Annotated in this window: 46 protein-coding genes and 1 riboswitch; of the genes, 26 read left to right on the forward strand and 20 right to left on the reverse strand. The window is 63.3% G+C overall.

Features of this window, described 5'->3' with window-relative positions; genetic code table 11:
* Positions 1-475 precede the first annotated feature (475 nt).
* Entirely contained in the window at positions 476-1,135 is a 660-nt protein-coding gene (locus AC0L2Y_RS30035; RefSeq protein WP_473561499.1) for a hypothetical protein, read from the reverse strand.
* 874 nt (positions 1,136-2,009) lie between these two features.
* Here AC0L2Y_RS30035 and glmM point away from each other — a divergent pair.
* From glmM to serA, 5 genes are all read left to right on the forward strand, one after another.
* Positions 2,010-3,362, forward strand: coding sequence for a phosphoglucosamine mutase (gene glmM, locus AC0L2Y_RS30040; protein ID WP_352471193.1), 1,353 nt, complete (start codon positions 2,010-2,012; stop codon positions 3,360-3,362).
* Between the two features lie 225 nt (positions 3,363-3,587).
* Positions 3,588-4,415 carry an outer membrane protein gene (locus AC0L2Y_RS30045; RefSeq protein ID WP_292664753.1) on the forward strand — a complete coding sequence of 276 codons (828 nt, stop codon included), beginning with the start codon at positions 3,588-3,590 and terminating at the stop codon, positions 4,413-4,415.
* A 233-nt stretch (positions 4,416-4,648) separates the two neighbouring features.
* Positions 4,649-5,398: an outer membrane protein gene (locus AC0L2Y_RS30050; protein WP_473561450.1), complete on the forward strand. Its 750-nt coding sequence runs from the start codon at positions 4,649-4,651 to the stop codon at positions 5,396-5,398.
* 180 nt (positions 5,399-5,578) lie between these two features.
* Entirely contained in the window at positions 5,579-6,754 is a 1,176-nt protein-coding gene (locus tag AC0L2Y_RS30055) for a phosphoserine transaminase (RefSeq protein ID WP_352489267.1), read from the forward strand.
* A gap of 68 nt (positions 6,755-6,822) precedes the next feature.
* Positions 6,823-8,424, forward strand: a complete 1,602-nt coding sequence (gene serA, locus AC0L2Y_RS30060; RefSeq protein ID WP_352489268.1) for a phosphoglycerate dehydrogenase — start codon at positions 6,823-6,825, stop codon at positions 8,422-8,424.
* An 85-nt stretch (positions 8,425-8,509) separates the two neighbouring features.
* On the opposite strand, the gene AC0L2Y_RS30065 is transcribed toward serA, so the two are convergent.
* The gene (locus tag AC0L2Y_RS30065; RefSeq protein WP_352714416.1) at positions 8,510-9,412 is read right to left on the reverse strand and encodes a DMT family transporter; all 903 of its coding nucleotides are present in this window, start codon (positions 9,410-9,412) and stop codon (positions 8,510-8,512) included.
* A gap of 314 nt (positions 9,413-9,726) precedes the next feature.
* Between AC0L2Y_RS30065 and AC0L2Y_RS30070 the strand changes: the two genes are divergently transcribed.
* Entirely contained in the window at positions 9,727-11,025 is a 1,299-nt protein-coding gene (locus tag AC0L2Y_RS30070) for an adenylosuccinate synthase (protein WP_023680654.1), read from the forward strand.
* Positions 11,026-11,097: 72 nt separating this feature from the next.
* On the forward strand, positions 11,098-12,756 hold the full coding sequence (locus AC0L2Y_RS30075; protein WP_473561453.1) for a hypothetical protein: 1,659 nt from the start codon (positions 11,098-11,100) through the stop codon (positions 12,754-12,756).
* A gap of 31 nt (positions 12,757-12,787) precedes the next feature.
* Here AC0L2Y_RS30075 and AC0L2Y_RS30080 read toward each other — a convergent pair whose 3' ends face one another.
* The 4 genes from AC0L2Y_RS30080 to AC0L2Y_RS30095 all read right to left on the reverse strand — a co-directional run bounded on the left by AC0L2Y_RS30080 (position 12,788) and on the right by AC0L2Y_RS30095 (position 15,872).
* Positions 12,788-13,087: a CcdB family protein gene (locus AC0L2Y_RS30080; protein ID WP_473561454.1), complete on the reverse strand. Its 300-nt coding sequence runs from the start codon at positions 13,085-13,087 to the stop codon at positions 12,788-12,790.
* Complete coding sequence (locus tag AC0L2Y_RS30085) at positions 13,087-13,329, reverse strand: type II toxin-antitoxin system CcdA family antitoxin (RefSeq protein ID WP_254816484.1); 243 nt, start codon at positions 13,327-13,329, stop codon at positions 13,087-13,089. Before AC0L2Y_RS30085 ends, AC0L2Y_RS30080 begins: the two co-directional genes overlap by 1 nt.
* A gap of 76 nt (positions 13,330-13,405) precedes the next feature.
* The gene (locus AC0L2Y_RS30090; RefSeq protein WP_473561456.1) at positions 13,406-15,226 is read right to left on the reverse strand and encodes an ABC-F family ATP-binding cassette domain-containing protein; all 1,821 of its coding nucleotides are present in this window, start codon (positions 15,224-15,226) and stop codon (positions 13,406-13,408) included.
* Position 15,227: 1 nt separating this feature from the next.
* Positions 15,228-15,872 (reverse strand): thiamine diphosphokinase, encoded by a 645-nt coding sequence (locus AC0L2Y_RS30095; RefSeq protein WP_352564645.1) that lies wholly within the window; start codon positions 15,870-15,872, stop codon positions 15,228-15,230.
* 118 nt (positions 15,873-15,990) lie between these two features.
* Positions 15,991-16,105: riboswitch (TPP riboswitch) on the forward strand.
* A gap of 43 nt (positions 16,106-16,148) precedes the next feature.
* Between AC0L2Y_RS30095 and thiB the strand changes: the two genes are divergently transcribed.
* The 4 genes from thiB (at position 16,149) to AC0L2Y_RS30115 (ending at position 21,532) form a co-directional block, all read left to right on the forward strand.
* Positions 16,149-17,162: a thiamine ABC transporter substrate binding subunit gene (gene thiB / locus AC0L2Y_RS30100; protein WP_473561458.1), complete on the forward strand. Its 1,014-nt coding sequence runs from the start codon at positions 16,149-16,151 to the stop codon at positions 17,160-17,162.
* Positions 17,163-17,419: 257 nt separating this feature from the next.
* On the forward strand, positions 17,420-19,021 hold the full coding sequence (gene thiP, locus AC0L2Y_RS30105) for a thiamine/thiamine pyrophosphate ABC transporter permease (protein WP_473561459.1): 1,602 nt from the start codon (positions 17,420-17,422) through the stop codon (positions 19,019-19,021).
* Positions 19,018-19,809 carry a thiamine ABC transporter ATP-binding protein gene (gene thiQ, locus AC0L2Y_RS30110; protein WP_473561460.1) on the forward strand — a complete coding sequence of 264 codons (792 nt, stop codon included), beginning with the start codon at positions 19,018-19,020 and terminating at the stop codon, positions 19,807-19,809. The genes thiP and thiQ overlap by 4 nt, the downstream gene beginning before the upstream one ends.
* 253 nt (positions 19,810-20,062) lie before the next feature.
* Complete coding sequence (locus AC0L2Y_RS30115) at positions 20,063-21,532, forward strand: M48 family metalloprotease (RefSeq protein WP_473561463.1); 1,470 nt, start codon at positions 20,063-20,065, stop codon at positions 21,530-21,532.
* A 13-nt stretch (positions 21,533-21,545) separates the two neighbouring features.
* Here AC0L2Y_RS30115 and AC0L2Y_RS30120 read toward each other — a convergent pair whose 3' ends face one another.
* Positions 21,546-22,403, reverse strand: coding sequence for an RNA polymerase factor sigma-32 (locus tag AC0L2Y_RS30120; protein ID WP_352489278.1), 858 nt, complete (start codon positions 22,401-22,403; stop codon positions 21,546-21,548).
* A 325-nt stretch (positions 22,404-22,728) separates the two neighbouring features.
* Here AC0L2Y_RS30120 and AC0L2Y_RS30125 point away from each other — a divergent pair, with 325 nt between their 5' ends.
* The 3 genes from AC0L2Y_RS30125 (at position 22,729) to AC0L2Y_RS30135 (ending at position 25,075) form a co-directional block, all read left to right on the forward strand.
* A complete protein-coding gene (locus tag AC0L2Y_RS30125) occupies positions 22,729-23,502 on the forward strand; it encodes an amino acid ABC transporter substrate-binding protein (protein ID WP_473561466.1) in 774 nt (257 codons plus the stop codon).
* Between the two features lie 122 nt (positions 23,503-23,624).
* Positions 23,625-24,305, forward strand: coding sequence for an ABC transporter permease subunit (locus tag AC0L2Y_RS30130; protein WP_023721020.1), 681 nt, complete (start codon positions 23,625-23,627; stop codon positions 24,303-24,305).
* On the forward strand, positions 24,302-25,075 hold the full coding sequence (locus AC0L2Y_RS30135; RefSeq protein WP_473561468.1) for an amino acid ABC transporter ATP-binding protein: 774 nt from the start codon (positions 24,302-24,304) through the stop codon (positions 25,073-25,075). The genes AC0L2Y_RS30130 and AC0L2Y_RS30135 overlap by 4 nt, the downstream gene beginning before the upstream one ends.
* A 312-nt stretch (positions 25,076-25,387) precedes the next feature.
* Here the strand turns inward: AC0L2Y_RS30135 and AC0L2Y_RS30140 are convergent, their stop codons facing one another.
* The 5 genes from AC0L2Y_RS30140 to AC0L2Y_RS30160 form a co-directional block, all read right to left on the reverse strand.
* Positions 25,388-25,969, reverse strand: coding sequence for a CarD family transcriptional regulator (locus AC0L2Y_RS30140; protein ID WP_006327799.1), 582 nt, complete (start codon positions 25,967-25,969; stop codon positions 25,388-25,390).
* 368 nt (positions 25,970-26,337) lie between these two features.
* The gene (gene fdxA / locus AC0L2Y_RS30145; protein ID WP_292664799.1) at positions 26,338-26,676 is read right to left on the reverse strand and encodes a ferredoxin FdxA; all 339 of its coding nucleotides are present in this window, start codon (positions 26,674-26,676) and stop codon (positions 26,338-26,340) included.
* A 148-nt stretch (positions 26,677-26,824) separates the two neighbouring features.
* Positions 26,825-27,211 (reverse strand): RNA-binding S4 domain-containing protein, encoded by a 387-nt coding sequence (locus tag AC0L2Y_RS30150; RefSeq protein ID WP_473561470.1) that lies wholly within the window; start codon positions 27,209-27,211, stop codon positions 26,825-26,827.
* Between the two features lie 12 nt (positions 27,212-27,223).
* Positions 27,224-30,619 (reverse strand): helicase-related protein, encoded by a 3,396-nt coding sequence (locus tag AC0L2Y_RS30155; RefSeq protein ID WP_473561472.1) that lies wholly within the window; start codon positions 30,617-30,619, stop codon positions 27,224-27,226.
* A 702-nt stretch (positions 30,620-31,321) separates the two neighbouring features.
* Positions 31,322-31,906 (reverse strand): TetR/AcrR family transcriptional regulator, encoded by a 585-nt coding sequence (locus tag AC0L2Y_RS30160; RefSeq protein ID WP_473561474.1) that lies wholly within the window; start codon positions 31,904-31,906, stop codon positions 31,322-31,324.
* Between the two features lie 84 nt (positions 31,907-31,990).
* Between AC0L2Y_RS30160 and AC0L2Y_RS30165 the strand changes: the two genes are divergently transcribed.
* On the forward strand, positions 31,991-33,241 hold the full coding sequence (locus AC0L2Y_RS30165) for an FAD-dependent oxidoreductase (RefSeq protein ID WP_473561475.1): 1,251 nt from the start codon (positions 31,991-31,993) through the stop codon (positions 33,239-33,241).
* A gap of 65 nt (positions 33,242-33,306) precedes the next feature.
* Here the strand turns inward: AC0L2Y_RS30165 and phbB are convergent, their stop codons facing one another.
* Together phbB and AC0L2Y_RS30175 are read right to left on the reverse strand one after the other, a co-directional pair.
* Positions 33,307-34,032 (reverse strand): acetoacetyl-CoA reductase, encoded by a 726-nt coding sequence (phbB, locus tag AC0L2Y_RS30170; RefSeq protein WP_473561476.1) that lies wholly within the window; start codon positions 34,030-34,032, stop codon positions 33,307-33,309.
* 103 nt (positions 34,033-34,135) lie between these two features.
* Complete coding sequence (locus tag AC0L2Y_RS30175) at positions 34,136-35,320, reverse strand: acetyl-CoA C-acetyltransferase (RefSeq protein WP_473561478.1); 1,185 nt, start codon at positions 35,318-35,320, stop codon at positions 34,136-34,138.
* Between the two features lie 278 nt (positions 35,321-35,598).
* Here AC0L2Y_RS30175 and phaR point away from each other — a divergent pair, with 278 nt between their 5' ends.
* Complete coding sequence (gene phaR, locus AC0L2Y_RS30180; protein ID WP_473561480.1) at positions 35,599-36,207, forward strand: polyhydroxyalkanoate synthesis repressor PhaR; 609 nt, start codon at positions 35,599-35,601, stop codon at positions 36,205-36,207.
* Between the two features lie 68 nt (positions 36,208-36,275).
* Here phaR and AC0L2Y_RS30185 read toward each other — a convergent pair whose 3' ends face one another.
* A complete protein-coding gene (locus AC0L2Y_RS30185) occupies positions 36,276-37,424 on the reverse strand; it encodes a citrate/2-methylcitrate synthase (RefSeq protein ID WP_473561481.1) in 1,149 nt (382 codons plus the stop codon).
* A 92-nt stretch (positions 37,425-37,516) separates the two neighbouring features.
* On the opposite strand from AC0L2Y_RS30185, the gene AC0L2Y_RS30190 reads away from it, so the two are divergent.
* The 6 genes from AC0L2Y_RS30190 to AC0L2Y_RS30215 all read left to right on the forward strand — a co-directional run bounded on the left by AC0L2Y_RS30190 (position 37,517) and on the right by AC0L2Y_RS30215 (position 45,746).
* Positions 37,517-38,605 carry a citrate synthase/methylcitrate synthase gene (locus tag AC0L2Y_RS30190; protein WP_473561482.1) on the forward strand — a complete coding sequence of 363 codons (1,089 nt, stop codon included), beginning with the start codon at positions 37,517-37,519 and terminating at the stop codon, positions 38,603-38,605.
* A gap of 201 nt (positions 38,606-38,806) precedes the next feature.
* Positions 38,807-39,589 carry a 3-hydroxybutyrate dehydrogenase gene (locus tag AC0L2Y_RS30195; protein WP_473561484.1) on the forward strand — a complete coding sequence of 261 codons (783 nt, stop codon included), beginning with the start codon at positions 38,807-38,809 and terminating at the stop codon, positions 39,587-39,589.
* Between the two features lie 26 nt (positions 39,590-39,615).
* Positions 39,616-40,746, forward strand: coding sequence for a patatin-like phospholipase family protein (locus AC0L2Y_RS30200; protein ID WP_473561501.1), 1,131 nt, complete (start codon positions 39,616-39,618; stop codon positions 40,744-40,746).
* 383 nt (positions 40,747-41,129) lie between these two features.
* On the forward strand, positions 41,130-42,311 hold the full coding sequence (locus tag AC0L2Y_RS30205; RefSeq protein ID WP_473561486.1) for an efflux RND transporter periplasmic adaptor subunit: 1,182 nt from the start codon (positions 41,130-41,132) through the stop codon (positions 42,309-42,311).
* Positions 42,312-42,313: 2 nt separating this feature from the next.
* The gene (locus tag AC0L2Y_RS30210) at positions 42,314-45,490 is read left to right on the forward strand and encodes an efflux RND transporter permease subunit (RefSeq protein ID WP_473561488.1); all 3,177 of its coding nucleotides are present in this window, start codon (positions 42,314-42,316) and stop codon (positions 45,488-45,490) included.
* Positions 45,491-45,587: 97 nt separating this feature from the next.
* Positions 45,588-45,746, forward strand: coding sequence for a DUF3309 family protein (locus AC0L2Y_RS30215; RefSeq protein ID WP_352564626.1), 159 nt, complete (start codon positions 45,588-45,590; stop codon positions 45,744-45,746).
* Positions 45,747-45,811: 65 nt separating this feature from the next.
* Here the strand turns inward: AC0L2Y_RS30215 and AC0L2Y_RS30220 are convergent, their stop codons facing one another.
* Complete coding sequence (locus tag AC0L2Y_RS30220) at positions 45,812-46,771, reverse strand: SDR family oxidoreductase (RefSeq protein ID WP_473561490.1); 960 nt, start codon at positions 46,769-46,771, stop codon at positions 45,812-45,814.
* 94 nt (positions 46,772-46,865) lie between these two features.
* Here AC0L2Y_RS30220 and AC0L2Y_RS30225 point away from each other — a divergent pair, with 94 nt between their 5' ends.
* Positions 46,866-47,777 carry a LysR family transcriptional regulator gene (locus AC0L2Y_RS30225; protein ID WP_473561491.1) on the forward strand — a complete coding sequence of 304 codons (912 nt, stop codon included), beginning with the start codon at positions 46,866-46,868 and terminating at the stop codon, positions 47,775-47,777.
* Here AC0L2Y_RS30225 and AC0L2Y_RS30230 read toward each other — a convergent pair.
* The 4 genes from AC0L2Y_RS30230 to AC0L2Y_RS30245 form a co-directional block, all read right to left on the reverse strand.
* On the reverse strand, positions 47,735-48,916 hold the full coding sequence (locus AC0L2Y_RS30230; protein WP_352564622.1) for an MFS transporter: 1,182 nt from the start codon (positions 48,914-48,916) through the stop codon (positions 47,735-47,737). The genes AC0L2Y_RS30225 and AC0L2Y_RS30230 overlap by 43 nt on opposite strands.
* Positions 48,917-49,062: 146 nt before the next feature.
* Positions 49,063-49,524, reverse strand: a complete 462-nt coding sequence (locus AC0L2Y_RS30235; protein ID WP_352564620.1) for a cupin domain-containing protein — start codon at positions 49,522-49,524, stop codon at positions 49,063-49,065.
* 11 nt (positions 49,525-49,535) lie between these two features.
* The gene (locus AC0L2Y_RS30240; RefSeq protein WP_473561493.1) at positions 49,536-49,844 is read right to left on the reverse strand and encodes a DUF1244 domain-containing protein; all 309 of its coding nucleotides are present in this window, start codon (positions 49,842-49,844) and stop codon (positions 49,536-49,538) included.
* Positions 49,845-49,871: 27 nt separating this feature from the next.
* Positions 49,872-50,669 carry an N-formylglutamate amidohydrolase gene (locus AC0L2Y_RS30245; protein ID WP_473561495.1) on the reverse strand — a complete coding sequence of 266 codons (798 nt, stop codon included), beginning with the start codon at positions 50,667-50,669 and terminating at the stop codon, positions 49,872-49,874.
* Between the two features lie 286 nt (positions 50,670-50,955).
* Here AC0L2Y_RS30245 and AC0L2Y_RS30250 point away from each other — a divergent pair, with 286 nt between their 5' ends.
* From AC0L2Y_RS30250 to AC0L2Y_RS30260, 3 genes are all read left to right on the forward strand, one after another.
* Positions 50,956-51,402 (forward strand): DUF1036 domain-containing protein, encoded by a 447-nt coding sequence (locus AC0L2Y_RS30250; RefSeq protein WP_473505739.1) that lies wholly within the window; start codon positions 50,956-50,958, stop codon positions 51,400-51,402.
* Complete coding sequence (pyk, locus tag AC0L2Y_RS30255) at positions 51,399-52,829, forward strand: pyruvate kinase (RefSeq protein ID WP_352564615.1); 1,431 nt, start codon at positions 51,399-51,401, stop codon at positions 52,827-52,829. The genes AC0L2Y_RS30250 and pyk overlap by 4 nt, the downstream gene beginning before the upstream one ends.
* A gap of 218 nt (positions 52,830-53,047) precedes the next feature.
* On the forward strand, positions 53,048-54,130 hold the full coding sequence (locus AC0L2Y_RS30260; RefSeq protein ID WP_473561498.1) for an NAD(P)H-dependent flavin oxidoreductase: 1,083 nt from the start codon (positions 53,048-53,050) through the stop codon (positions 54,128-54,130).
* Positions 54,131-54,138: the final 8 nt, after the last annotated feature.

A 54,138-nucleotide genomic window follows, 5' to 3' on the forward strand; every position in this document is an offset into this window, starting at 1 on the left:
TTTTGTTCTTGCTTTGTGCCGGCAGCTATGCTACTAATTTGGGTATGGTGCCAATTGGCTCCAACGACCCGCCCGCCAAGGCGGGTTTTTTTGTTTCAGGCACCTTTCGATTAGGGAGTTGTCCGCAACCTTGCGCCAACGTTGGCGATTGGCGAAGGCCGGCATGATGGCTAATCTCCCTCCTTGTGGGGGAGATGTCCGGCAGGACAGAGGGGGGCGCTGTCCCGCCGACCTGCCAACGTATCGCAGCCACGCCACAACTGATCTGATCCCAATCAGAGAAAACAAATTAAAGGTTTGCGATCCTTCGCGCCTCCCTGTGCCCTGCCGGGCATCTCCCACACGAGGGGGAGATTGGCAGCGTCATCGACGATGCCACCTTGCAACGCAGGGCCTCTCCTTGGAGTCGGCAGCAACAAAAAAAGCCCGCGAACCTTGCGGCTCGCGGGCTTCTATCGCCGGATGATGGCGTCGGTCAGCTCTTCAGCTTGGCGTTGCAGAGGCTGTAGAAGCCGCCGCCCTTCTGGATCCACCTGAGGCCGCCCAGCGTGTTGGCGTCCTTGTTGGCGTAATAGAGGTCGAGGCAGGTGTGCATGCGGCCCTTGGCCGGGGTCTCGGTTGCATACTTCTTGGAGATCGCCGTCGGGAATTTCACGCCCTGGGGGGCGGTGATGGTCGGCGGTTGCGGATCGCCGGTGTACTTGGCATCGGGAGCCGGCAGGGTATCGTCGTCGGCTGCGCCGGCGCCGCATTGGCTCTTGCGGAAGTCGTTCCACTTCATGCTGTTCAGCGTGTTGCCGGCCTTGGCAGCCTGATACTTGGCGCTGCAATCCGCCATGCTGAGGCCTTTGCCGGTATCGGTCGCGGCAGCTGTCGTCGCCTTGGCAGGTGCCGCGGCAGGTTGTGCCGCTGCAGTTGCGCCGGCGGCGCATTCAGTCTTGCGGAAGTCGTTCCACTTCATGCCGTTGAGCGTGCCGGCAGTCTTGGCGGCCTGGTATTTGGTGCTGCATTCCTTGGCCGTCAGCCCAGGCGCCGCGTCATCGCTGCTGGCCGCCGCTGCTTTGGTCGTGGCGGCGGGTGCGGCTGCCGTCGCGCCGGCGGCGCACTGGGTCTTGCGGAAATCGTTCCATTTCATGCCGTTCAGCGTGCCGGCGGCTTTTGCCGCCTGGTACTTGGTGCTGCACTCCTTCGCCGTCAGGCCTGGCGCCGCATCGTCGCCGGCGGCTGCCTTGGTCGTGTCAGTGGCCTTGGCCGCGGCTTTGGCTGGCGCGGTGTCGGTCGTAGCGGCGGTGGCATCGGTGCCGCATTGGGCCTTGCGGAACTGGTTCCAGTTCTGCCCGCCAAGCGTTCCCGCATCCTTGGCCGCGTTATACTTGGTGCTGCACTCGGCCATGGTCAGCGCATTGGCAGGCGCCGCCAGGAATAAGGTCGCGACGGCGAGACCCGTCAAAGTGGCAAGTCGATGGATGAGCATGCTTGTTCTCCCTACGGCGGTTCATGATATGTCCCAGTGCAGCAATAGCGCTCAACGGCTGGTTGCGCCAGATGCTAAGTAGCGTAGAGACAAATTTAGAAGTGCATTCTTTTCTTTAAGGTGATGAATTCGTTGCCGGGACTGTCTCCCAGCCAAGTTCGTCCGGGTGCATTGCACGGAGCGCGCGCATATGGCTGGTTCCCAGCGAGGGCACTGCGTCGCATGACAGCCAGTCAAATCGGCGGGTGCGGCGAACCTGAGCCTACCGCTGTCTGGAGCAGCACGATGCGGATTCGGGTTCAAGGCCACACTGCCACAGACCAAAGGATGCAGATGAGGTTTAAGTTGACGCTTCTGATGCTGCTGCCGCAACAAGGGCTCGGAACTTGAAAATCAACTCACTAGCGTGACGCAAAACACACAAGACAACAATTTTCTAAGGATTGGTCGTCCATAATCATACAATGTGATGACGGGGCTTGGGCCATTTTATGGCATGAGATGCTCGGAAAGAACCATCGGGAAGCTGGCGAACATGGCAGGACATTATTTCGGTACGGACGGCATTCGTGGGCGAGCCAACAAGTTTCCAATGACGGCGGAGGTCGCCATGCGGGTCGGCATGGCCGCCGGCCTCTCGTTCCAGCGCGGCAGCCACCGCCACCGCGTCGTGCTCGGCAAGGATACCAGGCTTTCCGGCTACATGATCGAGAACGCGATGGTATCCGGCCTGTGCGCCGCCGGCATGGATGTCTTCCTGCTCGGCCCGATCCCGACGCCGGCTGTTGCCATGCTGGTGCGCTCGCTGCGCGCCGATATCGGCGTGATGATCTCTGCCTCGCACAACCCGTATTACGACAACGGCATCAAGCTGTTCGGCCCCGATGGCTATAAGCTGTCCGATGAGATCGAGGAGCGTATCGAGGGAATGCTCGACAAGGATATCGAATTGGCGCTCGCCGATTCCGATGGGCTCGGCCGTGCCAAACGCGTCGACGGCGTGCATGACCGCTATATCGAATTCGCCAAGCGCACGCTGCCGCGCTCGATGTCGCTGTCAGGCCTGCGCATCGTCGTCGATTGCGCCAATGGCGCCGCCTACAAGGTGGCGCCCGACGCGCTGTGGGAACTCGGCGCCGAGGTCGTTGCCATCAATGTCGAGCCCAACGGCTTCAACATCAACAAGGAATGCGGCTCGACTCATCCGGCCGGTCTGCAAAAGAAGGTGCACGAGGTGCGCGCCGATATCGGCATTGCGCTCGACGGCGATGCCGACCGTGTCGTCATCGTCGACGAGAACGGCGCGATCGTCGATGGCGACCAGATCATGGCGCTGATCGCCGAGTCCTGGCAGCAGAGCGGACGGCTGGCCGGCGGCGGCGTCGTCTCGACGGTGATGTCCAATCTCGGCCTCGAACGCTTCCTTGGCGACATGAACCTGCAGTTGCATCGCACCAAGGTCGGCGACCGCTATGTCGTCGAGCACATGCGCGCCCATGGGCTCAATGTCGGCGGCGAACAGTCGGGCCACATCGTGCTGTCCGATTTCTCGACCACCGGCGACGGGCTCGTCTCGGCGCTCCAGGTGCTCGCCTGCATCAAGCGGCATAACCGGCCGGTCAGCGAACTGTCGAAGAAGTTCGAGCCGGTGCCGCAGCTGTTGAAGAATGTGCATATTTCCGGCGGCAAGCCGCTGGAGGAGGCGCCGGTCAAGGCGGCGATCGAAGATGCGCGCAATCGCCTCGGCAAGGCCGGACGCCTGGTCATCCGGCCTTCCGGCACGGAGCCGCTCATCCGCGTCATGGCGGAGGGCGACGACCCGCAGCTTGTCGAGTCCGTGGTCAACGACATCGTCGAGGTCATTTCGGAAACGCGCAGCGCCGCCTGATCTTTCTCCAACATCGGTTCAAAAGCCCGCCTTGCCGGCGGGCTTTTTATTGGGTCGCGGCCAGCACCGCCTGCAGCAACGGCCGCCAGATTGCTCGAATTTTAGAGATTCGTGGTTAATCAATACGGTTAAACGCCTTTTAACCTTTCCGATTCATTATCCACAACTGAGGTCAATCACATTTCGGGCGCGTTCGCCGTTCGAGGGTTCTCAGGGGTGATAAGCATGTTCAACACAGCAAGAATGGCTCTCCTGGCCGCGCTGTTTGCCGGCGCCGGGCCGGCATTCGCCGCCGATTTCGTCGAGCCGCCCGTCGTCGAGGAGGCGCCGCCACCGGTTGCCTACGAGCAGCCGGCCGACTTTGGCGGCTGGTATATCCGCGGCGACATCGACTATCACTGGTCGAAGTTTCGCGGCGCCGACTACATCACCTACGGACCGCCTCCCGGGACAGGTACTTTTGACAGCGGCAAGCTGAAGAGTGCCTTCTCGGCCGGTGCCGGCGTCGGCTATCAAATCGACCGGCACTTCCGCACCGACTTGACCGCGGACTGGATGAGCAAATCCACTTTCCGCGGCTCGACCAGCGGCATCTGCCTCGATGGAGATCCCTGTACTTCGGTCGATACCTCGTCCTATACGGCGCTGCTGCTGCTCGCCAACGCCTATGTCGATATCGGCACATGGCACGGTATCACGCCCTATGTCGGTGCCGGCATCGGCGGCGCCTGGGTTAAGTGGGATACACTCCACAACAGTGATGAAGACGGTGAATTCTTCCACCATGGCGGCAAGGGCTGGCGTTTTGCCTATGCTGCCATGGTTGGTGCATCCTACTGTTTGACCGATCGCGTCAAGCTCGACGTCGGCTACCGCTACAGCCATATAAACGGTGGGAAGATGTTCGACTTCGGCAGCGGCGTCGGCCCCGGCTATGACGACGGCATCAATGTTCATGAGGTGCGCGGCGGCCTGCGCTACCAGTTCGGCAGATCGGACTGCGTCGAACCGGAACCCTATGTTCCGGAACCGGAGCCGGTCTACACGAAGTAGTCGCTTCGAAATCGAGGATTTTGTCGACCGCCCGGCTGATGCCGGGCGGTTTCGTTTGGCTGCCTAAAGATGCTGCGTTGCTCTGTAACGCTGTCCAGCTCGAGGAGCGAAAACGGATCAATCAATTGCTAACGCCTTGTTATCCTTAACCCGCACTTAACCACTATGGTTAACAATGCTGTCTGAAACGGCGCGCGCGATCGCGAATGCGCCAAGTTCGGGAGCCGAGGACCATGACATCCAAATCGCCTGTAGCACTGGCGCTTGCAGCAGTCGTCCTGATGCCGCTGACGCCGGCGCTTGGCGCCGATTACGAACCGCCGGTCTATGTCGACCAGGCGCCCGACTATGTACCGGTCGAGGTTGGCTCGGGATGGTATCTGCGCGGCGATGTCTCCTATCTGGTGCAGAAGAGCTTCAAGGATGAGCATTTCGCCTTCACGCCCGCGAGCTTCGACGAAAAGGAAGATCCCATCTTCGCCAGCATTGGCTTCGGCTACCATTTCAACGACTATCTGCGCGCCGATCTCAATGTCGGCTATCTTCCCGGCAACAAGATCGACGTCGGCTATAACGACGGAACGACCGTGGCATCGGCGACCCTGAAGAACTATGCCTTCTCAGGCATACTCAATGGCTACGTCGACCTTGGCACCTATGTCGGAATCACACCTTATCTCGGCGCTGGTGTCGGTGTCGTCCAGAGCAAGCGTCGCCTCTCGGCGAGCTACTTCACCGACAACGCCAACCCCGCCGACGATTTCGTCCTGCGTGACGACAAGACCCAATATTCCTTCGCCTACACGCTGAATGCCGGCCTTGCCTACCAGGTGTCCAAGAACGTCTCAGTCGATCTGGGCTATCAGTATTTTTCCGCGCCAGACGCCGAATATGTGACTGCCGAGAGCCTGACTTCTTTTCCGATCCGCAAAGGAATCAACAATCATCAAGTCAAAGTCGGACTACGCTACGATCTCTGGTAGGCCCGGCCGAAGTCGAGGCGTGGACAATGGCGGGTCGTAGGCCCGCCGTTTGCGTTTCGCCCGGCAATATCCTGACAGCGACAAAAACTTTCCCCTTGACGCCGAAAGCCTGAACGCATATCGCCATCCGTGGGCCACCCCTCCCCAACGAGGGGCCACTATCTGGAAGGATAGACCACGATGACCACGCATACGAAGCCCGGATTCCGTCCGGCAAATCCCAATTTTTCCTCAGGTCCCTGTGCAAAACGCCCCGGCTGGTCGGTCGAGGCGCTCAAAAATGCCGCGCTCGGGCGCTCGCACCGCGCCAAGATCGGCAAGACCAAGCTCGAACAAGCGATCGAGCTGACACGGGAAATCCTCCAGGTTCCGGCGGACTACCGCATCGGCATCGTGCCGGCCTCGGATACCGGCGCGGTCGAAATGGCGCTGTGGTCGCTGCTCGGCGAACGCGGCGTCGACATGGTCGCCTGGGAGAGCTTCGGCTCCGGCTGGGTCACCGATGTGGTCAAGCAGCTGAGGCTCGCCGATGTGCGCAGGTTAGAGGCGGACTACGGCGTACTGCCCGACCTGACCAAAATCGACTTCGACCGCGACGTGGTCTTCACCTGGAACGGCACGACGTCGGGCGTACGCGTGCCGAACGGCGATTTCATCCCGGCCGCCCGCAAGGGCCTGACCATCTGCGACGCCACTTCGGCGGCCTTTGCGCAAAAGCTCGATTTTCAGAAACTCGACGTCGTCACCTTCTCCTGGCAGAAGGTCTTGGGCGGTGAGGGCGCGCACGGCATGCTGATCCTCGGCCCACGCGCCGTCGAACGGCTGGAAAGCTACAAGCCGGCCTGGCCACTGCCGAAGATCTTCCGTCTCACCTCGGGCGGCAAGCTGATCGAAGGCATCTTCAAGGGCGAGACCATCAACACGCCGTCGATGCTGTGCGTCGAGGACTATCTCGACGCGCTGCGTTGGGCGAAGTCGATCGGCGGCCTCGACGCGCTGGTCACCAGAGCGGATGCCAATGCCGCTGTTCTCGATCGCTTTGTCGGGAAATCTTCCTGGCTCGGCCATCTTGCCGTCGACCCGGCGACGCGTTCGAACACATCGGTCTGCCTTTCCTTCACCGACCGGCAAGTCGCGGCACTCGACGCCGACGGACAGGCTGCGTTCGCCAAGGCAATTGTCTCGGCGCTCGACAAGGAAGGCGTCGCCTATGACATCGGCGCCTACCGCGATGCACCGCCCGGGCTGCGCATCTGGTGCGGCGCGACAGTCGAGACCTCCGATCTCGAAGCGCTGCTGCCCTGGCTCGACTGGGCCTTTGCCGCGCAAAAGGCGTCGCTGAAGGCAGCCGCCTGAGTTTTCCTGTGGCGGCTCTCGGGCCGCCCACCCCCAAACGGATCAAATCCTAATTGAAGGAGGCCGCCATGGCGCCCCGCGTTCTCGTCTCAGACAAACTTTCCACCACCGCCGTGCAGATATTCAGGGATCGCGGCATCGAGGTCGACTATTTGCCGGATATCGGCAAGGACAAGGAAAAACTGCTCGAAGTGATCGGCCAGTATGATGGGCTGGCCATCCGCTCGGCGACAAAGGTCACGGAGAAGCTGATCAACGCCGCGACCAGGCTGAAGGTCGTGGGCCGCGCCGGCATCGGCGTCGACAATGTCGACATACCGGCGGCGAGCCGCAAGGGCATCATCGTGATGAACACGCCCTTCGGCAATTCGATCACCACCGCCGAGCATGCGATCGCCATGATCTTCGCGCTGGCCCGCCAGATACCTGAGGCCAACGCCTCGACCCATGCCGGCAAATGGGAAAAGAACCGCTTCATGGGTGTCGAGATCACCGGCAAGACGCTCGGCATCATCGGCTGCGGCAATATTGGCTCGATCGTGGCCGCGCGCGGCGTCGGCCTGAAGATGCATGTCATCGCCTTCGATCCATTCCTGTCGGACAGCCGCGCCGAGGAGCTCGGTGTCGAAAAGGTCGAGCTCGACGAGCTGTTCGCCCGCGCCGATTTCATCACGCTGCACACACCGCTTACCGACAAGACGCGCAACATCATCGACGCCGCGGCGATCGCCAAGATGAAGACCGGTGTGCGCATCATCAATTGCGCGCGTGGCGGGCTGGTCGTCGAGGCCGACCTGATCGCGGCACTGAAAAGCGGCAAGGTGGCAGGCGCCGGCATCGACGTGTTCGAGGTCGAACCGGCGGAGTATAATGAACTGTTCGGCATGGAGAATGTCGTGGCGACGCCGCATCTCGGCGCGTCGACCACCGAAGCGCAGGAGAATGTCGCCCTGCACGTCGCCGAGCAGATGTCCGACTATCTGATCAAGGGCGCTGTTTCCAACGCCATCAACATGCCGTCGATCACCGCCGAAGAGGCGCCGCGGCTGAAACCTTTCGTCAAGCTTGCCGAAGTGCTCGGCGCCTTTGTCGGACAGGTCACCGAGGATCCGATCAAGGAGGTCGAGATACTGTTCGACGGCTCGACCGCGACGATGAACACGCGCGCGCTGATCAGTGCCACCCTTGCCGGGCTGATCCGGCCGCAGGTCTCCGACGTCAACATGGTGTCGGCGCCGATCATGGTGAAGGAGCGCGGCATCATCGTCGCCGAGGTCAAGCGCGACAAGTCGGGCGTGTTCGACGGCTATATCAAGCTGACGGTCAAGACCGAGCACAGGACGCGCTCGATCGCCGGCACCTGCTTCTCGGATGGCAAACCGCGCTTCATCCAGATCAAGGGCATCAATCTCGACGCCGAGGTCGGTCAGCACATGCTCTACACGACCAATGCCGACGCGCCCGGCATCATCGGTCTGCTCGGCACGGTGTGCGGCGAGAACGGCGTCAACATCGCCAACTTCCAGCTCGGCCGCAACCGGCCGGGTGGCGATGCCATTGCATTGCTCTATCTCGACGCGCCGTTCCCGGAAAACGTATTGGCGCAGGTGCGCTCGCACAAGTCGATCGACTCGGCCAAGCGGCTGCATTTCGACGTCGGCGCGGCCTGAAATTCGGTCGCCCCGTGTGCAGCAGCACGCGGGGCGCTTCCACGGTCGTTGATGGATCGGCAGTGAAACGTCCCGGCAAGCGACTTCATTCAGCGGCGGATGCCGCCATCTTCCGTCCGCTGTATTCGGCGAGGCTGATGCCGCCGAGCACCAGCGCGAGAGCAAGCGCCTGATAGAGCTGGAATGTCTCACCGACGATCAGCACCGACAGCAGCGTACCGAAGATCGGCACCAGATTGATGAACAGGCCGGCCCGGTTGGCGCCGATCAGCTCGTTGCCCCTGATATAGAAGATCTGCGAGATGACCGAAGCACCGATGGCGGTATAGAACGCGACCGCCCAGCCGCGGGTATCGGGAACGATGACCTTGCCGGCGGCAATCTCCCACAGGAAGAAAGGCAGCGATGTGATGAGTGCGGCAACCGACAGCGCCAGCATCAGGCTCTGCCAGCGGATGACCGGCTTCAGCCGCAACCCCACCGAATAGAAGGAGTAGCAAAGCACGGCGACCAGCATGATCGCGTCGCCGAAATTGAGATCCAGCCTGAGAAGCTGGCGTGGATCGCCATGGCTCGCCGTCACCGCGACACCGGCGATGGTCAGCACGACGCCAATGACCTGCACGCCATTGACGCGCAGGCGAAAGAACACAAAATTGGCGATGATGATGACGATCGGGATCGCCGCCTGCTCGATCGAGACGTTGATCGCCGTGGTGTAGTTGAGCGCCGTGTAGAAGATCGTGTTGAAGAAGGCGAAGCCGCAAGCGCCGAGCCCGCCAAGCAGCAACCAGTGCCTGCGCACCACCGGCCAGTCTTGGCGTAGCGTTCCCCAGCCGATCGGCAGCAGGATCAGAACCGCCAGCAGCCAACGCAGGAAGACGAGCGTCATCGGCGAGATATGACCGACCGCCAGCTTTCCGGCCACGGAGTTGCCGCCCCACAGCAAGGTGGTGAACAGCAGGAATAGGTAGGCGGCTCGATGCATCGTGACATTCCGGCCAGGCAGAGAGAAATGCGCGGTCCTTGCGGGCCTATTGCGGCAGCTCGCGCAAGTAAATGATGTCAAAGGCGAAAATTGTTGTGCCTCGGAGCGTTTTCGGCGGCAAAGAATGGTCGCGCTCGCCGGGTCTTGACGCTATAGAGCGACGTGCGTGCAATTGGACGCTACGCGTCGGAAGGCTTTAATCCTCGCGTCGTGCTTTCCCAAAATCGATTCCGTTTTTGGGGGCCGATGCGATAGAGGCCTATCGTTTCGAATTGTTTCAAGCTGCTCGTGCGGCGTCTCAAGGGAAAAGAAATATGGCCAATGTGGTGGTCGTCGGCTCGCAATGGGGCGATGAGGGCAAAGGCAAGATCGTAGACTGGCTGTCGGAGCGCGCCGATGTTGTCGTGCGCTTCCAGGGCGGCCACAATGCCGGCCACACGCTGGTCGTCGATGGCAAGGTCTACAAGCTGTCGCTGCTGCCGTCGGGCGTGGTGCGGCAAGGCAAGCTGTCCATCATCGGCAATGGCGTCGTCTTCGATCCGCACGCTTTCGTCGCGGAGGTTGCGAAATTGAAAGCGCAGGGCGTGGAGGTGACGCCGGACCGCCTGAAAATAGCCGAAAACACCGCGCTTATCCTGTCCTTGCACCGAGAGCTGGACGGATTCCGCGAGGACGCCGCTTCCAATTCCGGAACGAAGATCGGCACGACCCGTCGCGGCATCGGTCCCGCCTATGAAGACAAGGTGGGCCGGCGTGCGGTCAGGGTGATGGATTTGGCGGATTTGGAAACGCTGCCCTTAAAGGTCGACAGGCTGCTGACGCACCACAATGCGCTGCGCCGTGGGCTCGGCCATGCCGAGGTCACGCATGAGGCGATCATGAGCGAGCTGATTTCGGTCGCCGACGAGATCCTGCCCTATATGGACCGCGTCTGGAAAATCCTCGACGACAAGCGCCGCGCCGGCGAGCGCATCCTGTTCGAGGGCGCGCAAGGCACGCTGCTCGATATCGACCACGGCACCTACCCATTCGTCACCTCGTCCAATACGGTTGCCGGTCAGGCCGCCGCCGGGTCGGGTGTCGGCCCGGGCGCCATCGGCTATGTGCTCGGCATCACCAAGGCCTATACGACGCGTGTTGGCGAAGGTCCGTTTCCGACCGAGCAGAAGAACGAGATCGGCGAGTTCCTGGGCACGCGCGGCCATGAATTCGGCGTCGTCACCGGCCGTAAGCGCCGCTGCGGCTGGTTCGACGCCGTGCTGGTCCGCCAGGCCGTCGCCGTCAACGGCATCAAGGGCATTGCGCTGACCAAGCTCGATGTGCTCGATGGGCTGGACGAAATCAAGGTCTGTACCGGCTACCGCCTCGACGGCGAGGCGATCGATTACCTGCCGGCCAGCCAAGGCGCGCAGGCGCGCGTCGAACCGGTTTACGAGACGCTGGAAGGGTGGAAAGGCACCACCGCCGGCGCGCGCAGCTGGAACGACCTGCCGGCCCAGGCGGTAAAGTACGTCCGCTACATCGAAGAGCTGATCGGCGCGCCGGTCGCACTCCTTTCCACCAGCCCTGAACGGGACGACACGATACTTGTGACCGATCCGTTTCAAGACTAGTTTCTCAGCCTTTCCGGGCATTGCGCTGATTTGCGGGGGCCGGCCCAGAAACAAATGCAGGTCGACTGACGTATGGTAGATTTTGTTCCCATTCTGAAAAAGGCGCTCGATAAACTCGGTGAGCCGTCGGCGGAAGTGCGCGCCAGGGTCTATGACAAGGCCCGTTCGTCAATCGCGAAACAACTCGCAGAGAAGGCTACGATGACGCCTTCCGATGTCGACCGGCAGATGCGTGTGCTGGAAGACGCCATCGCCAAAGTCGAGCGGGACTTCGCCAAGCCTGCGCCGCCACCCGACCCGCTGGCGGAACTGGAGGACATCTTCTCCTCCATCGACCGCAACAAGAACCAGTCCAGCCATGTCCGGCAGCCGGCAAAGACCGAGCCGGCAAAGACGGAGCCAGCAAAGGCTGGGCCAGCCTGGCAGCCTACGCCCGCCAAGGCGGCGCCGAACTGGCAAAAGCCGCAGCCCGTCGCTCTTTCTCAGGTGCGCGCTGGTCCGCCGCCGCCCAATATAGATATTCCGACGGCCGAGGACCAAGACGGCGTTTTTCGGGGCGACGACTTTTCCAACGACGGCAGCCCCGCGGAGGACAGGTTCCAGCGGCTCCATCCCGCCGAGCGCAGGCGCAGCTATGGCGGCGTGATCGCCGCCGCCATTGCCTTGCTGGTCATTGCCGGTGGCGGCTATGGCATCTGGCTGAACAAGGATGCGTTCGGCAGCATGCTCGGCCTCGACGAGACCAAAGCCGTCGCCACCGAACCGCTGGTGAAACCAGCCCCGGCCAAGCCGGTGGCCGATGCGGCCGTACCGGCCGCGGCACCGCCGACGGAGGCCGGCGAAGGCGCGAAGTTCACGCAGCGCCTGACGCCCGAGGGCCACGAAGTCGACCCCGGCCCGGCGGCCGGGCAGGCGGGCATCGGCGAAGGCGAATCCGTGGCCGCACTGACCACGCCGCCGCCGGCCGCGCAAACGCCGACCACCCCGGCACCCGCCGCGCCGGCACCGGCCGCGCCCGCCGACACGCAAGCCACGGCCAATCCTCCAGCGGTCGATGGGGCCGCTGCACCAACTCCCGCAACGCCGCCAGCGAACGGGGCAGCAGCGCCTGCAACGGCCGCCCCACCGCCCGCACCGGCAGCGGCACCGACGGCAGTTCCGCCGCAAGCCACGTTGGCCGTCGGCCAGAAGGCGATCTTCTACGAGGAGCGCACCAGCACCGCTCAAGGCTCGGCCGAGCCCGGCAACATCGTCTGGTCACTGGTGCAGGAATCGCCCGGCGGCGACCTGCCGCGAGAGCCGGCGATCCGTGCCGAGGCGACTATTCCAGGCAAGGATATCCAGCTGCGCATGACGATCCGTCGCAACACCGACCAGACGCTGCCGGCAAGCCACATTATCGAGATGATCTTCCTGACGCCTGAGGGCTTCGAGGGCGGCGGCGTCGATAACATCCTGCGTGTCGCCATGAAGGGCTCCGAGCAGGATGCCGGCAGCCCGTTGATAGGCATCCCGGCCAAGATCGCCGACGGTTTCTTCCTGGTTGCGCTCAACGACACCAAAGCGGATGAAGACGCCAATCTGACCTTGCTCAGAGGCCAGGACTGGATCGACGTCCCGGTCGTCTACAAGACCGGGCGGCGGGCGCTGCTCACCATGGAAAAGGGCATTCCCGGCGAGAAGGTGTTCGACGAGGCGCTGAAGGCCTGGCAGACAAAGACGGCGGGGTGAGGCCGGCTCACCAGCCCAACGCCTCTCTGGCTCAGAAGCCTTGGAACAGCATGTCGAGCGCGCTCACGATGTCGTCGTGATGCCTCGTCAGATTCAGTCGGCTCTCGCCCAGTTCCGTCGCCGCAACGGTGGCGATCAAATGGGTGGCCATGACCAACTTCCGACCATTGATCTCGAAAATGGGGTGGAGCTTTCGCATTGGTGACGGCGCCATCGCAGCCGGCAGAAGCGGGACGACCACCCGGGTCTTGAAATGGTCGAGCAGATCGGCCTGGACGTCGAGGAGATAGCCGCCTTCGATGCTACCCGCGAAGACGTCGTAGCGCGCCATCAGAATTGCCGATGTTCTGCCAGCGGAATACCGTGTTTTTCGACATATTCGTTCCACGCATCTATCGTCGCGCGGTTCTCAAGCTTCCACAGCCGCGTCTTTTCGGCGGCCACTGCCTCTGCGATGCCGGCTTCAGCGGCGCGCGAGACATTCACATCGAGCCCCTTGGCTTCCTTCATGAGCTTTGAGTCGATAGACAGATTTGCCGGCTGACGGACCGCATTCACAGCTATCTTGCGCATGATCACCTCCACAGCATGCGCATAATATATGCGCATTTCTGTCTAGTCGCAATGACAAGGTGCTCGAACTCGCGAATTACCTCTCCATCTCTTCCCTTAGCATCTCGAGTTCCAGCCATTCCTCCTCGAGCGCTGCCAGTGTGACGCGCTCCTTGTCGAGCGCGGCAATCGTCTTCTGGAACGAGGCCGGGTCGCGCTCGTAATAGGCCGGATCGGCGATGTTGTTCTCCAGCCGCGAGATCGAGGCCGACACCGCTTCGATCTTTTTGGGTAAGGTTTCCAGCGCGAATTTCTGCTTGAACGACAGTTTCTTGGCCGGGCCCTTGGGAGCGGCCGCGTTGGTCCTGCTTGCAGCCATCGCCTCGCTGGTCTCTACCTTCGGCCGCGCCTTGCGGTCATCCAGCCTGGTGCCGCCGCGCTGCGCCAGCATGTCGGAATAGCCGCCGGCATATTCGATCCAGCGGCCGTCACCATCCGGCGCAATAATGCTGGTCACGGTGCGGTCGAGGAAATCGCGATCGTGGCTGACCAGGATCACCGTGCCGGCAAAGCCGGCGACCAGTTCCTGCAGCAGTTCCAGCGTCTCCATGTCGAGGTCGTTGGTCGGCTCGTCGAGCACAAGCAGGTTTGCCGGCCGTGCCAAAACGCGGGCGAGAATCAGCCGGGCCCGCTCGCCGCCCGAAAGCTCGCGCACCGGCGTGCGCGCCTGTTCCGGCTTGAACAGGAAGTCCTTCATGTAAGAGACGACGTGGCGCTGCTCGCCATTGATGACGAGGTTCTCGCCGCGACCGTCGGTGAGATACTGCGCCAGTGTCTCCTGCGGATCGACGGCCTCGCGCTTCTGGTCGAGCGTGGCGATCTCCAGATTGGTTCCGAGCCGCACCGTACCTGCGTCCGGCTTCAATTCGCCGGTCAGCATCTTCAACAGCGTCGTCTTGCCGGCGCCGTTCGGCCCGACCAGGCCGACGCGATCGCCGCGCTGGATGCGGGTCGAGAATCCCTTGACCACAGTCAGATCGCCAAAGCTCTTCTCGATGTTCTTGGCTTCGATCACCAGCTTGCCGGATTCGGCGGCGTCGCTGGCTGTCATCGTCGCCGCACCCTCGGCGCCGCGATGACCACGAAAGCGCTGGCGCATGGTCTGCAACTCACCGAGCCGGCGCATGTTGCGCTTGCGCCGTGCTGTCACGCCATAGCGCAGCCAGTGCTCCTCGCGCACGATCTGGCGACCGAGCTTGTGCTGCTCGCGCTCTTCCTCCTCCAGCACCGTGTCGCGCCATTCCTCGAAAAAGGCAAAGCCCTTGTCGAGACGGCGGGTCTGGCCGCGGTCGAGCCAGATTGTGGCGCGCGACACGCGCTCGAGAAAACGACGGTCATGCGAGATGACGACCAGTGCCGAGGAGGTGCGGGCAAGCTCCTCCTCCAGCCATTCGATAACCGAAAGGTCAAGATGATTGGTCGGCTCATCGAGGAGGAGAATGTCGGGCTCCGGCGCCATGACGCGGGCGAGGGCGGCGCGCCGCGCCTCGCCGCCGGAGAGGTCGTTCGGCCGCTCCTCGCCGGTCAGGCCGAGATGCTCCATCAGATAGGTGGCGCGGTAGGGATCGTCGGCGGGTCCGAGCCCTGCCTCGACATAGGCGCGGACGGTCGCAAAGCCGTCCATGTCGGGAATTTGCGGCAAGTAGCGCACGGTCGCCGAAGGCTGGCGGAAGACTTCGCCGTCCTGCGGTTCGATCAGCCCGGCGGCAATCTTGAGGAGCGTCGACTTGCCAGAGCCGTTGCGGCCGACCAGGGCGATCTTGTCGCCAGCTGAGGCCGTCAGGGCGGCACCGTCTAGCAGCGGCGTGCCGCCGAAGGTCAGCTTTATCCCGTCGAGATTGAGAAGTGGCGGCGCCATGTCAGCTTTCGGGTAGGGGAAAAGGATGCGCGAGCAGCAGCGCGCGGCCGCTGGCCAGCGCGATTTCCAGCCGGCCCCTGACCTCGTTGGAAATGGTCAGCGACGAGCCGAACGCGACCTCGACATGGTCGAGCGGCCATTTGGCACCGGTGACGCTCAGGCCGGCGAGATCGGAGAAGCCGAGCACCGAAAACAGCGTGCCGTCGGCATAGTCGAAGTCAGTCTTTCCCGGCAGCAAGGGAATGCCTTCCTGCGCGCCGCTGGTCAAAAGCACTTCCGTCCCGCCTTCCGCCAGCCGGACGCTCAGCGCCAGATGCAGGAAGATGTGGTCGGTGCGTTTGCCGCCGAAGGCGCCTGCGAGCACAAGGCTGGTCGCACCGCATTCGAGTGCGGCGGCGATAGCGAGTTCACCGTCGGTCTTGTCTTTTTCGGCGGGAAACACCTGCCGTGGCACGGCGGCCAGATCCTCCGGCAAATCGGCAGGCACCGAATCGAAATCGCCGATCCAGAGTTCCGGCCTGAGGCCCAGCATGCGCGCATGGCCGATGCCGGCATCCGCGGCGATGACGCGCGAGCCTTCGACCTGGCGGTCGAGCAGCGGCGTGCGGATGAGATCGCCGCCAAGCAGGATGGTGAATTTGCTCATATCTCGTGGCCCTTACCAGCCCTGCCCCGGAAACGGAAGATGAAACGGCAGAAGGCTGGGCTTTGGATGTCCGGCAAACTTCCGCTTGCGCAGCACTTCGGCCGGGCCTATGTGTCGCAACGCTCTAACGGGGTGCCGGACGCGATTTTCGCGGACCGGCTGAGAGGCAAGACTGCCAACCCGCTGAACCTGATCCGGTTTGTACCGGCGGAGGGATTAGACGTTTCGGACAGCCCGACGCCTCAATTCCTTTCAACGCGAACGAAGGAGGCGCCGATGCGCGGTTTTTTTCACTCTGTTGTCTCGATTATCCTGCTTGCGGCATCCGCGCTCGCCCTGCCAGGGCAGGCATCGGCACAGGATAAGCTGACCGTCTATACCTATGAAAGCTTCACCGCCGATTGGGGTCCGGGACCCGCTGTGACGAAGGCCTTCGAGGCCGAATGCAGCTGCGTCGTTGAATTCGTCTCGGTCGCCGACGGCGTAGCGCTGCTCAATCGTGTGAAGCTGGAAGGCGCCGCGACCAAGGCCGATATCGTGCTTGGCCTCGATACCAATTTGACCGCCGACGCCAAGGCAACCGGCCTGTTTTCGCCACACGGCGCCGTGTCGGGCGTCAGCGTCCCGGGAGCCTGGAGCGACGATATTTTCGTGCCGTTCGACTATGGCTATTTCGCCGTCGTCTACGATACCGAAAAACTGAAGAGCCCGCCGAAAAGCCTCAGGGAATTGGTCGAGGGCAATGCCGGCGACAAGATCGTCATCCAGGATCCGCGCACCTCTACGCCGGGCCTTGGCCTGCTGTTGTGGGTCAAGTCGGTCTATGGCGACAAGGCGCCCGAAGCCTGGGCCAAGCTCAAGGCGAAGGTGCTGACGGTGACGCCAGGCTGGAGCGAGGCCTACGGCCTGTTCACCAAGGGCGAGGTGCCGATGGTGCTGTCCTACACCACCTCGCCGGCCTACCACATGGTCGCCGAAAACACCGAGCGCTACCAGGCAGCGTCCTTCGAGGAGGGCGAATATCTGCAGATCGAGGTTGCGGGGATCACCACCAAGGGCGCGAAGAACCCGCTGGCGGAAAAGTTCATTGCCTTCATGACCGGACCGAAATTCCAGGATGTCATTCCCGAAACCAACTGGATGTTCCCGGCCGGCAAGACCGACAAGCCGCTCAATCCGGCGTTCGACAAGCTTGTCAAACCGACCAAGACCTTGCTGTTCAGCCCGGAGGAAGTCGCGGCCAACCGCAAGGCCTGGGTCGATGAGTGGCTTGCGGCGATGAGCAAGTAGTCGTGGCGAGCTGATCAAGGTGGTCACTCTACGGCGCCCCCCTCTGTCCTGCCGGACATCTCCCCCACGAGGGGGGAGATTGGCAGCTTCGGCGTCTCGCTCAGTCCTGCAACGTTGGAAATTGGCTAAGGCCGAAGTGACAGCCGATCTCCCCCCTCGTGGGGGAGATGTCCGGCAGGACAGAGGGGGGCGCGAAGGAACGCTGTCCTCGCTAAGAATCTCGAATCGGGCGGTGTAGCGTGCAACGCGCGTCATCAGTGGACTCCCGCGTCACTGCCGGCATCGTCGCGCTCGCAGCCATCGCGCTGCTGATCGGCGGGGCGTTCGCAGGTCTCATCCTGCAAGCCATGCGCGACCCGTCCGGCGCCGGCGCCGCTTTCGATTCCTATCTCTTGCGCGTCGCCCGTTTCACGCTCTGGCAGGCAGTCCTTTCGACCCTGCTCTCCGTTGCACCGGCGCTGTTCGTCGCGCGCGCCCTGTCGCGGCATCCACAGTTTCTCGGGCGAGGCTTTATCCTGCAGCTTTTCGCCCTGCCGCTGGCGCTGCCGGCCATTGTTGCCGCACTCGGTGTCCTGGCGCTCTACGGCCGTGCCGGGTATTTTGCCGGCACGCTGGGCGCGCTAGGCGGCCAGAGCTGGCCCGGCATCTACGGCCTGTCGGGCATCCTCGTTGCCCATGTCTTCTTCAACCTGCCGCTGGCAACGCGGCTGTTCCTGGAAGCATTGCAGACCGTGCCGGCCAACCAATGGCGGCTGGCGAGCCAGCTTGGCATGGGCGCTGCGCCGGCCTTTCGGCTGATCGAATGGCCGCCGCTGCGTGCGGCCCTGCCGGGCATCGCCGGGCTCGTTTTCATGCTGTGCATCACCTCTTTCACCATCGTGCTTACGCTCGGCGGCGGACCCAGCGCGACGACGCTGGAGGTTGCCATCTACCAGGCGCTGCGTTTCGACTTCGACCCGGCGCGGGCGGTGACGCTGACCTTGTTGCAAATTGCGCTGACCTTCGTGGTCGTGCTGGCACTGACACGGCTCGGCGCCAATGTGACCGGCGACGCCAATCTGCCGGTGGCGCCGCGCCGGTATTTTTCAGCCGGTGCGGCCGAGACCGTGCTGAACGCGCTGGTGATCGGGCTGGCATTGCTGTTTGTCGCCGGGCCGATGGCGGCGACGCTGGCAGCCGGGCTTGGCGCCGATCTCGGTCGACTGGCCGGCGAGAGCGCGGTGCGGCAAGCGACGGCGACCAGTGCTGGACTCTCCCTCTTGTCGGCGCTGCTCTCTGTGGCATTGTCGCTGTCGCTGGTCATGGCGCGCCGGGCGCTGGCGCTCACCCGGCGGACAGGCCGGCGGACACTGCTCGAACATCTGGCCGACACCGGTGCGGGGTTCGTCCTGGTGGTGCCGCCCATCGTCATCGGCGCCGGCTGGTTCCTGCTCTTGCGCGCCGTCAGCGATGTCTTTGCGATCGCCCCTGTCATGGTGGTTGCGGTCAATGCGGTGATGGCGATGCCGTTCGCCATCCGCGCCATCCGCCCTGCCTATGACGCGGCGAGCGAACGCCACGAACGGCTCTGTGCACAGCTTGGTATCTCGGGCTGGAACCGGTTGCGGCTGGTCGACTGGCCGTCGCTGCGGCGGCCGCTCGCCACCGGATTCGCTTTCGCCATGGCGCTGTCGCTCGGCGATCTCGGCGTCATTGCGCTGTTCGGCAGCGATTCCGTGCAGACCTTACCCTATCTGCTGCTGGCGCGCATGGGCAGTTACCGCACCGAGGATGCGGCCGGGCTGGCGCTGCTGCTCGGCCTTGTCTGCCTGGCGCTGGTGCTGACCGCGGACTGGCTGGGAAAGAGGGAGAAATCATGATGCCGATCAGCCCGGAACGGTCGATTTCGGTGGAAAAAGGCGCGGCGGTGCGGCTCGACAACGTCTCGTTCAGCTATGGTGAAACGCCGCTCATGTTCGATGTCGATTTCCCGGCGTCGGAGATCACCGCCATCATGGGGCCGAGCGGGTCGGGAAAGTCGACGCTGCTCAATCTGGCGGCCGGTTTCGAGACGCCGCGGTCGGGCCGCGTGCTGATCGGCGGCGCCGACGTCAGCACTGCGCCGCCTTCAGCGCGGCCGGTATCGATGGTGTTCCAGGAAAACAACCTGTTTGCCCATCTGTCCGTCGGGCAGAATGTTGGGCTCGGCCGCTCGCCTTCGCTCAGGCTGAGCGAGGCTGACCGCGCCGCAATCGCCGCAGCGCTGAAGCGCGTCGGCCTTGCCGGCAAGGAAAGCCGGCTGCCGAGCGAACTCTCCGGCGGCGAGCGGCAGCGCGTCGCGCTCGCCCGGGTCCTGGTGCGCGACCGGCCGGTGCTGTTGCTCGATGAGCCGTTCGCTTCGCTCGGACCGGCACTGCGCGACGACATGCTCGACCTGGTGGCCGACGTCCATTCGGAGCAGCGCATGACGGTGCTGTTCGTCACGCACCAGCCGGACGATGCGCGCCGCATCGGCCAAAACATGGTTTTCCTGGATGGTGGCACGGTTGCCGCGACGGGCACCGCCGCCGATTTTTTCGTCGGGGCTGGCCCGGAGGCATTCCGACGCTATATCGGCTCGGGTCCGTTTGCGGCTGGATCACGAGATGTTGCCCGGAAGCGGACATAATTTATGGTCAAACCGGCGGAAGGCGAAGCGGCGCTTGCTTGCCATGGTCGAGGTAGTGTGGCTAGGTCCCCAGGAGCTGGTCCGGCCTAGACCGTGATTTGGCCTTGCTGCCTCGTATCTGTCGGACGCACGAAGGACGCCGTAGCACTTGATTTTGCGCGTGATGCTTTCCGGAAATCGCGCCCGATTTTCGCGATCACGTCCCAGGACTTGAAAGGAAGCCGATCTGCCGACCGGCATCGACAATCGGAGAGTGAAACCGCTGGCGCGCTTTCTGGCGCTGGCCGGTCTTGCCTTGGCGCTGGCAAGCTGCCAGATGTTCACGCCTCCCGACGTGCAGGAATCGGGCTTCCAGCCCTCCGACAAGCCGATCACGGTCGACAATGTCGCCGCCAACAGCAAGCTCGCCCAACTGGCGAAGGCGCAGCACCCGCGCATCCTTGCCACCTATGGCGGTGAGTATTCCGACCCCAAGCTCGAGCGCATGGTGGCCAAGATCGTCGGCAGACTGACCGTGGTGTCGGCCAACCCGACCCAGACCTACCGCATCACCATCCTCAACTCGCCCAACGTCAATGCCTTCGCGCTGCCGGGCGGCTATCTCTACATCACCCGCGGCCTGCTGGCGTTGGCCAATGATTCAGCCGAGCTTGCCGCCGTCATTGCGCATGAAATGGGCCACGTTACGGCCAACCACGGCCTGCAGCGCCAGCAGTTGGAGGCCGAAGAGGGGTTGGCGACCAAGGTCGTTTCTGACGTGCTCGGCGACAACCCGACGGCCAAGGCGGCGCTGATCCGCGGCAAGCTGAGGCTGGCCCAGTTCTCGCGCAATCAAGAGCTGGAGGCCGATGCCATCGGCATCAAGTCGATCGGCGAAGCCGGTTTCGATCCCTACGCCGCCGGCCGCTTCCTGCAGTCGATGTCGGCCTATACCGATTTCCGCTCGATCAGCGGCGCCACCGACGCCAGCCTCGACTTCCTGGCGACGCACCCCAACACGCCGCAGCGTATCGATCTCGCGCAGCGCCACGCCCGCCAGTTCGGCGCGCCCGGTGTCGGGTCGCGCGACCGCGATTCATTTCTTGCCGGCGTAGACGGGCTGCTTTACGGCGACACGCCGGAGGAAGGCTATGTGCGCGGTGAAACCTTCCTGCATCCTGGCCTCGGCGTGTCGTTCTCGGTGCCTAACGGCTTCATCATCGACAATTCGGCGGCGGCGGTGACGGCGACAGGCCCGGGCGACATGGCAATCCGCTTTGACGGCGTGTCGATCGACAAGGACCGCTCGCTGACCGACTACATCCGCAGCGGCTGGGTCGCCGGCCTCGACGACAGCAGCGTTCGCCAGGAAACGATCAACGGCAACGAAGCGGCAACCGCGCATGCCAGCGCCGATGGCTGGCAATTCGACATTGCGGTGATCCGCGCCGGCGGCCAGGTCTACCGCTTGCTGACCGCTGCACCGTCAGCCAGCACCTCGCTGAGCACGGTGGCGCGCTCGGTCAGCGGCTCGTTCCGCATCCTGAGTGCTGCCGAGAAGGCAGCGCTGAAGCCGCTGCGTATCCGCATCGTCACGGTGCAGCCCGGCCAGACAATGGGCTCGCTGGCCGCACAGATGGTCGGCGTCGACCGCAAGCTGGATTTGTTCAGGGTACTGAACGCGCTGTCGCCGGGTGCCGCGGTTTCAGCCGGCGACAAGGTCAAGATCGTCACCGACAAATAGCAGCCGACGCGATTCAGGCTGCGAGAAATTCCGGATTCTGCTTCACCAGCGCCGCCTTGAGCTTTTCCATGGCGCGCGCCTCGATCTGGCGGACACGTTCCTTGGAGATGCCGAGCGTCTCGCCGAGCGCTTCGAGCGTCGCGCCCTCGTCGCTTAGCCGGCGCTCTTCGATAATCCTGAGCTCGCGCGCATTGAGCGCGCCGAGTGCCGTCCTCAGCCACACCGAGCGGCGTTCGACGTCGATCGTATCGCCGACGACCTCATCGGGCAGTGGGTCATCCGAAACCAGGAACTCCATCCGCTCGGTTGCGCCCGCGTCGTCGGCAAGCGGCGTATTGAGCGAACTGTCGGGTGCTGAAAGGCGGGAATCCATCATCGCCACATCGGCCTCGGAAACTCCGAGAGCCGCCGACACTTCGCGGTAGAGCGTGGCATTCGACGTCTGCTCGGCGCCGTTTGCCAGGCGGGCGCGCAGGCGCCGCAGGTTGAAGAACAGCGCCTTTTGCGCCGAGCTGGTGCCGCCGCGCACGATCGACCAGTTGCGCAGGATGTAGTCCTGCATCGAGGCCCGGATCCACCAGGTCGCATAGGTCGAGAACCGCACCTCGCGCTCCGGCTCGAAACGGGCCGCTGCCTCCAGCAGCCCGACATGGCCTTCTTGGATCAGGTCGCCCAGCGGAAGGCCGTAGTGGCGAAACCGCGACGCCATGGAAATGACCAGCCGCATATGCGCGACGGTGATGCGGTGCAGCGCGTGCTGGTCATTATTTTCCTTCCAGCGCAGCGCCAGGAGATGCTCTTCGTCACGTTCCAGATAAGGGGCTTTCATCGCCGCGCGAACCATGGTCCGTCCTGCACTGTCTTCCATCATGCCGCGCTCCTGCTTCAGGCGTTGCGGTGCGATCGAATCGTGAGTTGGCGCCGATGGTTGAAATGGCGGCGCCGCGCCCTACAACAGCGAAGAACGTGCCATGCGGGGGAATGTTCCCCCGGACTGTCATGTCGATTGCGCTGTTCCAGGCGATTCGCCACCGGCCTTGACTCAGCTGGATGGCGCCGGGAGATGCTGGTTGAGAATGGGATTTCAAGGGCGCGAGATTTTTGAAATGTAGTTTCTTATTCTGGCATCGCGCATCTGTCATTTTCCGGCACTCGCAATGACGCCGGACATCGGCCAAGGACGGGATCACAGAAAAATGAAATGGCTCAAATCGCTCATTATCGCCGGGACGCTGCAGGTTCTGGCCATCGCCGCCGGTCATACCGGCGCCAATCTCGACCAGATCAAGCAGTCCGGCGTCTTCAAGGTCGGCACGGAAGGAACCTATGCGCCCTTCACCTATCATGATGCTTCCGGCGCGCTGGTCGGCTTCGACGTCGAGATCGCGCGGGCCATCGCCGAGCGCCTCGGCGTCAAAGCCCAGTTCCTCGAAGGCAAATGGGACGGGCTGATCGCCGGTCTCGACGCCAACCGTTACGATGCCGTGATCAACGAGGTCGGCATCACCGAGGCGCGCAAGGCCAAATACGACTTTTCCGATCCCTACATCGCCTCCAAGGCAGTGCTGATCGTGCGTGGCGACAACACCGATATCAAGAGCTTCGCCGACCTCAAGGGCAAGAAGGCGGCGCAGTCGCTGACTTCGAATTTCGGCAAGCTGGCTGAAACCAACGGCGCCGAACTCGTCGGCACCGACGGCTTCGACCAGTCGATCCAGCTGCTTCTCGCCGGCCGCGCCGACGCCACCATCAACGACAGCCTGTCCTTCCTCGACTTCAAGAAGCACAAGCCAGACGCCAATGTGAAGATTGCCGCGCAGGAAGAAAACGCCGACTATTCCGGCGTCATCGTGCGCAAGGGCGATCCGGAACTGGTGGCCGCCATCAATAAGGCGCTGGCCGACATCAAGGCCGACGGCACCTACCAGAAAATCGCCGACACCTATTTCGGCCAGGACGTTTCGAAGTAAAACGGCTTTCTCGTGTGGGCCGAACGCCGGCCCGCGTCGTTCATATCGCGGCGAGCTGTCTTTTGACGGCCCGCCGCTTTCGCGTGATATGAGCGACGGCAATCTGGCAAGGAGGAGCCTTCGTGCCGCACTGGCTGCAATTGATGCTGGAATCCCTGCCTACGCTGCTGTGGGCTGCACTGATCTTCACGGTGCCGTTGACGCTGCTGTCGTTTGCATTCGGTCTTGTCCTCGGCCTAGTCGTGGCACTTGTCCGGCTGTTCGGTCCCAAACCGCTGGTCGCCGTGGTCCGCTTCTACGTCTGGATCTTCCGCGGCACGCCGCTTCTCGTGCAACTGTTCCTTATTTTCTACGGCCTGCCATCGGTCGGCATCCTGCTCGACGCCTTTCCGGCAGCACTGATCGGCTTCACCTTGAACATCGGTGCCTATTCGTCGGAAATCATCCGCGCCGTCATCGGTTCGGTGCCGAAGGGCCAGTGGGAAGCGGCCTATTCGATCGGCATGACCTGGGCCCAGGCAATGCGGCGCACCATTCTTCCACAGGCGGGGCGTGTCGCCGTGCCGCCGCTGTCCAACACGTTCATCTCGCTGGTCAAGGACACTTCGCTCGCCGCCGCCATCACCGTGCCGGAGATGTTCCAGGCAGCGCAGCGCATCGTCGCAACCACCTACGAGCCGCTGATCCTCTATGTCGAGGCGGCGGCCCTCTACCTGGTCATGAGCTCCGTGCTGTCGGCCTTGCAGGCGCGGCTGGAAACGCGGCTCAACCGTTATGGCGGCTTCCTGGAGGCGCGCGCATGATCGGCCTCACCAACATCGAAAAGCGTTTCGGCGACAATTTGGTGCTGAAGGGTGTGACCGTCACCATCGAGGAAGGCAGCGTCACGGCGCTCGTCGGACCCTCGGGCGGCGGGAAAAGCACGCTTTTGCGCTGCATCAACCTGCTCGAGCTGCCGACTTCAGGCACGGTGCGGATCGGCGACGATGCACTCGAATTCCACCCCGGCGGCAGGGTCTCGACCAGGGATATCCAGCGGCTGCGGCTGCAGACCGGCATGGTGTTCCAGAATTTCCAGTTGTTTCCGCATCGCACTGCGATCGAGAACATCATGGAGGGACTGGTGACGGTGCTGAAATGGCCCAGGGAGAGGGCGCGCGAACGGGCGCTGGCCCTGCTCGAAAAGGTCGGCATGGCGCACAAGGCCGATGCCTGGCCGGCGACGCTGTCAGGCGGCCAGCAGCAGCGCGTGGCGATTGCCCGGGCGCTGGCGCCTTCGCCGAAAGTCCTGCTCTGCGACGAGCCGACCTCTGCACTCGATCCGGAACTGGCGCAGGAAGTGGTCGACGTGCTCGGCAAGCTCGCCAGCGAGGGCACGACCATGGTGATGGCGACGCATGATCTGCGGCTCGCCTCGAAGATCGCGCGGGAAGTGGTGTTCCTCGATGCCGGCAACATCGTCGAACAAGGCCCAGCTGCGGTGCTGTTCAGCAACCCGGAACGCCAGCGGACCAAGCGGTTTATCGCCACGCTGAAGCACGAGGCGGAAAGGGAGGGCGGCGGGAGCGCTTAGGTTTCGCAGGCTTGCGCCGCCCCTCATTGCCCTGCCGGGCATTTCTCCCCGTATAGTGACGGGGAGAAAGACGCCTTCGCAAAGGATTTCGCCAATCTCCGGCGTTGCATGAAATGGTGCAGAGGGTCGCGACAAGTTCCTTCTCCCCGTCACTATACGGGGAGAAGGTGCCGGCAGGCGGATGAGGGGCAGCGCGGCGCTTGCAATTCACAGGGATAGATCGACCTGCTTGGCCCTATGGGTTCAAGTCGTCCAACCCCAAAAAAACCCGGCGCGAGGCCGGGTCTTTCTGAATTCGAAGGCGAGAAAAAATCAGGCAGCTTCTTCCTGCTCAGCTTCCTCGTTGTCGGCCTTGGCGCCGCGCTTCGGGCCCTTGTTGAGGTTCACCTCGATGAGGCGCACCGCTTCGGTCTCCGACATGCGGTTGACGGCCGCAATCTCGCGGGCCATGCGGTCAAGCGCCGCCTCGTAGAGCTGGCGTTCGGAATAGGACTGCTCCGGCTGGTTGTCGGCGCGGTAAAGGTCGCGCACAACTTCCGAGATCGAGATCAGATCGCCGGAGTTGATCTTGGCATCATATTCCTGGGCGCGGCGCGACCACATTGTGCGCTTGACGCGGGCGCGGCCCTGCACGACCTTCAGCGCGCGCTCGACATAATCCTCTTCCGACAGCTTGCGCATGCCGATCGAGGTCGCCTTGGCGACCGGCACCTTGAGGCGCATCTTATCCTTCTGGAAGTCGATGACGAACAGCTCCAGCTTGTGGCCCGCGACTTCCTGCTCATCGATCGAGACGATCTGGCCGACACCATGCGCCGGATAGACGATGTACTCGCCGGTCTTGAAACCGTGGCGCGCTGCGGTGGACTTCTTCTGCGGGGTGATCGTTGCCATTACGCCCTGAACTCCTTGTTGTGGTACCGGCATCGTGCCGGCCCGAACTCGTGCGACCGGGGTGACCGGTCCTTAGCCACACAACGATGAACTCACCGGAAAGGCCAGGACCGGCAAATCGCAACATTGCGACCGCCTGCCCCAGATCGCTCTGGTCCGGATTGAGAAATTCACCTTTCAGTGATTTGGGGCGTTTGCGCCATAAATCGACGTTGTGTCACCGGCATGTTTGGCTCATGTAACACAAAAAGTCGGAAGAATCAAGGTTTTGCTGCACGCGCGAAGGCCATGCGCCGTCGCCGCCTGTCAAGGCAGTTAATGTATCACGTCTGTTACGCGGCGTCAGGCCGCCGCAGCCGGCAGGCTCGTCAATCGCCTTCGCCGGGCTCCGGGGAGAAATATTTCTCGAACTTGCCAGTTTCGCCATCGAAGTTCTTGGCGTCGGCCGGCGGCTCCTTCTTGGCGGTGATGTTGGGCCACTTCTCGGCATATTCGGTGTTGATCTGCAGCCATTTGTCGAGGCCCGACTCGGTGTCGGGCTTGATCGCGTCGGCCGGGCATTCCGGTTCGCAGACGCCGCAATCGATGCACTCGTCCGGGTGGATGACGAGCATGTTCTCACCTTCGTAGAAGCAGTCGACCGGACAGACCTCAATGCAGTCCATGTATTTGCATTTTATGCAATTGTCGGTCACGACGTAGGTCATTGGTCGGCTCCGGGACGTCCCATTTTGTTGGGCTTTTTTGGTGAGGTAACGCCTTTGTCCGCTGGTGGCAAGGGCGGCCCTTGCCAGCGGTGCCGCGGTTTCCGGAATGGAATTCCAGAGGGCCGGCAAAGCGGACGTTCGAGTTTGCTCAATCGTCGCCGAGCAGGTGGTCGGTCTGGCGGCGTTCTTTCTTCGTCGGGCGGCCGCTGCCGGCCTCGCGCAACGGCGGCACCGCATCGGGAAGCGCCTCGCCCTTGGGCACCGGGGGCGGCGACATATCCTCGTAGAGCAGGCGGGCTTCTTCGGCCGGGCCACGCCGTACGCCGGTGCCAAGGATTTTCCAGACGAAGATCCGCCGCTCCAGCGTGATGGTCAAAACGTCGCCCGGCCTGACCGTGTCGGAGGCCTGCGCTGCTTTGTCGCGATTGATGCGGACGCGTCCGGCGACCACCAGCTTGGCTGCCAGCGTGCGCGATTTTACCGCGCGCGAGAAGAACAGCCACTTGTCGATGCGCTGGCGGGCATCAGTGACCATCGGATGAGCAGCTTACTTCTTCAGCTGGTCGCGCAACGCGGCGAGCTTGGCGAAGGGCGAGTCCGGATCGAAGCGGACCGGGCGTTCCTCACGCGGCTTTGGCTGGAAGGCGGGTTTTGCGCCTTGGGCGCCGCCTTTGCCGTCCTGCCGGCCAGCCTTCCAGTCGGGCCGATTTTCGCGCCGTTCGGGACGTTCGCCTTGCGGCTTGCCGGCGCGCTGCTCCGCCGCCTCGCCTTGCGGCCTCGGCTTGAACTTGCTGCGGTCGAAGCGCGGCTTGCCGGCGCCGTCGCGCTGGTCGTGGCGCCCCTGACGGGCGGGCCCGTCGCCCGGCGTCGGTTGCGCGCCGGCATCTACCGGCGCATCGACGCGGCCGCCCGGCGCAGCTTGACCATTGCGCGCACGATTGTCCCGATGATTGTCCCGGGGGCGGTTGTCATGCTGGCGATGACGTGGGCGCTGGTCGAAACGAGCCTGCCGCCACAACAGGATGGGTTTTGGCTCCTCGGCTTCTGGAGCAGCTTCGCCGGCGACGGCTTCCGCCGTTGCTGCAGGTTCGGCCGGCGATGCTTCCGCAGTTTCGAAAACCGGCGGCTCTGCCGGTGCCGCAGCCTCAGTTTCCGCCCCAAGTTCCGCCCTTGGCTCAGCCGCTGGTTCCGCAGGCGCTTCAGCAGTCGGCTCGGCGGCGGGCCGGGTCTCTTGCGTGACTTCTGCCGCAGCTTCTGGGGCTGGAGCTTCCGCGACAGGCTCTGCCGCCGCTTCGGCTGCAGCCTCCGCAACTGGGGTCGCATCCGACACTGGTTCGGAAACCTCCGCCTGCGGCTCTGCCGCGGCAGATGCTTCCGCTATCCTCGCCTGCTCGACTCGCGCAGCCTCTTCCGCCGCCTGCTTTGCAGCGGCAGCTTCACGCGCGGCATTGTCCTGGGCTTCGAGCCGCGCCTTGACCTCGGCTGCCGGTTTGGCATCGGCGCGATAGCCGAGTCCCTTCAGGATTTCTTCCATGTCGTCGGCGGTGGCGCCGAGGATCGACATCATCGGCGGCGTCACCATGAAGGACTGACCGTCATAGGCGCCGTCAGGGCGAGGCCCGAGGCCCGGCTTCCAGTTGGTCGCCGGCCGGATCAGGTCGGCCAGCCGTTCGAGAATATCGACGCGTACGGCACGCCGGCCAAGATTGCGGTAGCCGGCAAGCTTGTAAAAGGTCTTGTCGAAGGTCGGATCGATGACCACCGAGGTGCGGCCGGAGGCCAGTGCGTGAACGACATCGCCGAAGCCGGGCTTGTCCTTGCCGTCGTTTCTCAGCGCCCACAGCAGCGTTATCAGCCCGGCCGGCGCCGGTTTGATCAACGCCGGCACGAAGACATGGTAGGCGCCGAAGCGCACGCCGAGACGGCGAAGTGCCGCGCGGCCTTCCTGGTCGAGCGACTTCATCTCGTCGGCAATGTCGCGACGGTTGATGAGGCCGAAATGCTCGACAAGCTGGAAAGCGATGCCGCGGCCGATGCCGGTGATCTGCTCGGCATTCTTGAGATCGACCAGCGGCTTCAGCAGGGATTCGATCTGGAAATTGACGAAGCGCTCGGCGCGCGCCGCAACCTTGTCGCGGGCCGGGCCGGTGAGTTGCTCGTCGGCGAGCAGAACGAGACGCGGCTTCAAAGCGTCTTCGCCGGCAACCAGCGTGCCGATCGGGGCGCCGATCCAGCGCAGCGTGCCATCCGAACCCAGCGCAATGTCGCCATTGGCAGAGGCGCCGAAGCGCTCGGCCCGCGCCTCGAACTCGGCGGCAAGCGCCTTCTGCGCCGCCGCCCGCACTGCCTTGGCGTCCTCGCCGCCGGCGCTCTGGTCGGCGGTGAAGCGGAAACCCTGCAACTCGCCGACGTGATGGCCTTCGACGAGGACAGTTCCGGTTGGGCTGATTTCGGCTTCAGGCATCGTGTTTTCTCTAAGGCGCCGCATGAGGACGGAAGTCCTGCGGTCTACAAAACGTTTCGTCAACCGCTCATGCAGCGCATCCGACAATCTGTCTTCGATTTCGCGCGTCTTTTCCTGCCAGTGTGCCCGATCGGCCAGCCAGCCGGGCCGGTTTGAAACGAAGGTCCATGTGCGGATCTGGGCAATCCTGTGCGATAGCGTGTCGATGTCGCCTTCGGTGGTATCGGCACGGCGCACCTGCTCGGCCATGTAGTTCTCGTCGACATGGCCGTGCCTGGCAAGGTCCATGTAGATGGAGGCGATCAAGTCGGCGTGCTGGGCCGGCGCGATCTTCCTGTAGTCGGGCAGCGCGCAGGCTTCCCACAGCAGCGCCACGCGTCTGGCATCGGTGGTGAGTGCCCGGACGTCCTCGTCGCGCGACAGATGCTCGAGCGCCTGCGCGTCTACTGCCGGCAGTGCGCGCGTCAGACCTTCGACCGGGGCGTTGGTCTCAATCGAGCGCTTCAGCGCATCGAGGTTGGCGAAATCGAAATGCGCGGTGCGCCACTGCAGCACTTTCACCGGGTCGAAATCATGCGCCTCGATCTTCTTGACCAGTTCCTCATCCAGCGGATCGACCTGGCCGGTGACGCCGAAGGTGCCGTCGCGCAGATGCCGGCCGGCGCGGCCGGCAATCTGGCCGAGCTCGGCCGCCGTCAGGTTGCGGTACTGGTAGCCGTCGAATTTACGGTTCTGGGCGAAGGCGACGTGTTCGAGGTCGAGGTTGAGGCCCATGCCGATGGCGTCGGTGGCGACGAGGTAGTCGACGTCTCCCGACTGGAACAGCGCCACCTGGGCGTTGCGGGTGCGCGGGCTGAGTGCGCCGAGCACGACGGCGGCACCGCCCTGCTGGCGGCGGATCAGCTCGGCGATGGCATAGACCTCGTCGGCCGAGAAAGCGACGATCGCGGTGCGCCGCGGCAGGCGGGTCAGCTTCTTCGAGCCGGCATAGGCAAGGTGCGATAGCCGTGGCCGGGTCACCACCGACACGCCCCGCAGCAGGCGCTGCAGGATGCCGTGCATGGTGGCCGCACCCAGCAGCAGCGTCTCCTGGCGGCCGCGCAGATGCAGGATGCGATCGGTGAAGATGTGGCCGCGTTCGAGATCGCCGGCGAGCTGGACCTCGTCGATGGCAACGAAGGCGGCGTCGGTCTCTCGCGGCATCGCTTCCACGGTGCAGACCGAGTATTTCGCGCCAGCCGGCTGGATCTTTTCCTCGCCGGTGATGAGCGCAACCTTATGGGCGCCGACCTTCTCGCAGACGCGCGTATAGACCTCGCGGGCAAGCAGCCTGAGCGGCAGGCCGATGACGCCGCTTTCATGCGCCACCATGCGTTCGATGGCGAGATGGGTCTTGCCGGTGTTGGTCGGGCCGAGCACGGCCGTCACGTCTCGACCCGACAGGATCAGCGGTTCAGTGTGTTTCGGATGGATGTTCATCGGCCTGGAAATAAGGCTCTCTGCCTCGCATTGTCGGGAGCGCGCCCATATTGGCCGCGTATGACAGGCGACACATAGGGATTTCGGGCGCGAAGCGAAAGCGGAATGTGCCGAGGGCGGGCCGATTGGTAGCTTCAAAGCCAAAAATCTGTTCCCGATTAACAGTTGGAACGAGTCTGGAACGAATCAGCGACGAATCACTGACTCGCGCTGATTCAGGTTTTGTTCACGGCTACATCTGGGCTTTCTGCCGGCGAATCTCACCACATGCTGAATCCCGGAAACTGGCCCGATTCATGCAGGCGGCATCCAAGCCAGCACCACGGTTAACCTTTGCCGGTGAATGATCGTGGCCGGCCAACCTGCTTCGCGCAACATTATGAAATTATTGATGTTTCCTAATGCGCCTTAATCATTTCGAGGGTGTTTTCAGCTCTCGCCGTTAACGTTCCGCTCAAAGCCGGAACGAATCGGCGACGAATCAGAGATAGCCGAAGATTCTTGGTTTGTTCACTGCAACATGTTGTGTTGTGAACAGCTTTTCCACCGAGAATCCACATGCTGCCGGGCGGTTTTTGCACAGGTTGCGCAGCGGCCGTTAACCTTTGTGTACTGGTTCGGCACACGCGGCATCATGGCCATCGGGTCGACGCGCTTAGTGCGTGAGGCTCAGAACTCGGCCAACCATGCCGAACGGCTTGTTCAGGATACGTCCGCTCCGACGGCATAGCGCTGCAATGCGGGGCCAACGTTCTGGATGATTTCGTCGTGAGACAGGGCGACGACCGGCGGGAGCCGCAGCAGGTACCGGCACATCGCCAATCCCAGCAACTGGCTGGAAATGAGCCCGGCCCGCCGGCCCGCATCGGCGGGATCAGCGACCGCCGCAACCAGGGGCCTCACCTGGTTGGCAAATACGTCGCGCACCTTTTCGGCGGCAAATTCGTTCGACGTCGCCGAACGCAGCAGAATTGCCATGCCGGTACCGTTGGTCGGATCTTCCCAGATTTCGAGAAATCGCCTGATCAGTGTCTTGCCGATGTCGGTTCGGTCGATCACCCGTAGTGCGGGCAATTTCAGATCGACGACCGCCGCCCTGGCAAACAACTCGTCCTTGCTGCGGAAATAGCGAATCACCATGGCCGGATCGATCGAAGCATGGGCCGCGACGTCACGGATCGAGGCGCCGTCATAGCCGCGTTCGGCGAACAGGAGCCTCGCGGCCTCAAGAATCTGAGCCCGGGTGCGATCCGACTTGCTGGGTTTCTTCGACTGATTCTCGGCCATGAAAATGCATATGCCAACGACCGTTGACAAATGCAATGGCTTCGGCTAAAAAGTCAACAAATGTTGACAAAATGGAGAGAGAAAATGTTGCCCGATACAACGGACGTCCTGATTGTTGGCGCCGGCCCGACCGGCTTGGCGCTGTCCATCGTGCTGCACCAGGCCGGGGTCGACCATGTTCTGATCGACAGGCTTGGGGAGGGCCTTCAGACCTCGCGGGCTGGCGTCATCCACGCTCAGACGCTGGAAGCGCTGGAGCCGCTGGGCGTCACGCAGCGGCTGAGCGAACTTGCCCTGAAGCTGCAGAATTTCGCCATCCGCGACCGCAACCGGGCACTGCTCAAGCTCGATTTCGGAAGGCTTCCGTCGAGGCATCCCTATCTGATGATGCTGCCTCAGAATCTCACCGAGCAGGTGTTCGCCGAGCGGATTGCCGCCCTGGGCGGCGTGATCCACCGCATGGTCGAGGCCAAGGCCGTGGTTCAGGACACTGACGGTGCGTGCGTGACGGTGGTCGAGAACGGCCGCGAGAAGATCATATCGGCACGCTACGTCGTTGGCGGCGACGGCATGCACAGCCTGGTGCGCAGCTCGGCCGGCATCGAGTTCGACGGCGCGGCCTATGAGGCGTCGTTCGTTCTCGCCGACGTTCGTCTCGACTGGCCGGTTGGGCCAACCGAGGTGTCGCTGTTCTTTGCGCCAGCCGGGCTGGTGGTGGTGGCGCCGCTTCCGGACGGATCGTACCGCGTCGTCGCGACAATGGACGACGCGCCGGAAAAACCCGCGGTCGCAGACATACAGCCGCTGCTGGACAGCCGCGGACCGACCGGCAAACGAGGCCGGGTGCTCGACCTGAAATGGAGCTCGCGTTTTCGCGTGCATCACCGCCTGGTCCGGTCATACCGCAAGGACCGGTTGTTCCTGATGGGCGATGCCGCGCACGTACACAGCCCGGCGGGAGGGCAAGGCATGAATACCGGCATCGTCGACGCGGTCGTGCTTGGTCAGTTGCTTGGCGACGTGGTGAACGGCATGCGCCCGGAAGCGGAGCTCGAACTCTATGAAACACTGCGACGCCCGGCGGCCCAGGAGGTGCTTGACCTGGCTGGTATGATGACCGGCATGGCGCTTACCCGCAGTCCGGTGAAGCGGTTCGTCCGCAACCTCGTGCTATCGGTGCTGAACCTCACACCATTCCTGAAACGCCGCATCGCCTTGAAGCTGTCGGGCCTCAGTCGGGCGCCGCTTGCCCGTCTGCCGGCACCCGCGTGCGAGGCAGGTGCAATTGCCCGAACCCAGCCTGAAGCCAGCCCAGCGCTGAAGCTTGCCGCGTGACGGCGCGGTTATCTGCCCGTACCTGCCGTCGGGCCGGTACGGGGACATCCGCGACATCCCAAGCCTCAGCTAATGTACTGACCGCCATTGGCTGATATGGTCGAGCCGGTGATGAAACCGGCATCGTCGGAAGCGAGGAAGACGACGCAGCGCGCGATCTCCTCCGGCTCGCCGAGACGGCCGACCGGGATGTGCGGGATGACGCGCTCGTTAAGCACCTTCTCGTCCATCGCCTTGACCATCTCGGTGGCGATATAGCCGGGGCAGATGACGTTGACGGTGATGCCGGCGCGCGCGCCTTCCTGGGCCAGTGCCTTGGTGAAGCCGATATCGCCGGCCTTCGAGGCCGAATAATTGACCTGGCCGACCTGGCCTTTCTGGCCGTTGATCGAGGAGATGGTGATGATGCGACCGAACTTGCGGTCGCGCATGCCGCCCCACAACGGATGCGTCATGTTGAAGACGCCGGAAAGGTTGGTGTCGAGGACCTCTTTCCATTGCTCGCGCGTCATCTTGTGGAACATCGCGTCGCGGGTGATGCCGGCATTGTTGACCAGCACCGAGACGGGACCGAGGTCGGCCTCGATCTTTTTGATGCCGGCGGCGCAGGCCTCGTAGTCGGCGACCGACCATTTATACACCGGGATACCGGTCGCGGCCTTGAACTTTGCCGCCGCTTCTTCATTGCCGGCGTAGTTTGCGGCCACCGAATAGCCGGCGCTTTTCAACGCGACCGATATCGCCGCGCCGATGCCGCGCGACCCGCCTGTGACGATTGCAACCTTTGTCATGTGTCCTCCCGGGAAATGCAGATGACTGAGCGTTGAAGCGGTGGGGTTTGCCCTCTACTCCCTACTCGCTTGCGCCAGCATCCTATTCGTATCGCTTATCTCATCACAATGCTTCCACGCACATGGCAACACCCATGCCGCCGCCGATGCACAGCGTCGCAAGACCTTTCTTGGCACTTCTGCGGCGCATCTCGTAGACCAGCGTGTTGAAGATGCGGGCGCCCGAGGCGCCGACCGGATGGCCGATGGCGATGGCACCGCCATTGACGTTGACGATCGCCGGGTCCCAGCCCATGTCCTTGTTGACGGCGCAGGCCTGCGCGGCGAAGGCCTCGTTGGCTTCGACCAGATCGAGGTCGCCGACCGACCAGCCGGCCTTGGCCAGCGCCTTGCGCGAGGACGGGATCGGTCCCGTCCCCATGATCTGCGGGTCGACACCGGCGGTCGCCCAGGAAACGATACGCACCAGCGGCGTGATGCCGCGCCTTGCGGCTTCCGCTTCGGTCATCAGCACCACGGCGGCGGCTCCGTCATTGATGCCGGAAGCATTGGCTGCTGTCACCGTGCCGTCTTTGTCGAAGGCGGGCTTGAGCTTGGTCATGGCGTCGATCGTCGCGCCATGGCGGATGTACTCGTCCTGGTCGACTATCGTGTCGCCCTTCCTGCCCTTGACTGTGAAGGCAACGATCTCGTCGTTGAATTTTCCGCCTTTCTGCGCAGCCTCGGCCTTGTTCTGGGAAGCCAGTGCGAACTGGTCCTGGTCGTCGCGGGTGATTTGGAACTGGCGGGCGACGTTCTCCGCGGTGTTGCCCATATGATAGCCATAGAAGGCATCGGTCAGGCCGTCCTTGATCATGGTGTCGATCAGCTTGAAATCGCCCATCTTGACGCCACCGCGCAGATGCTGCGCATGCGGAGCCATCGACATCGATTCCTGGCCGCCGGCAACGATGATCCTCGCGTCGCCCTGGGCGATCTGCTGCATGCCGAGCGCGATGGCGCGCAAGCCCGAGCCGCAGAGCTGGTTCAGGCCCCAGGAGGTCGCCTCCTGCGGCACGCCGGCGGCCATTGCCGCCTGCCGCGCCGGGTTCTGCCCTTGAGCCGCGGTCAGGATCTGGCCGAGAATGACCTCGTCCACCTCCTTGCCGTCGACGCCGGCACGGACCAGCGCTTCCCTGACGGCGACCGCACCCAATTCATGGGCTGGCGTGTTGGCGAAGGCGCCGTTGAAGGAGCCGACGGGCGTGCGCGCCGCACTGGCGACAACGATGGCGTTGGAAGCGGACATGTTCTTCTCCAGGCTTTCGGGGAACGATTTCGGGTGCCGTCGGGGACTTTTCTTGCCCTTTCCACAACCCGAGTCAAACCCGAAATGGGTAAGGCGTTGCTCCGTCGCAAGCAGGCCGCGCGTCGCGGCGACGGCAGCCCATCCGTGCTGCGCAGCATAAAATGTTCTCGCACTGCACAAACTGCTTGGATTCATGACGCTTTTGCGCATATCCTTTAAAAAGGCGCAATCGTTACCGGCGGCTTACTTAAGCTGCCCGGTGTCCGGGGAGGATGCAGATGGCCGCAAAAGACGAACCTATTGTTATCAAGAAATATGCCAATCGCCGTCTCTACAATACGGGCACCAGCACCTATGTGACGCTCGAGGATCTCGCTGAAATGGTCAAAAAAGGCGAGGACTTTACTGTCCAGGACGCCAAGACCGGTGACGACATCACGCATCCGGTACTGACCCAGATCATCTTCGAGCTGGAGAACAAGGACGGGCAGAACATGCTGCCGATCCCGTTCCTGCGTCAGCTTATCGCCTATTACGGCGACCAGATGCAGATGATCGTGCCGAGCTTTCTCGAGCAGTCGATGCTGGCCTTCTCCAAGGAGCAGGAACGCCTTCGCGAGCAGATGAAAGATGCCCTCGGCAAGTCGCCGATGGACATGATGAAGATCGCCACGCCGATCAAGGTTCTGGAGGAGCAGACTCGGCGCAACATGGAAATGTTCCAGAACGCCATGCGGCTGTTCACGCCGTTCCCGCCCGCGGGCTCTGCGCCGGCAGCAGCACCACCCGAACCGGCCAAGAAAGAAACACCGGAAAAACCCGACGACCTTCAGGAGCTGAAGGAGCAGATCGCCGCGATGCAGCGCAAGCTCGATACGATGTCGTGACTGCCGGCCGGCGAAGCGCCGCGTCGAACCTTCGCTAAAGTGCCGCTGAGACGTCGCAAACAGCGCGGCTAGAGCCGCTCCGGCAGCGGTCCCTGGTAGCGGGCGCGCGGCCGGATCAGGCCGTTGCTTGTCACCTGCTCCACGGCATGCGCGGCCCAGCCGACGCCGCGGCCGAGCGCGAACAGGCGGAACGGCGCATCGGACGGCAAACGGAGGCTGCGCGTCACCGCAGCCAAGGCGAAATCGACGTTCGGGCGCATGCCTGTTGCCGCAAAGGCCGCATCGCAAAGCCTTGACAGCCCATCATCGACATCTATCGCGGCCAGCAACGGCTCCGCTCGCGGATCGCCGTCGGGATAAAGCGGATGGCCAAATCCGGGCAGTGGCCTGTCGTGACCGAGCCAGCGACCGACAGCCGCATCCGGCCCCAATCTCTGCGCATCCTCGCCCAACATCATGACCGCCTCCGCAGCGTCGCCATGGCGCGGACCGGAGAGGGTGGCGAGGCCGGCAAGCAGGCAGGCCGAAACAGGTGCACCGGTCGACGCAGCGACCCGCGCGGCGAAGGTCGATGCGTTCAGTTCGTGATCGGCCAACAGCACGAGCGAGCGGCGGATCAAGTCTGCGCCGGCAGCATCGAGGGACCAGCCCTGCGCCAGCCTTTCATGCACGGCACCGCTTCCGCGAACCGCGCCGAGCGCCAGGGCCAAAGCGGCGATAGCGCCGGCCGCATCGTGGTTGGGCGAAGCCAATCGGCGGCCGAGCGAAGGCCGTCCGTTGGCCGCCAACGCGGCCAATTCCGCGAAGGCCGCCGGCCGACCAGTTGCGCCGTTGCCATGGCGGCTCGCCGACCCGAACGACACTGGTGCGCCAGATGCCCAAAGCAGGTTTGCCGTCTGCTCCAGCGTGGCTGTCTCGGAGAGCGTGACCGCATCCTGGCCGCGATAGACGAGGCGGCCGTGCAAAACGGTCGAGATCGTGGTGGCGATCGCCGGCTCACCCCAGGCAATTGCACTTTCGGCTATTGCCTGGGGATTTCGGCCGCGCGCCCGGCGGCTCGCCAGCGCCGCGATGTCGTCGGCGCGATACTGGCTGCGGCGTGGGTCGGCCCGATCCGGCCGCATGCCAATGCGTCCGCGGCTGACATAGGCATAGAGGGTCTGGGCGCGCACCCTGAGACGCTCCAGGGCTTCGTCCCGCGTCAGCCACTCCGTCATGTCAGCCTTGTCATGTTGATTCAGTTGATCAAGATTGATGGTCCAGTCGCCAACCCTTATCTACCGCCCGGAAAGGGTCAAGGAGAAAACCAATGGCGAATGGGCTCGATGATGTGGTGGCGGCGGAAACGGTGCTCTCCGATGTTGACGGTCTTGGTGGCCGCCTGACCATCCGGGGCCATTCGTTGCCCGACCTGGCAGGCCGCTGGAAATACGCCGAGGTGGTTCATCTGCTGTTCGACGGCTTTTTCGACGATCTTCCCGACGGCAGGGAGCTGGCGAACGCGATCGGTCGGGCGCGCAGCGAAGTGTTCGAGCGGATCGAACCCTTGCTGCCGTTTCTCGCATCCCTCGATATCTACAGCGCGATGCGCGCCGGCATTGCCCTGCTGCCGGATAGTGACAAATTGCCGGACGCGCTGCGGCTGGTTGCAGCACCTGCCGTGCTGACGCCGGCCTTGCTGCGCTTGCATCGCGGCGAAAGCCCGATTGCGCCTGATGGCAAGGCCGATCATGCCGCCGACATGCTGCGGATGCTGACCGGCATTGCGGCCTCGCCGAAATTGGCGAAGGCGCTCGATACCTATCTGGTGACGGTTTGCGACCATGGCCTCAACGCGTCGACCTTCGCCGCGCGCGTGGTCGCCTCGACGCAGGCTGGGCTTGCTTCGGCGGTGCTGGCCGGGCTCGGAGCGCTCAAGGGGCCGCTGCATGGCGGCGCGCCAGGTCCGGTGATCGAGATGCTGGACGCGATCGAGGCGCATGGCGACGCCGCCGGCTGGCTGCGCGACGAGATCGGGCGCGGCCAGCGCATCATGGGCTTCGGGCATCGCATCTACCGCGTGCGCGATCCGCGTGCCGACGTGCTGAAAGCGGTGGTGCGGCAACTCGGCGCCAAGGGCGAAGCCGGCCACCGGCTGGCGTTTGCCGAAAGCGTGGAGCAAGCGGCGCTCGAAGTGCTTCGCATCGCCAAGCCGTCGCGCTCGCTCCAGACTAATGTCGAGTTCTTCACAGCACTTCTGCTGGAAGCGGCGGGCTTTCCAAAAGAGGCGTTCACCAATGTCTTTGCTGCCGGGCGCGTCGCCGGCTGGATCGCCCATGCGCGCGAGCAGCAGACGAGTGGACGGCTGATCCGGCCGCAGTCGCGCTATATCGGGCCGGTGCCGGACCTCGTCGCCTGAGGATTTTTCCCCGAATGCTTTACGGAAACCGGCCCGCTACAGCCGATGCCGGACACCTCTCTCTTCAAGATGAGAGAGGTCTACATGACAAAAATTTCATGTCATTGCTCCACACATCCGCTGTTCTTGGGTGACAGAGAACCTATATGCTGCAGTGCAGCATGGTTCCACGGGAGCCCGCCTCGAAAGGAATAGGCCGCCTTGACCGCTAGAAAAACCGCCATCGTCACCGGTTCAACCTCGGGCATCGGCCTGGCCATTGCCCACGCACTCGCGGCCGAAGGCTGCAACATCGTCGTCAATTCCTTTTCCGACACCGCCGACGACCACGCCATCGCCGACGCGATCGCGAAGCACCACAAGGTGAAGACCGTCTACGTCAAGGCCGACATGTCGAAGCCGGCCGAGTGCCGGGCTTTGGTGGCGAAGGCAGCCGAGACATTCGGCTCGATCGACATCCTGGTCAACAATGCCGGCATCCAGCATGTCGCGCCGGTTGAAAGCTTCCCGATCGAGAAATGGGATGCCATCATCGCTATCAACCTGTCATCGGCCTTCCATACGATCGCAGCCGCCATCCCGTTGATGAAACAGGCCGGTGGCGGCCGGATCGTCAACGTCGCCTCGGCCCACGGCCTGGTCGCGTCGCCGTTCAAGTCGGCCTATGTCTCGGCCAAGCATGGCATTATGGGCTTGACCAAGACTGTCGCCCTGGAGTTGGCGCGCGACAAAATCACCTGCAATGCCATTTGTCCGGGCTATGTGTTGACGCCGCTGGTCGAGGCGCAGATCCCCGACCAGATGAAGGCCAACAAGATGGACCGCGAGACGGTGGTCCGCGAGGTCATGCTCGAAAAGCAGCCGACCAAGGAGTTCGTCACCGTCGAGCAGGTTGCGGCGGCCGCGGCGTTCCTATGCTCGGATGCGGCGGCGCAGATCAACGGCACGCACATCTCTGTCGACGGCGGCTGGACCGCTCAGTGAGCCTTCCAGCGGTCAAGGGCCACGCCATGCCGAAAAACGGCAAGGCGGAAGAGCCAAAGAAGATCAACATCGCGCTGCAAGGCGGCGGTTCGCACGGGGCATTTTCCTGGGGCGTGCTCGATCGGCTGCTCGAGGACGGGCGCCTCGATATAACGGCGGTTTCGGGCACCAGTGCCGGCGCCATGAATGCCGTGGCGCTGGCCGACGGCTTTGTCCGCGGCGGGGTCGAGGGCGCGCGGCGGAAGCTCGATGATTTCTGGCGTGCGGTGGCGGCAAAGGGCCGCTTCAGCCCGGTGCAGCGCATGCCTTGGGACGTCGCCTGGGGCAATTGGTCGATCGAGAACACGCCCGGCTATTTCCTGTTCGATACGATGTCTCGGGTATTTTCGCCCTATATCGCCAATCCGCTCGCCATCAATCCGCTGCGCGACGTGGTCGAACGTGAGATCGATTTCGATAATGTGCGCGCCTGCAAGTCGATGGAACTGTTCATTTCCGCTACCAATGTCGAGACCGGCCAGTTGCGGGTCTTCTCGGACGGCGAGATCGACCTCGACACGGTGATGGCGTCGGCCTGCCTGCCGCAATTGTTCCGTGCCGTCGAGATCAAGGGCGTGCCCTATTGGGATGGCGGCTATGGCGGCAACCCGGCACTGTTCCCGTTCTTCAAGACCGCGGCCACCGAGGACGTGCTTTTGGTGCAGATCAATCCGGTGGTCCGCGAGGGGACGCCGAAGAGCGCCAATGAAATCCAGAACCGCATCGACGAGATCACCTTCAATGCCGGGCTGTTGCGCGAATTCCGCTCGATCGCCTTCGTCAAGGAATTGATCGCCGCCGGCCGATTGCCGCACGGCGAATATCGCGACATCCGCATGCACCGCATCGACGCCGACGAAGCGTTCAAGGATCTGTCGGCATCGTCCAAGGTCAATGCCGAATGGGCGTTTCTTGCCTATCTGCGCGACCTCGGCCGCACCGCAGCCAGTGACTGGCTGGAAGAAAATTACGACGCCGTCGGCAAGCGGCCGACGATCGATCTGTCCGGCGAGCTCGACGACGGCTTGAAGCCGGTGCGCGGGCCGGCGCCGGGCCGGAGGGTCAAGGAATTTCTTGCGGCGCGCAAGCAGCCCGAGGCCGCCCGCCGTCCGGCCTAGAACGGTTCATCGCTGCACGGAAACGCCGAACCGCTCTATTTTTTTGTTTTGACGCAATTCCGGACGGAAAACCGTTTCACACATTTTCTGGAATTGCTCTGGCTCCTCCGCAAAGCAGATGACATCGCAATCTGTCCAATCATCCTGACACTTGCTGCCATACCGCTGTTTTGGCGATCAACAGCCGATGCTGCAGCCGCATCTTTGCGGACAAAGCAACAATCCATCAACTTTTCTGACTATATTGCGACGCAACTTTGAGGTAGAAGCGCGCTTCGCCGATCACGGCAATTTGAATACGGCCTCGCGCGCACCCATATCGGCGACGCGCCCCAAGTAGAAGATGCGGCCTGGCCGAACCCCGCGCACTGGAAAAAATGACGATGCCGAAATTCAGGTTTCACAAGCTTGCAGCCATTGTTGTGCTTATCGGGTTCGCCGGCTGGATGGCGACAGGCGAATTCTCGTCCGTCGGCAGCGCATCCGCCGACAACAAGCCCAAGTCAGGAGAGGTCGACCAGCCCAAGGCCGCCGACGCAGCCAAGCCGGGGACTGCCGGGGCGGAACAGCCCAAGGCGCCCTTGCGCACGGTCGCGGTCATAACCCCGCCACGGCGCACCTATGCACGCGCTATCCGCATTTCCGGACTGACCGAAGCCGATAAGCGCGCCGTCCTGGCGACACGCGTCGCCGGCGTCATCGACAAGCTGCCGGTCAAGCAGGGTCAGCACGTCAAGACCGGCGACCTGATCCTGATGCTTGCCGCCGAGGAAAAAATCTCGGCGGTCGACAACGCCAAGCAGCTTGTCGTGCAACGTGAGGCAGAGCTGGCTGCTGCCCTGCGGCTGATGAAAACCGGCAACCTGCCGACGCTGCAGCTCGATACGGCCCGCTCCAACCTGTCGCTGGCCAAGTCGCAACTGGACGCCGCGCAAGCTGAGCTCGACCGCAATGAGGTGAAGGCGCCCTTCGACGGCGTTATCGACCGGGTGCCGGTGGAGCTTGGCAGTTCGGTGATGCAGGGCGGCGAGGTGGCTACCATTCTCAGCCTCGACCCGGTGATTGCACGCGGCGAAGTCAGTGAACGCGATCTCGGCTATCTGAAGATCGGCGACAAGGCGAATGTGCGTCTGGTCAGCGGCCAGAATGTCGAGGGCATCGTGCGCTACATCAGCCGGGATGCATCTTCGGCAACCCGTACCTTCCGGGTCGAAGTCGCCATCCCTAACGCCGATGGTTCCGTACCGGCCGGCATGACGGCCGAAATCGCGCTCAGCGCCCAGCCGACCGACGCCGTGATGCTGCCGCGGTCGGTGGTGACGCTCGGCGACAAGGGCGACCTCGGCATCCGCGCCGTCGACAAGGACGACAAGGTCGTGTTCTTCCCGATCGACCTGGTCGACGACACGCCGACCGGCCTGGTGCTCGGCGGCATTCCGGCCGACGCCCGCATCATCGTCGCCGGCCAGGAGCTGGTGAAGGAGGGCGAAGTGATCAAGCCGGTCGAGGCCGACCAGGCGACCATTCAAAAGCTGTTGGGCGAAGCGACGACCGGGACGCAGTAATCATGGACATCGTCAAACTTGCAATCAGCAATGCCCGGCTGACCATTGCGGTCCTGGTCTTTCTCATCGTTGCCGGTGCGGTCGCCTACCAGTCGACGCCGAAGGAAGCGGAACCCGACGTCCCGATTCCGATGATGTATGTCAGCCTGATCTACCAGGGCATCTCGCCGGAAGACTCCGAACGCCTCCTGCTGCGGCCGATGGAAGCCAAGCTGAAGAGCCTGAAGGGCTTGAAGGAGATGCGCTCGGCCGCCTTCCAGGGCGGCGGTTATGTGCTGGTCGAATTCCAGCCACAGACGGATCTCGCCACCGCGCTGCAGGACACGCGCAGCAAGGTGCAGGACGGCAAGGCCGACCTGCCGCAAGCGGCTGAGGAGCCCGTGGTCTCCGAGGTCAACATCTCCGAATTCCCCGTCCTTGTCGTGACGCTGTCGGGCGAGGTGCCCGAGCGCGTGCTGACGGCGGCGGCGCGCGAGCTGCGCGACCGCATCGAGGAAGTGCCTGGCGTGCTCGAGGGCTCGCTGCAGGGTGCCCGCGACGACCTCGTCGAAGTGGTCATCGATCCGATGAAGCTGTCTTCCTACGGGCTGCAGCTCGACCAGTTGATCGGTGCGGTCGGCGCTTCCAACAGTCTTGTCGCGGCCGGCAACATCGAAGGGTCCGAGGGCAAATACGCGGTCAAGGTGCCCTCGCTTATCGAGACGCCAGAGGATGTGGCGGCGCTTCCGGTCGTCGCCGGCCCCAATGCGGTGGTGCAGGCCAAGGATATCGCCACGATCCGCTCGACCTTCAAGGACGCCGAGACGGTTACCCGCCTCGACGGCAAGCCGGCGATTGCCATCGAGGTGAAGAAGCGCATCGGCTCCAACCTGATCGATACGATTGGCAAGGTCAGGGAGGTGTCCGACGCCTTCATCAAGACAATGCCGGAGGGCATGCACGTCACCTACACGCAAGACAAGTCCGTGTTCGTGAACCAGTTGCTCGGCGATTTGCAGAACCACGTGATGATCGCCGTCATCCTGGTGTTCATCGTTATCCTCTATGCCCTGTCTGGCCGTGCCTCGCTGCTGATCGGATTGGCCATCCCCTCATCCTTCCTGATCGGCATCCTGTTGCTGGCAATGATGGGCTACACGATCAACATGATCGTGCTGTTCAGCCTCATCCTGGCGGTCGGCATGCTGGTCGACGACGCCATCATCGTCACCGAATTCGCCGAGCGACGCATGAGCGAGGGCATGCCGAAGGAGCAAGCGTTCGCGCTTGCCGCCAAGCGCATGGCTGGCCCGGTCATCGCGGCGACGATGACGCGCATTGCCGCCTTCTCACCGCTGTTGTTCTGGCCGGGCATCATCGGCGACTTCATGAAATATATGCCGATCACGCTGATCGTGACGCTCTCGGCCTCGATGCTCTATGCGCTGGTCTTCGCACCGACGCTGGGCGCCATATTCGCCAAGGCGCCCGCCCATCACCCCGACGACAATCGCGACGGCTGGTACATGGCCGTGGTCAAGCAGGCGGTGCATTATCCCATCACCGTGCTTGTCCTCACCGTGGCGCTGTTGTTTGGCGTGGGCTACGCCTATTCGAAATTCGGCGCCGGCGTCGAATTCTTCCCGAATGTCGAGCCTGACTACGGCCTGCTCTATGTCCACGCCCGCGGCAATCTTTCGCTTGCCGAAATGGACGCGGCCACCAAGACGGCGGAAAACCGGCTGCTCGGCTGGCCGGGCGTGAAGTCTGTCTATACCCGTGTCGGCAAGACGCAGGGCGGCGGCCAGGACGTTCCGGAAGACGTGGTCGGCGTGATCCAGTACGAATTCGTCGACTGGCGCGAGCGCAAATCGGCGAACTCAATCCTGGACGAACTGCGCGGCGTGATGGCCGGCATCCCCGGTGTCGACGTCGAGGTTCGCGTGCCGGAAGCCGGCCCGCCCACCGGCAAGCCGATCCAGATCAGGCTTTCGGCCGTCGATCCAAAGGGCCTTGACGACAAGGCCCGCGCCGTTGCCGCGCGCATTGCCAAGGTGCCCGGCGTCATTGATATTTCCGACGGTCTGGCGCCGCCCGGCGTCGACTGGGCGCTTGAAGTCGATCGCGCCAAGGCGGCGCAGTACGGCATCAGCCCGACCGCGGTCGGAACGGTGGTGCAATTGGTGACCAACGGGCTGAAGCTCAGCGAGTACCGGCCCGCCGGCGCCGATGACGCTGTCGACATCAGACTGCGCCTGCCAGAGGATCGGCGCACGCTGTCGACGCTCGACGAACTTCGGGTGCAGACTGCGCAAGGCTCGGTGCCGATCTCTAACTTCGTCGTACGCAAGCCGGAGCCGACGGTCGGTATCCTCAACCGCATCGACGGTGCGCGAACGGTGGTCGTCCAGGCCAACGTCGCTGCCGGCGCCCAGGTGGCTGCCGTCCAGCAGGAGGTCACCAAAGCTGTCGCAGACATGAACCTCGGCAGCGGCATTCGCTGGAAGCTTGCCGGTTCGAATGAGGACAGCGCGGAGGCCGGTGCCTTCCTCAGCAAAGCCTTCGGTGCGGCGATCTTCCTGATCTTCATCGTGCTTCTGGCGCAGTTCAACAAGTTCACCAGCGTCTGGCTGGTGCTGTCCTGCGTGGTCATGGCGACGATCGGCGTGTTCCTCGGGCTGCTGCTGACAGGCGAGGCATTCGGCATCGTCATGTCGGGCATCGGTGTCATCGCGCTGGCCGGCGTGGTGGTGAACAACAACATCGTGCTGATCGACACCTACGACCGGTTGCGTGAAGAGGGCTGGGACAAATACGAAGCCGTTCTGCAGACCTGCCGCGAACGCGCCCGTCCGGTGGTGCTGACGGCGGTGTCGGCGATCCTCGGCGTGCTGCCGATCGCTTTCGGCCTCGGCCTCGAAATCTTCCATCACGAGACAACGATCAACGCGCCGTCGACGCAATGGTGGATTTCGCTGTCCTCGGCGATCGTCTTCGGGCTGTCCTTCGCCACCGTGCTGACGCTGGTGGTGACGCCGTCGATGCTGATGGTGTTCACTCGCGCCAAGCTCAAACCCGGTGCGCGTCGTGGCTGGTTCAGTCGTCTGTTTGGGCGTCGCAAGGCCGACATCCCGTCGAAAGGCCCGGACGCCGATCTGGGCGCCGAACCGGCGATCGCCTTCCCGAAGGCCGCCGAATAGAGTCGGATCGCCGTCCTGATCAAGCAAGGCCGCCCTGGAACAATGGGCGGCCTTCTGCATTGTTCCGTCATTGCAACCTCAAAGCGAGGATTTTCTGATGACGATCAGCACCATTCTCGTCATTATTCTTATTCTTATCCTGATCGGCGCGGTTCCGGCGTGGCCGCATTCCCGGTCTTGGGGTTATGGACCATCCGGTATCGTCGGCGTCATCCTGATCGTTGTCCTGGTGCTGCTGTTGATGGGCCGGATCTGAGTGTAACCTCTCTCCCGAACCGCGGCGGATGACCATCTGGCCATCCGCCTTTTTTTGGTTTGTTGTTAGGCAACTTTTTGCGTCGTCTTGAGCGTGGCGATGCCGATATCCTCGAGCGCTTCCGACACTGCATCTTCCAGCGGCGTGTGCGGGATCGTACCGATAACGCTTTCCAGCCTGCCTGAAACGAGCCGGTGCGGCTCGAAGCGGAGATAGGACATCGAAACGATCTCGCGCCACATAGCCACGAACGGGCTGCCGGCGCGCAGCACCCACCACGGCATCATCGTCAGTTTCAACGTGCGCCCGAGCGCCTTCTCCGCGGCCGCCTTGATCTCCAGATCGGTCACCGCATGGCCGGGAAAGTTCAGCGCCTCGTAGAAGCCGAGCTTGTCGAGATTGTCAGCCAGTCCGACGAAAGCCTTGGCCAAGTCGGGCAGATAGGCCCATTCATGCACGAGATCGACCGGTCCCGGTGCCGTATAGATACCCTTAGTCATCTTGGCGGCAACAACCAGATCGAACCACGATCCGCTGCCGGTGCCGCCGAAGAAATCACCGGCGCGCAGCAGGATCGTGCGCACCCGACCTGCGTCGGCCTCGCGGCGAAACAGGTCCTCCATGGCGACGCGGATACGGCCCTTTTCCGTCGTCGGGCGAAACGGCGTGACTTCAGTGATCACCGCCAGCATCGGCGAGCCGTAATTGTAAACGGTGCCCGGGAAGAGATGCAGTGCGCCATTCGCCCGGCAGGCAGCCATGACGTTCTCGGCCATCGGCAGGCATTTGCTCCAGTCGGTGTAGAGCGGGTTGAGGCCGTTGAAAATGATATCGACGCCTTCGGCCGCGCGGATCAGCGCAGCACGGTCGAGCGCGTCGCCGGCGATCGCCGTGGCGCCTTTGAGCTCGGCCGGCACCTTGCCGCTGCGGGTGACGGCACGGACATCGTAGCCGGCCTCGAGGAAGGCCTTGGCCACCGTGCGGCCGAGGCGGCCATTGGCGCCGAGAATTGCGATCTTGGTCATTGTTCGTCTCCGTGTTTGCGCTACGACCGCAATGTGATCTCCTCGCAAACGAATGGAAATTGACGAAAGCTGGCGATCTGATATTCAATTTTGAATGGACATAGACTGGAACCTGATCAAGAGTTTCGTCACGGTGGCGGAGACCGGCAGCCTGTCAGCCGCCGCGCGAAAACTTGCCGCAAGCCAGCCGACGCTCGGCCGCCACATCGCCGAGCTGGAACAGGCGCTCGGTGTCACCCTGTTCCGGCGTGGGCGGCGCGGCTATGCGCTCACGGAAGCGGGCAGCACGCTCTTTGAACGGGGTCGCGCGGTGAGCGAACAGGCGAGCGCCTTTTCGCTGCTGGCGCTGGGATCGGTCGAGGCGATCGAGGGTACGGTGCGCATTGCCGCTAGCGAGGTGGTGGCGGCCTATGTGCTGCCGGAAATGACAGCGAGGCTTGGCGTCGAGGAGCCCGGCATCGAGGTCGAGATCGTCGCCTCGAACCAGGTCGAGAATCTGCTGCGTCGCGACGCCGACATTGCCATCCGCATGGTCAAGCCGGCGCAGAATGAACTCGTCGCGCGCAAGGTGACCGATATTCCGCTCCGCGCCTGCGCGGCAAAATCCTACCTCGACCGGCGTGGCCGTCCGCGCGAGGCCCGCGATCTGGTCGACCACGATCTGGTCGGCTTCGACCGCAGCGATGGGATCATTCGCGGCTTCGCCCAATTCGGCGTGCCGCTCACCCGCAATGCCTTCCGCTTCAGGACCGACAATCAGATGGTGCTTTGGGAAGCGGTGCGGGCGGGAAACGGCATCGGCTTTGGCCAGGAGCCGCTGGCTGAGCGCGATGCGCTGGTGGAAACCGTGCTGCCGGACCTCCCGCTGCCGATGCTGCCGGTGTGGTTGGCCATGCACCGCGACGTGCGTACCAGCGTGCGCATCCGCCGCGTGGCGGATTTCCTGTCCGAAGAGTTGAAGCGCTATTCAGCCGGTGCTGCCTCGGCAGCGAATTCGGCGCGGTGAGCGAGCCCAGCCATCACCAGCACGACGATCAGTAGCCCAGAGAGAGCGACGAAGATCGGGCCGAAGCTCGAGTGTTCAGCGATGAAGCCGATCGCCGACGGCGCCACCAGAATGCCTGAGTAACCCATTGTGGTGACGACGCTCATGCCGGTGCCGGACGCCATGCCTTCCTGGTTGCCGCCGGCCGAAAAGATGATCGGCACCATGTTGGCAATGCCGAGGCCGCAAAAGGCAAAGGCGGCAATGGCCAGCCAAGGCGAGGGCGCCAGCCCGGCCACCAGCATGCCGGCAGCAGCGGCAAGAGCCGAGGCGCGCAACGTCGTAACGGCACCGAAACGGTTGCGAACGCCGTCGCCAAGAAAGCGCATGACGGCCATGACGCCGGAAAAGGCGGCGTAGGCCAGGCCTGCGATGGCAAGATCGGCGCCGAGTTCCTGCCGGAGATACAGCGCTGCCCAGTCGAGCACCGCGCCTTCGGAGATCATCGTCAGCAGCGCCATAAGTCCGACCAGATAGACCAGCGGGTTGGCCGGCAGCGCGAATTTGTGGTGCTCGGCGATTGGGTGCTTGTCCTCGGCGATCAGGTAGCGGACCGCTACGGCGATGACGGCGAAGGCAAGAGCCGTCACCATCGTCGCATGGGCGAGGTGACCGTAGTTCTGGATGGCGAAACCGCCCAAAGCGCCGCCGGCGAAACCGCCAAGGCTCCAGAAGCCGTGTGAGGACGACATGATGGCACGGGACAGCCGCCGTTCGACTGCCACTGCATTGGCATTCATGGCGACGTCCATGCCGCCGATCGAACCGCCGAAGATGAACATGGCGACTGCTGCAAGGGGCACGTTGGGGGCCAGAGCCACGACCAAAAGGCCGAAGCTGCCGGCAAGTCCGAACCAGCGCAGCACGGTGCGCGAGCCATGCTTCGAGATCAGATGGCCGCACCAGGTCATGGCTGTGACGGCGCCGGCGCCGAACAACAGAATCAGCAGGCCGAGCGTGAACTTGCTGATGTCCAGCCGGGTCAGGAACACCGGGATCTGCGGCGCCCAGCTGCCGGTCAGGAAGCCATTGGCGAGGAAGATGCCGGCCACTGCCCAGCGTCCACGAATCGCGGTCTGCGTGATTTTCTGCGCGTCCATCGGGTAGAATCCGGTCCGGAAATGGCTTTGCGCGGCAAATTAGATCGATTCAATTCACAGTCAAGCGCTCTTCGCCGAAAGTGCTTGGACCAGGCGCTACGTCCTCTCGCGTCGGCCAACCATCTCGGCGGTCCACTCCGAAATCCCTACTTTTCGGAATAAGGCGTGCCATCCTTGTGCACAAACCGGCCGTCGGCGTTGGTGCTCATCATGTCGATGTCAGAGCAGGTGGTTACATCGGCGGGCCAGCGCGAACCGACTTCGAGATAGATCGCCATCGCGCCCGATTTGTTGATCATGTGATGACCGTTGCCTGAGCCTTTCGGAAAGGCAGCGCAATCACCGGCGCGCAGCACCGTCTCGCCGGCATCTTCGACGAGCGTCAGCTCGCCTTCGAGCACGTAGACGAATTCGTCTTCGTGCGAATGCCAGTGGCGCTGGCTCGACCAGTTGCCCGGCGGCAGGCGCATGAGATTGATGCCGAAGTCGGTGAGCCCGCCGGCGTTGCCCAGCCGCTGCCGCACGCGTTCGGCACAGGGTGCATCGAACGGCGGTGGATAGGATGAGCCCTTGCGTCCGGGCACGTCGGCAACGTCAATCTTAGGCACGGCGTCCTCCCCTAGTGATCCCTGGGGCGCCTTGCCTCGAACTCGGCCTTCTTGGCGTCGGAGGCTTCGACCTGGTTCAGTGCCTGCCACTCGGCATAGGGCATGCCGTAGATGATCTCGCGCGACTGTTCCTTGCTGAGTTCGACACCTTCGGCTTGCGCCGCATCGCAGTACCAGTTGGACAGGCAGTTGCGGCAGAAGCCGGCGAGGTTCATCAGGTCGATGTTCTGTACGTCGGAACGCTCGCGCAGATGCGCGACCAGCCGGCGGAAGGCAGCGGCTTCGAAATCGCGCTTTTGTTCGTCGCTGAGTTCGGTCATGTCTTGTTGGCCTCCCTTGGGCCTCAATCATACCGGCCCGGTGCGCGAGCCGAATATTTTCACCTGGTGTATATCGGCACGTCGATCTATCGCGTCAACGATCGGCGCCAGCCGTTCGGCCCAGGCGAGGGCACCCTTGCGGTCGGCGATCAGGTCCTGGCGGATCTCGAGCAGCGCATGGGCAAAGCCGTTGACGATGGCGTGCCTGAACATGGTATCGCCGCGCAATGCGCCGTCATAGGGTTCGTTATCGCCGACGATGAGGCTCTTGTCCTCGGAGAGCATGTCGATCAGCGGCCGCGCCACGCGGTCGTCGAGATCCCACAATATGCCGACATGCCACGGCCGCACGAAGCCCTGCATGGTCGGCGTGAAGGAATGCACCGAAAAGATGAAGGGTGCCTGCGCGGATGCTTGCGCCACAGAGGCGATCATGGCGCCGATGGCATCATGATAGGGGCGGTAAAAACGGTCCAGCCGTCTTTCGCGCTCCTCCGGGGCCATGGGATAATTTCCCGGGATGACGGTGCCGTCATAGAGCTGGCGAATCAACGTTGGATCGTCTTCGCCGCGATTGGGGTCGATCAGCAGTCGCGAAAAATTGGCAAGCACCGCCGGAACGCCGAGCAGACTTGCGAGTTCGCGGGTTACAGTCTCGACGCCGATGTCGTAGGCGATGTGGCGGTCGAACTCCGCCACGGGCAGGCCAAGGCTGCCATACTCCTCCGGCAGGTCGCGGCGGGCGTGATCGGCCAGAAGCACCATGCCGCGCTTGCGATCGCCTTCGACGATATCGAAAGGCGCGAAAACTGTGGATCGGGTCATTGGCGGGAAAGGTCTGTTCGCTGGCTTCCGGGGAGGGTGGTATCGTCATTCCACGAAGAGAACGCTCGCGCAATGCCGTTGTTTGGCCACGGTTTCTGCCAAAAAACTGAGCAGGGGCGACCGCAAGCGCGCCAGAGCCTTCTAAATCGATTGGAATTGGACAGATCGGCGCGTTGACATGCGTGCGGACTTTTCCGAAAAGGGGCGTTGAGAGATGCAAATGTGGTTCTTGAGGGGTTTTGGGATGGGTTTCGCCGGCAGGCTGCGTGTGCGCCATGCCTTGGCCATGCCGCTCCTGATACCGGCCATGGGCCTTTTCGCGGTGATTTCGGCCTCGCCGGCACGGGCCGATTTCCGGGTCTGCAACGCCACGCAGAACCTGGTTGGTGTCGGCATCGGCTATCGCGCCAAAGCTGGCTGGATCACCGAAGGCTGGTGGCACATCGAAGGATCGAGCTGCAAGACGCTGATCGAGGGACCGTTGTCATCAAGGTTTTACTATCTTTATGCAGAAGACGCCGAGCGCGGCGGACGCTGGGATGGCCCGATCAACATGTGCGTGGCCGAAAAAGAGTTCAAGATCGCCGGCGTTACCGATTGCGTCGCCCGCGGCTTTCAGCGCGCCGGATTCCAGGAATATGACACGGGCGAGCAGGCAAGCTGGATGGTCCAGCTGACTGACGAGCCCGCAACGGATGGCGCTCCAGCCGCCCCGGGAACAAACAGTCAATGAGACGCAGCCGCAAGGTCAAGATCCTCGCCACCATCGGTCCGGCCTCCTCGTCCGAGGAGATGCTGAAGAAGCTGTTCGAAGCCGGCGCCGACGTGTTCCGCATCAATATGAGCCACACCGACCATGAATTGATGCGCACACTTGTCGGCCGCATTCGTGCCGTCGAGGAGGCAGTCGGCCGGCCGATCGGCATTCTCGCCGACCTGCAAGGGCCAAAGCTGCGCGTCGGCAAGTTCGCCAACGGCAAAGAGGTGCTGACCGTGGGCCAGACCTTCACGCTCGACGACAATCCCGAGCCCGGCAATTCGACGAGGGTCTACCTGCCGCATCCCGAAATCCTGCGTTCGGTCGAGGCTGGTCATCGCCTGCTGATCGACGACGGCAAGCTCGAGCTCAAGGCGGTCAGCGGCAACGGCAAGGCGATCGTCTGCACCGTCGTCGCCGGCACGATCATTTCCGACAAGAAGGGCGTCAGCCTGCCCGACACTGACCTGCCGGTCGGCGCGCTGACGGAAAAGGACCGCCGGGATCTCGACGCGGTTCTGGCGACCGGTGTCGACTGGGTGGCGCTGTCCTTCGTGCAGCGGCCCGAGGACCTGGCCGAAGCGCGCAAGATCGCACGCGGCCGGGCGCTTATCATGGCCAAGATCGAAAAGCCGCAGGCCGTCGCCCGGCTGGCCGAGATCATCGAGCTTTCGGATGCGCTGATGGTTGCCCGCGGCGATCTCGGCGTCGAGATGCCGCTCGAAGCCGTGCCTGGCATCCAGAAGCAGATCACCCGCGCTGCGCGCCGCGCTGGCAAGCCGGTGGTGGTCGCCACGCAGATGCTGGAATCGATGATCACCGCGCCGGTGCCGACGCGCGCCGAGGTCTCGGACGTGTCGATCGCGGTGTTTGAAGGCGCCGATGCGATCATGCTGTCGGCGGAGTCCGCCGCCGGTGCCTATCCGGTCGAGGCGGTGGCGATGATGAACCGGATCGCTACCAAGGTCGAAACCGACCCGACCTATGCCGGCATTATCAACGCGCAGCGCTCAGAACCGGAAGCAACCGGAGCCGACGCCATCTCGCTCGCCGCTCGCGAAATAGCCGAGACGCTGAAGCTGTCGGCGATCATCACCTATACCGCGTCCGGCACAACCGGCTTGCGCGCCGCGCGCGAACGGCCGCAAGTGCCGATCGTTGCGCTGTCGCCGATCCTCAACACGGCGCGGCGGCTGTCGCTGTTGTGGGGCACGCATTGCGTCGTTTCTCCCGACGCCATTGACCTCGACGACATGGTCGATCGCGCCTGCCGCATCGCCTTCGACGAAGGCTTCGGCAAGCCGGGCGACCGTGTCATCATCACGGCCGGAGTGCCGCTGAGGACGCCGGGATCGACCAACATGCTGCGCATCGCCTATGTCGGATCGGAAGTCGGCCGCTAACGTCGGCCGCGGCTGCCGGATAGGCCGGCTGCATGGCGCGTCGTAAACACGGCGCCAGCCCGGCGCATCGACGGCAGGTAGATCAGGGTCGACGCCGAACTCCCGCCCGCGTGCATTAGCCTGTGGCCGGCCGCGAGCCGGTTCGGAGCCCCCATCCGACTTGAGCTGGAGGTCAGTTAGGGTAAAATCTCTCCTGGGAGAAAGAGGAGGGTGATCCAATGTGGATGCGCACTGATCTTCTGGAACTCCTCGGCATTGAGCACCCGATAATCCAGGCGCCGATGAGCGGCATCGCCACGCCGGAACTGGCGGCGGCAGTCAGCAATGCCGGGGCGCTTGGCTCGCTCGGATGCGGCATTCTGCCTGCGGCGGCTATCCGCGAGCAACTCACGGCGACGCAGCACGCCACCAATCGTCCGATCAACGTCAACTTCTTTGCGCACCCGCCGCCGGCACGCGATGATGCGGCAGCCCAAAGCATGCGAGACCGCCTTCGCGGCTGCTATGAGGAGGTCGGCCTCGGACCGGTGCCCGAGCCGGGCGAGCCCTTCCCCACCTTCGATCGTGAGCGTCTCGAAATTGTGCTCGAGCTGCGCCCCAAGGTGGTCAGCTTCCACTTCGGCCTACCCGACACCGCAATTGTGCAGCAGTTGAAGGCCGCCGGCTGTACTGTCTTGTGTTCGGCTACCACTGTCTCGGAAGCGCGCCAGCTTGAGGCAGGAGGGGTGGACGCCATTATCGCCCAGGGATACGAGGCGGGTGGGCATCGCGGCACATTCACTGGCGACCCTGCTATCGGCACTGCCGGCACTATGGCCCTCGTACCGCAGATTGTTGATGCCGTGCGGGTGCCTGTAATTGCCGCCGGCGGTATCTTCGACGGTCGCGGCATTGCTGCCAGCTTTGCACTTGGTGCATCTGGTGTGCAGATCGGCACGGCTTTCCTGGCCTGTCCTGAAGCCAATGTGCAGCCAGTCTATCGCGTAGCATTGCGCTCGGCCAACGACGAGAGCACGTCGGTGACTCGCTGCTTCACTGGCCGCCCAGCGCGCGTGGTGCGCAACCGGTTTGTGATGGAAATGGCTGGTGAGGAAGATGCTGCGCTGGCGTTTCCGCTACAGGCGAGTCTGGTCATGCCGCTTTCGATGGCAAAGGATGAAAGCAAGCGGGCTGATTTCTTGCCCATTTGGGCCGGGCAGGGCGTTGCGAAGATCCGGGAGATGCCGGCCGCCGCCCTTGTGGAGAAACTCGTCACGGAAGCAAGCGGCGTAGATCGGGCCTATAGGGGAGTAGGGGAGTAGGGGAGTAG

The organism is Mesorhizobium sp. WSM4830, assembly GCF_055811495.1.

Coding starts and splice junctions, on each gene's coding strand:
- AC0L2Y_RS30035 (WP_473561499.1), bottom strand. CDS start 1,135: ATGAAATGGAACGATTTCCGCAAGACCCAGTGCGCCGCCGGCGCGACG.
- glmM (WP_352471193.1), top strand. CDS start 2,010: ATGGCAGGACATTATTTCGGTACGGACGGCATTCGTGGGCGAGCCAAC.
- AC0L2Y_RS30045 (WP_292664753.1), top strand. CDS start 3,588: ATGTTCAACACAGCAAGAATGGCTCTCCTGGCCGCGCTGTTTGCCGGC.
- AC0L2Y_RS30050 (WP_473561450.1), top strand. CDS start 4,649: ATGACATCCAAATCGCCTGTAGCACTGGCGCTTGCAGCAGTCGTCCTG.
- AC0L2Y_RS30055 (WP_352489267.1), top strand. CDS start 5,579: ATGACCACGCATACGAAGCCCGGATTCCGTCCGGCAAATCCCAATTTT.
- serA (WP_352489268.1), top strand. CDS start 6,823: ATGGCGCCCCGCGTTCTCGTCTCAGACAAACTTTCCACCACCGCCGTG.
- AC0L2Y_RS30065 (WP_352714416.1), bottom strand. CDS start 9,412: ATGCATCGAGCCGCCTACCTATTCCTGCTGTTCACCACCTTGCTGTGG.
- AC0L2Y_RS30070 (WP_023680654.1), top strand. CDS start 9,727: ATGGCCAATGTGGTGGTCGTCGGCTCGCAATGGGGCGATGAGGGCAAA.
- AC0L2Y_RS30075 (WP_473561453.1), top strand. CDS start 11,098: ATGGTAGATTTTGTTCCCATTCTGAAAAAGGCGCTCGATAAACTCGGT.
- AC0L2Y_RS30080 (WP_473561454.1), bottom strand. CDS start 13,087: ATGGCGCGCTACGACGTCTTCGCGGGTAGCATCGAAGGCGGCTATCTC.
- AC0L2Y_RS30085 (WP_254816484.1), bottom strand. CDS start 13,329: ATGCGCAAGATAGCTGTGAATGCGGTCCGTCAGCCGGCAAATCTGTCT.
- AC0L2Y_RS30090 (WP_473561456.1), bottom strand. CDS start 15,226: ATGGCGCCGCCACTTCTCAATCTCGACGGGATAAAGCTGACCTTCGGC.
- AC0L2Y_RS30095 (WP_352564645.1), bottom strand. CDS start 15,872: ATGAGCAAATTCACCATCCTGCTTGGCGGCGATCTCATCCGCACGCCG.
- thiB (WP_473561458.1), top strand. CDS start 16,149: ATGCGCGGTTTTTTTCACTCTGTTGTCTCGATTATCCTGCTTGCGGCA.
- thiQ (WP_473561460.1), top strand. CDS start 19,018: ATGATGCCGATCAGCCCGGAACGGTCGATTTCGGTGGAAAAAGGCGCG.
- AC0L2Y_RS30120 (WP_352489278.1), bottom strand. CDS start 22,403: ATGATGGAAGACAGTGCAGGACGGACCATGGTTCGCGCGGCGATGAAA.
- AC0L2Y_RS30125 (WP_473561466.1), top strand. CDS start 22,729: ATGAAATGGCTCAAATCGCTCATTATCGCCGGGACGCTGCAGGTTCTG.
- AC0L2Y_RS30135 (WP_473561468.1), top strand. CDS start 24,302: ATGATCGGCCTCACCAACATCGAAAAGCGTTTCGGCGACAATTTGGTG.
- AC0L2Y_RS30140 (WP_006327799.1), bottom strand. CDS start 25,969: ATGGCAACGATCACCCCGCAGAAGAAGTCCACCGCAGCGCGCCACGGT.
- fdxA (WP_292664799.1), bottom strand. CDS start 26,676: ATGACCTACGTCGTGACCGACAATTGCATAAAATGCAAATACATGGAC.
- AC0L2Y_RS30150 (WP_473561470.1), bottom strand. CDS start 27,211: ATGGTCACTGATGCCCGCCAGCGCATCGACAAGTGGCTGTTCTTCTCG.
- AC0L2Y_RS30155 (WP_473561472.1), bottom strand. CDS start 30,619: ATGAACATCCATCCGAAACACACTGAACCGCTGATCCTGTCGGGTCGA.
- AC0L2Y_RS30160 (WP_473561474.1), bottom strand. CDS start 31,906: ATGGCCGAGAATCAGTCGAAGAAACCCAGCAAGTCGGATCGCACCCGG.
- AC0L2Y_RS30165 (WP_473561475.1), top strand. CDS start 31,991: ATGTTGCCCGATACAACGGACGTCCTGATTGTTGGCGCCGGCCCGACC.
- phbB (WP_473561476.1), bottom strand. CDS start 34,032: ATGACAAAGGTTGCAATCGTCACAGGCGGGTCGCGCGGCATCGGCGCG.
- AC0L2Y_RS30175 (WP_473561478.1), bottom strand. CDS start 35,320: ATGTCCGCTTCCAACGCCATCGTTGTCGCCAGTGCGGCGCGCACGCCC.
- phaR (WP_473561480.1), top strand. CDS start 35,599: ATGGCCGCAAAAGACGAACCTATTGTTATCAAGAAATATGCCAATCGC.
- AC0L2Y_RS30185 (WP_473561481.1), bottom strand. CDS start 37,424: ATGACGGAGTGGCTGACGCGGGACGAAGCCCTGGAGCGTCTCAGGGTG.
- AC0L2Y_RS30190 (WP_473561482.1), top strand. CDS start 37,517: ATGGCGAATGGGCTCGATGATGTGGTGGCGGCGGAAACGGTGCTCTCC.
- AC0L2Y_RS30200 (WP_473561501.1), top strand. CDS start 39,616: ATGCCGAAAAACGGCAAGGCGGAAGAGCCAAAGAAGATCAACATCGCG.
- AC0L2Y_RS30205 (WP_473561486.1), top strand. CDS start 41,130: ATGCCGAAATTCAGGTTTCACAAGCTTGCAGCCATTGTTGTGCTTATC.
- AC0L2Y_RS30210 (WP_473561488.1), top strand. CDS start 42,314: ATGGACATCGTCAAACTTGCAATCAGCAATGCCCGGCTGACCATTGCG.
- AC0L2Y_RS30215 (WP_352564626.1), top strand. CDS start 45,588: ATGACGATCAGCACCATTCTCGTCATTATTCTTATTCTTATCCTGATC.
- AC0L2Y_RS30220 (WP_473561490.1), bottom strand. CDS start 46,771: ATGACCAAGATCGCAATTCTCGGCGCCAATGGCCGCCTCGGCCGCACG.
- AC0L2Y_RS30225 (WP_473561491.1), top strand. CDS start 46,866: ATGGACATAGACTGGAACCTGATCAAGAGTTTCGTCACGGTGGCGGAG.
- AC0L2Y_RS30230 (WP_352564622.1), bottom strand. CDS start 48,916: ATGGACGCGCAGAAAATCACGCAGACCGCGATTCGTGGACGCTGGGCA.
- AC0L2Y_RS30240 (WP_473561493.1), bottom strand. CDS start 49,844: ATGACCGAACTCAGCGACGAACAAAAGCGCGATTTCGAAGCCGCTGCC.
- AC0L2Y_RS30245 (WP_473561495.1), bottom strand. CDS start 50,669: ATGACCCGATCCACAGTTTTCGCGCCTTTCGATATCGTCGAAGGCGAT.
- AC0L2Y_RS30250 (WP_473505739.1), top strand. CDS start 50,956: ATGCCGCTCCTGATACCGGCCATGGGCCTTTTCGCGGTGATTTCGGCC.
- pyk (WP_352564615.1), top strand. CDS start 51,399: ATGAGACGCAGCCGCAAGGTCAAGATCCTCGCCACCATCGGTCCGGCC.
- AC0L2Y_RS30260 (WP_473561498.1), top strand. CDS start 53,048: ATGTGGATGCGCACTGATCTTCTGGAACTCCTCGGCATTGAGCACCCG.